This is a genomic window from Croceicoccus pelagius (assembly GCF_001661915.1).
GTDB classification, from domain to species: Bacteria; Pseudomonadota; Alphaproteobacteria; order Sphingomonadales; family Sphingomonadaceae; genus Croceicoccus; species Croceicoccus pelagius.
The window spans coordinates 333,097-390,411 of sequence record NZ_LYWY01000039.1 but is presented as its reverse complement, the minus strand read 5'-3'; the positions used below and the strand labels follow the sequence as shown (position 1 = coordinate 390,411).

Below are 57,315 nucleotides of genomic sequence, written 5' to 3'. Positions count from 1 at the left end.
TCGGCGCAAAGCTGACGGGCACCGTCACCAACATCACCGAATACGGCGCATTCGTCGAACTGGAAGCGGGCATCGAAGGCCTCGTCCACGTTTCGGAAATGAGCTGGACCAAGAAGAATGTCCACCCGGGCAAGATCGTTTCGACCTCGCAGGAAGTCGAAGTCATGGTCCTCGAAGTCGACGCCGACAAGCGCCGCATCTCGCTCGGCCTCAAGCAGGCCCAGTCGAACCCGTGGGACGACTTCGCAGAGAAGCACCCCGTCGGCTCGACCGTCACCGGCGAAGTCAAGAACGCGACCGAATTCGGCCTGTTCATCGGCCTTCCGGGCGACGTCGACGGCATGGTTCACATGTCGGACATCGCATGGGGCATCTCGGGCGAAGACGCGCTTGCGCTGCACCGCAAGGGTGAAGAAGTCGAAGCCGTCGTTCTCGACGTCGACGTCGAGAAGGAACGCATCAGCCTCGGCATGAAGCAGCTCGAAAAGGGCGCACCGGCAGTCGGCGCGGCTCCGGGCGGCACGGGCCTGCGTCGCGGCGAAGTCGTCACCGTCACCGTTCTCGAAGTCCGCGATGGCGGTCTCGAAGTCCAGGTGGGCGACGATGGCGCTACCGGCTTCATCAAGCGTTCGGACCTTGGCCGCGATCGTGACGAACAGCGTCCCGACCGCTTCCAGACTGGCCAGAAGGTCGACGCCATGGTCACCGGTTTCGACCGCACCAAGAAGCCCAACTTCTCGATCAAGGCGCGTCAGATCGCCGAAGAGAAGCAGGCTGTCGAACAGTACGGTTCGTCGGACTCGGGCGCTTCGCTCGGCGACATCCTCGGCGAAGCCCTCAAGGGTAAGAACTGAGCCGACGTGTCGGCGGCACAAGTTCGCTTGTGCCGTCCTGACACCAGGCCGGCCGGCGGGCTGTAAGGCTCGTTCAACGTCATGGAATTCATTTCCATGACGGCCAGCCACAGGACACTGAAAGGCCCGCCGCGCATTTTGCCGGCGGGCCTTTTGCTTTGTGACCTTTGCGTCGCTATCTGAAGGGCGAAAGAGGAGCACCCGATGATCGAAGTCCACCAGTTCCCATGCCTATCGGACAACTACGGTTATTTGCTGCACGATACCGACAGCAACGAGACCGTGTGCATCGATACACCCGATGCCGAAGCCTACATGCACGAGGCGGCCGCGCGCGGCTGGCAGATCACGCAGATCTGGAACACGCACTGGCATCCCGACCATGCTGGCGGGAACGAGGCGATCAAGGCGGCGACGGGGTGCAAGGTGATCGCGCCTGTAGGCGACGCGGAGAAGATCGCGGCGATCGATGAGACTGTAGAGGGCGGCAATGTGGTCGGGATCGGCGACAACGAGGCCTATGTCATCGACGTTGGCGGCCATACGCATGGGCATATCGCCTATTTTCTTCCCGATGCGGGCATCGCGTTCGTGGGCGACTCCATCTTCGCGCTCGGATGCGGCCGGATGATCGAAGGCAATCCTGAGCAGTTCTGGGAGAGCTTGAAGCGCATCCGGGAATTGCCGGACGAAACGCTCCTCTATTGCGCGCACGAATACACCGAGGCGAATGCCCGCTTCGCACTGCATGCCGACCCCGAAAATGCAGCCCTGCAGGATTACGCGCAGGAGATCGCGGAGCGTCGCAGCCGCGGCATCCCCACGGTCCCTGCCCGACTGAGCCGCGAGAACGCGACGAATCCGTTCCTGCGCGCGGACAAACCCGAGATGCGGGCCCGCTGGGGTGGCAGCGATGCGGTAGAAACCTTCGCGGCGCTGAGGATCGCCAAGGACAGTTTTTAGAACGGTGTCAGGCAGCCCGGAATAGCGGGACGCGGAAGCTGACCGTCAGCCCATTTGCATCCCACGTATGCGTCGCAGGGCCCGGCAGGGCTGCAGACATACGCATGATCAGGCGCAGGCCCGTTCCGGGCAACATGTCGCCCGGCGGGGCCGCATCCACCCATTCACGCCAGATGAACTCGGCCTCGTCACCGCATTCGGTGATCCGCAGGTCGATCTTACCGCCCTTGCCCGACAATGCGCCGTGCATATTCGCATTCGATTCAAGTTCGCCGAGCACCAACGCGATCGTGCGCGCAGTCTCCGCATCGATCCGACCACGCTGCCCCTTCGACATCGAGAAGCGTTCGGACCTCTTCGGCGCGGCAAGGACCCGATCCAACAACTCCGAAAGCGAAATCGCATCGGCACCCGATTTTGCCGACAGGCCGAGCGCAACATTGAGGCGGTCGAGACGTTCCATCAACCGTTCTGAACGGGCCCGAGCTGAAGCATCGTTGCCGAGCGATATCCGCGAAAGCGCCCCTATCAAAGCAAGCTGATTTGACGCTTTGTGAATGAGGTCCGCTTCGTCAGAGCGGCCGTCGCGCTTGCGATTAGCAGTGATATTGCGCGAGGTGCACAAGAGATGCGCGGGCCAGCCATGCTTGTCGCGGATCGGGCTTACGAGGACTTCCCACCAGCGATCCTCACCCTTGGCGGTCGGGCAGAACGCTTCGAATCGGGTCTTGCGGCCCTTGGCCCCTTCAGAGATCGCGCCAGCAAGCAATGCCTGGCTTTCTTCGGGCCACATCGTCACCAGGTCCCGGCCCACGACATCCGCGAAGTCGTCAATCTGCATGGCGTGGCGGCCGTTAGGATTCATGTACTCAAGCTCGCCTCCGAGGCTGAGCACTTTGATGCAATCGGGGCTCTGGTCCAGAATTGCCCAGAGCAGCTCGCGGTCATCGACCCCAGAGTTCCTCAGACGAACGACATCACTCACGTCATCGACCCCATTTGCGCTGGGTCTGCGTCCCCAGCGCAAAATCCAATTTCAACGATTGCAGGAGATGTCGATTCACCGCCTGTAGGAGACGTTCCGGCGATCCAAAGAAAAAGGCGGACCCCAAGGCCCGCCCATATTCTGCCAAAGGCAAGTGATCAGCGGTTCGCGATCACAGGTTGGCGATCGTCTGATCGACGAGTGCGCGATCTGCGCCAGAGTCGTGCTTCTGCGCGATGATCGCGGCGGCCCCTGCTGCCGAAGCGCGTGCGGCCTTGGCGCGCAGTTCGTCGATCGCGGCGCGTTCGGCACCGGCAATCTTGTCCTCGGCCATCTTCTGGCGGCGGGCAACCATCGCGGTGCTGTCGCTTTCGGCCTTGGCGACGATGTTGTCGGCCTCGTGCCGGGCATGCTCGAGCATGGCCGCCGCGTCCTTTTCGGCGTTGGCAATCTTGTCGGCATATTCCTTGCGGAGCGCCTCTGCCTCGGCACGAAGGGTCTTGGCTTCGTCAAGCTGCGACTTGATCTCGGCGATCTTCTTGTCGAGCCCGCCTGCGATCAGCTTGGGCACGCCCTTCCAGAGAAGAATGGCGATGAAGCACAGCATCGCGAGGCTGACCCACGCGAAGGGACCAATGAACCCGAACGCGACCGGTTCGGCATGTTCGGTACCAGCGTGGCCGGCATCTTCCAGGCCTTCGAGCTGTGCAGCATGTTCGAGGTTTTCCTCGACCATGGCCGAACCATCCGCGGCAAGAACGACGGTCAGGGTGCTCATCACATCGCCTCCTTCACGGCGGGGCGGGCCTCGGCGGCGGAAACCTCGATACCGGCAAGACGCTTCACGATATCGGCAGCAGCCTCGCTGGCCACTTCCTCGATCTCGGCAACAGCCGAAGCACGAGCATCCGCGATGCGCGCTTCTGCTTTCGCAAGCTTGGCGTCGATGCCGGTCTGTGCGGCAGCCAGCTTCTTTTCGGTGCTGACAGCAGCTTCGGCCTTGGCCTTGGCGACAAGGGCCTGGGCCTCTGCGCGGTTCGCGTTTTCACGATCACGCCAGGCGGCTTCTTCCGCGTCGGCCTTGTTACGGGCGGCCTCGGCAGCAGCGAGGTCGTCCGAGATCTGCTTGTCGCGCAGGGCGACGGTGTCCATCACCTTGGGGACCATGCCCTTGCCGATGACGAAGAAGACCAGACCGAAGATCAGCAGCAGCCAGAATACCTGGCTGGAGTAGGTCGCGGCCAACTGTTCTATCTGAGGCATCGCAAATGGCGTCCTGTTACGGGATCAAGCAGCTAAAATTCTGAAGCATCCCTTTTCCGGCCCGCCCGCCAATCGGACGGACCGGGAAAGGAAAACGTTCGATCAGGCGACGAAGATCAGGATCATCGCGACGACGAACGAGAGCAGGCCGAGAAGTTCGGCGGCGGCGAAGCCGATGAACAGGCGGCCCTGCTGGCCGTCGGCAGCACCCGGATTGCGGAGCGCGCCTTCGAGGAACTTGGCGAAAACGTTACCAACGCCGAGCGAGGCGAGGCCCGCACCAAGAGCGGCGAGACCGGCACCGAGCAGCTTTGCGGCTTCTGCGTCCATTATAAAAACTCCTTTGGAAAACTTGTCGTGTTGAACAGATCAGTGAAGGTTTTCAGCGTCGTTGAGATAGACGCTGGTAAGCAGTGCGAAGACGTAGGCCTGAATGCCCGCGACCAGGATTTCGAGAGCGCAGATACCGACCATCAGCAGGAAGCTCGGGATACCGGCGATCGCGAAATACTGAAGCCCCGCGTTGCTGGAGCCGATCACGAAGCTCGACAGCACTTCCAGCAGGACGTGCCCGGCCATCATAGCGACGAAAAGACGCAGACCGAGGCTGAACGGGCGGACCATGAAGCTGATCATCTCGACCACGAAGATGATCGGGATCATCGGAACGGGCGTGCCGTGCGGCACGAAGAGCGAGAAGAAGTGCAGCTTGTGCTTCGCGAAACCGACGATCAGCACGATCCCGAACGAAATAATCGCGAGAATGCCGGTCACGGTGAAGTGGCTGGTAAAAGTGAATGGGTGCAGGCCGATGACGCCCAGCGGCAGCAGGCCCAGCACGTTGCCGAACAGGATGAACATGAACAGCGAGAAGATGTAGGGCACGTACTTGCGCCCGTTCTTGCCGATGTTCGCTTCGAGCATGTCGTCGATCAGACCGGTGAAGCTTTCCACCGCCATCTGCCACCGGCCGGGCACGAGTTCACGCTTCATGCCGCCGAAAACGAAGGCCCACAGCACAATCGCGGAGATCGCCATCCACACCGTCGAATTGGTGATGGCGATATTGTAGCCCAGCAGCTCCATCTGATCCGTGCCGAACATCGGCTGGATCGTGAACTGATGCATCGGGTCGACTTTGGCTTCGGTTGCCACGCGTGTTTCCCTGTCGCCTTATGAACGACAGCGCCCTTCCTGACTGTCAGTCGGGGCGCCGGTTCGAAATTCGTATAATGTTCCTGAAGGCAACGACCATTCCGAGGAACAGCATCACCAACAGACCCCAGGGCGACGTCCCTGCAAACCGGTCGATAACCCAACCGATCAGCGCGCCACCTGCGAGACCACCGATGAGTTCCGCCAGCACCTTGGATCCCAAACGATAGTTCGCGTCGGGAGCCTGTACCTGCGGCTGGATGCGAGCATCTTCACGCTGTCGCGCGGCCTTGAGCCGGGCTTCGAGCGAATCGATGCGAGCATCCTCACCAATGGGTTCCCGATCGGACTGGTCATCGCTCATGCTGGTTCCTCCCGTTGAAAGGCCCGGCAAGCACGACAAGCTGCCCGTCGAGGGCGCGGACCCTTTAGGAAAGGGGTCAACTCAAGTCAACATGGCCCAATGGTCGTATTCCAGCTATTTTGCGGCACTGCAAAACGGGCCGAATTCGCCCTCGGGCCTGAGGGGCGTGAAACCCCCGCGCGAATCAGCTCGCGGCGGGGCAGCGCGGGTCGACGCGGGCCGGACCGCTGCCGCGGGTCTGCCAGCTCCCGTCGGGGGCCTGATACTTCTCTCCGGCAACGGTACGCGCGATCAGCAGACAGCCCTGGGTAAAGGCGAATTCCTCGATCGTGACGCCCTGCGAACGCGCGCGGTCGGCATAGCTCGCCTTGCGGCGGATGTTGAGATCGTCGACCAGCTTCTTCAGGTCGCCCGACGGGCTGCCGACGAAGCCGAGATAGCCGTCCATCTTCTCGCCGATCGTGCCGTTGGCGCGGGCGGCGGCGTAGGCCGGGTCGCGCTGCGCGAAAGCGGGCGTTGCGACAGTTGCCAGGGCGCCTGCAGCAAGCAGCGCCGTAGCGATATTGCGAATGGTCTTGCCGGTTGCGGCCATCAGAAAATCTCCGGGTTTTCCTCGATGTTCTCTTCCGCGGAATCCACGAGGCGGTAGAGCACTTCCTGTTTGATATTCACGTTGAGCTCGATCACGATCGGCTCCGACGGGGCGTTCACGTTCACGCAAGCCCCCAATACCGAAAGGCCCGCGGCCATCGTGCCGCAGGCGATCAGGCGTTGCCAGCCCGGCGCGCTGCCCCCTGAAAAATTCATCGGGGCCGTGTTCGCACCGGCGGCAGCCGGCGTCAATCGAGCCTTCCATCGTGCTCCACTCATGGCATTCTCTCGCTTTCCGGAGGCTGAATGTCTTCTTCAACCGGGGTGATGTCCTCGCCCAACACCGCTTCGCCCGACGGGACGAGCGCATTGCCGCTCACGTCGATCAGGCCGAGCTCGCGCGGATCGCGCACCGAGGCCGGATCGTAGAGCGACTTGAAGCTGGACAGGAGCTGGTAGAACGGGGCCCGCACGTTCACATCGAAACGGATCGGCAGCGAAGCGAGGCGGCGGGTGATGATGTTCTTCTTCGCACCCTCGCCCTGACTGACGCCGTCGATCTTCACTCGGGTCACGATCTCGCCATCCAGATTGCCGTCGAGACCGATTCTCATGGCCGTGTAGTCGAGCGATTTCAGTGCATCGAAGGCGAAGTTGGCAATGGCGTTCAAGTCTTCGTACGTCAGCGCACCGACATAAGACACATTGCCGCCCGGCGGGCGCGAGGTCAGTACGCCGCCTTCGATATGCCCGCCGTTCTCATCGAAGATCAGCGGTATCGTGCCGTCGAACGTGCCGGTCGCCGACAGGTTGGCCAGCTCCATCCGCTCGACAAAGCGGGCCGCGTCCAGCCCCTCGATCTCGAAGACGTAGCTGCGCACCTCGGTCATGCCGAGGTTCATACGCGTGGGCCGCATCGTCAGCGTACCGCCAAGGAACGGGAACGACGCACCGTTGAGCTGAAGCGCGAGGTTCGGCTCGATCGCGAATTCGACCACGCCGTTTTCCGCAACAATGCCCGGGTTCACTTCGGCGATCATGACCCGCTGATTCGGCGCGGTTTCGAGCGCGAGAAGATCGGTGAACTCGACCGTACCCGACAGCCCCCGAACCGGCCCGAAGGCGGCCGCGAAGTCGAGCGAATCGGTCGAGAACGAGCCGGTCGAGGTCACGCCCGCCTCGTTCCAGTCGATCCGGCCCTTGCCGGTCACCGTGCCATAGGTATTGGCGATCGTGCCCAGCGCAAGACGAGTAACCGTGTCGGGCTGCAGTCGGTTGTCGAAGGTGATCCCGTCGACTTTAAGGTCGGCATGGCCGGTACCGGTGCCGAGCGCGTGGACGATATCGACGTCCACGATGGCGCGGTCGGACGTTTCCTCGCGCAACAGGGCTTCGGCCAGGATCGTATTGTCGGCAAAGACCAGTTCGGCATCGCGCGCGATCATCGGCTGGAACCGCGCGTCGGCCTGCCGGTCGGTCACGCGCAGCGCGCCGTTCTCGACGATCAGCGAATCGTCGCGCCATGCCCAGTGGCCTGAGGCCTGCGTGATATCGAGCGGGACGTCGGCGAGCCTGAACTCGGCATCGGCAAACGTGCCCGCGATCTCGTCTCCGATATCGGCAGTCAGCTCGCTCAGCCGGAAGCGCGTCGCGCTCTCTGCCGGACCGAGCGCGATATCGAGATCATGCGCGACGAGCGTGCCGGGAATGCCCAGCCCCACTGGCCCTCCGCGAATCGTGGCAGGCGTGTCGCCGAGCGTGCCGGCAAGATCGAGCGAAGGAACGCCTGCGGCAAAGCGCGTTCCCGCCGAATCGCTTCGCAGGATCGCGCTGTTCTCGGGCGAGCAGAGCATCAGCGACTGGTCCCGCAGCGTCAGGCTGGCCAGTTCGAGGCGTGCGAAACGGGGCGTGATGCACCCGGGCCAGAGCGCGAGACCGCCGTCAGGCTTCCACCCGCCGCTGACCGGCAATTGCAGCGCCTCGACCCGCCCGCCGGGGATCGCGCCCGATGCCTCGACCGTCCCCGACAGCTGCAGGAAGCCCGAAGCGTTCTGCCTTATCTCCAGCGCGGGAATGGCGAGCTTCGCATCGTCAGCCGCGTATTCGGCCATCGAAAGCTGCATGGTGAGGTCGCCGCGGCCGGCCTGCTCCATCCGGCCCGAAATCCGCGGCAATCCTCGTCCGCCGCTTTCGAACGCGCCAGCGAATCGCGCATGACCTTTGTCCGTCATCGAAAGCTGTCCGCGGGAAATAGACAGCAGCGTCTCCCCGCTCTGACCGCGCCATGCCGCGTTGGGCACGATCACAGTGCGATTTTCAGAGCCGATGCGCGCCTGGATATCGCCATCGAAGGTACTGCGCCGCCCTTCGCTGGCCAGCGCCGCGCGAAGCTTGGCCAGAAGCGGCGCGCCGAGCGTGCCTTCGGCGACCTGCTGGTATCCGGCAAGCTGGCGGTCGAGCCCCTGCCCCGGTCTCAAACCCACGCCCCCGAAGCTGCCGTCGAAAGCGACATTGGCGAATCCGTCGCGCGCGCGCACGGTGCCCTCGACACCGAATCGCGTCATGTCCGCGCCTGCCAGCCGCGCATCGGCCGCGGTCAGGTCCAGCTCGCTGGTAAGTGCCCCGTTGTTCATGGCGACGGCGATCTCACCCGCCATGCTTTCGACCGACTGCCCGCCAGCCGCCATTCTGCCGCTCAGTACATCGGCCTTGCCATCAAAACCGTCGAACTGCCGCGTGCCGGTCAGGTCGAGCGCCAGCATCGCCTGTCCAAGGGAAAAGTCGGTATCCTCGCACTCCACACCCGACAGCCGCAGCGGCCCTTCGAAGCGCGGCTTTTCGCGCGTAATCGTGATCGTGCCGTAAAGCGTCGCGTCACTGACGGTGCAGTCGCCATTCGAAAGGCCGGGCGCAACCGCACCGAGCACGCCGGTGAACCCGCCGCGCAAGGAGCCCGATCCGGCCAGCTTAACGCCGACGTTTCCGTATTCCGAACCCAGCAGCGCCCGACCATCGTCGATCGCGACTCGCATGTCGGGAAGCTGGAACGGTTCGTCCGAAGGGCCGGTATAGATGACGCGGTCGAGCGCCCCGAAGCTCATCCGCCCGTCGACCAGCCTGCCGTAAAGGCGCGGCTTTACCAGCCGGACCGAGGCGACCTGCGGCATGCCGAAGCGGTAGCGGATCGTCACTTCCGCCCGCTCTATCGTCATGTCGGGATTGACCGGGTCGCCGATCACGACATTCTCGATCACCTGCATCGACGGCCCGATCGAGGCGATATCGTAAGTCGCGGGCAGGTCGTAGCTTTGCAGCGTATCGGCGATCAGTCCGTCCGCGATGTCCTTGCGCGCGGTCCACACCCCGCCGACGACAAGAGCCAGCGCCGCCACTCCGCCCAGCGCGACCTTGGCGAGCCGCTTGCGCCGCCGGGGCGGCAGTGTGGGCTCTTCATCGATGTCGGCGGATTGATTCATGCTTCTTTCTAATCGGCCGCGACCGGATAATCGATCCACGGTTCGCAGGCGGGTGGAACTTGCGCGGGCTGCGAGGCAAAGGCAATGGTTCGAAACGCAATTTTACGTCGGGAGGTCCCGGCGAGGAGCAGGTCGCAGTGAACAGCAGGCAGGACGAACTGCCGATGAACGGGGCGCCCAGGGCGCCTGCGGTCAAGGCGGACGGGCACGATCCGAAGGGCCACCGCGCCCGCCTTCGTGCGCGCATGCTCGACGGCGGAGCGGATGCGCTGGGCGATCACGAAATCGTGGAATACCTCTTGATGACCGCGATCCCGCGCCGCGACGTAAAGCCGCTGGCCCGCACGCTCCTGAAGCGGTTCGGCGGGCTTGCAGGCGTGTTCAACGCCGATCGCAAGTCGCTGGAAACGCACCCTGGCATGGGCGAGACGAGCGCGGCGGCGTTGAAAATCGTTGCCATCGCTACTCGCCGCCTTGCCCGCGCCGAAGTGCAGGACAAGCCGGTACTAGGGTCATGGCAGGCGCTGATCGACTATCTCACCATCGACATGGCTCATCTGACGGTAGAACGCGTGCGCGTGCTCTATCTCAACGCGCAGAACCGGCTGATCCAGGACGAACATATCGGCGACGGCTCGCTGGACGAGGCATCGATCCACCCGCGCGAGGTGATCCGCAGGGCGATGGAACTGGGCGCGGCGGCGATGATCCTCGTCCACAACCACCCCAGCGGAAACCCTGAACCCAGCCGCGCCGATATCCAGATCACCAACCGCATTGCAGAGGCGGGACGCCTGCTCAACATCACAGTCCATGACCATGTCATCATTGGGCGTTCGGGCCATGTCTCGCTACGGTCGAAGGGCCTGATCTGATGTGCATCGCCGTGGCCGCGTGGCGCTGCGATCCCGACTGGCCGCTGGTCGTCATCGCCAACCGTGACGAGTTTCATGAAAGGCCGACGGCGGGGCTGGCGCGCTGGGACGACGGCAGCGGGATTATCGCAGGACGCGACTTGCGCTCGGGCGGAACGTGGCTAGGCGTTTCGGAGCAGGCCGGGCGACTGGCGCTGATCACCAACTTTCGCGATCCGGTCCATTTTCGCGCCGATGCGCCGTCGCGCGGCGCGCTCGTCTCCGACTGGCTGACAGGAGACTGGGACCGGGTCGATGACAGGTTTGACCGCTCGTCGGATTACAACGGGTTCAGCCTTATACTGATTGACGGGCCCAAGGGCTGGATCGTCGACAACCGCACGATGGGCGAGCCGCGCGCGATGGACAGGGGCGGATATTACGGCCTTTCGAACGGGGCTTTCGCCGATCCATGGCCCAAGGTTGATCGGCTGGTCCACGACATGCGCGGCGTTCTGGACGATGGTCCGCCGGACGAGGATGCCTTCTTCGCCATGCTCGCCAAGAGCGGTCCGGCAGCAGAGGCCGACAGCGAGGATGCACCGGTTTTCATCCACGATTCCCGCTATGGCACGCGGTGCAGCACAGTGGTGATGATAGGCAAGGATGGTGCAGGTTCGATCGCGGAACGCCGCTTCGCGCCCGACGGCAGCCTGTCGGGCGCCGACAGGATCGAGCTCTCCTATCGCGGTTGAGAGCCCCGCGGCGCCGCAATGACGACACCGGCAAGAATGATCGCCATTCCGACGCCGTGATACCAGTGGAGCGCTTCGCCCAGCAGCAGCGCGGCAAGCAAGGCTCCGACGATCGGCATCATGGCGATGGCCTGTCCGGCGATGGCCGATCCGGCGCGGGCGACCGACGCATTGAACAGGAAGTATGCAATGACCGAAGGAAAGATCGAGACATAGGCCACCGCGCCAATCGAATTCGCAGTCCATGAAAGGTGATGTCTCGGCACAAGCAGCGCAATCGGGAGCAGCATCAGAGCGCCGCCCGCGAAGGTTACGAACAGGAAGCTCGCTGGCCGCACTTTCGGCGCGAGGCGTAACAGCACCGTATAAATCGCCCAGATCACGCAGGCGGCGAATACGATGAGGTCGCCCTTACCCAGCCTCAGCGAGAGGAGCGCATCGATATCGCCCTTGAAGATCGTGAAGGCCGCACCGAACACCGACAGGAGGATGCCGAAGACCTTCACCTTCGGCTCACGCTGAGAAAAGGCGAGCGCAGCGATCAGCAGCACCAACCCAGGAATACTCGCCTGCATAAGCAGCGTATTCGTCGCAGTCGTGTACTGAAGCCCCGCGTAGAGCACGGTATTGAAGCCGACGATACCGGCGAGGCAAAGCGCGAATGTCGGCTTCCACGCCGCGCGGATCACAGGCCAATCTTCGCGCAGGCCGCGCCATGCGAGCGGCGCCACTACGATCGTCGCGCCGATCCAGCGCAGAAGCGCCAGTAGGACCGGATCGATATCGTCGCGCACGGCGCGCCCGACGATGGCGTTCCCGGCCCAGAACGCGATCGTGCAGCCCAGCATCGCGTAAGTCAGCCAATCGCCGCGCCTGCTCGTCATTTCGGTAATAGTCTCCACCGCGTCTGGCGCGCGCCTAGCAGCGCATTTCGGACCTGTCGCCTGTGGAACCGGCATCGCCGTGGAACCCAAGGCCCCTTGCCAATCGTGCCCCCTCCCCCTAGCCGCGCGGACGAAAGCGCAACCGAATTTCCCGACGGAGTCGAAAATGGTCCCACGTTATGCCCGCCCCGCGATGACCGCGATCTGGGAACCGGAGATGAAATACGCCATCTGGTTCGAGATCGAAGCACACGCGACAGACAAGCTGGGCGAACTGGGCGTCGTACCGGCCAGCGCCGGCAAGGCGCTGTGGGACTGGTGGAAGACGAACCCGAAGATCGACGTCGAGGCAATCGACGCAATCGAGGCCGTGACCAAACACGACGTCATAGCTTTCCTGACCTGGGTGGCCGAGAATGTGGGCGACGAGGCCCGCTTCATGCACCAGGGCATGACCAGCTCGGACGTTCTGGATACCACTCTCGCAGTCCAGCTCGATCGCGCCGCCGCGATCCTGCTCGAAGATCTCGACAAACTGCTCGCTGCGATTCGGACCCGCGCTGAAGAACACAAGTACACGCCGACCATCGGCCGCAGCCACGGCATCCACGCCGAACCCGTCACCTTCGGTCTGAAGATGGCCGAAGCCTATGCCGAATTCTCGCGCTGCAAGGAGCGTCTGGAATTTGCCCGCAAGGAAATCGCCACTTGCGCGATTTCGGGCGCGGTCGGCACTTTCGCCAACATCGACCCCAGCGTCGAGGAATACGTCGCCGAGAAGATGGGCCTCGCGGTAGAGCCGGTTTCCACCCAGGTCATCCCGCGCGACCGCCACGCGATGTTCTTTGCCGTACTGGGCGTGATCGCGTCGTCGATCGAACGCCTTGCCGTTGAAGTCCGCCACCTGCAGCGCACCGAAGTTCTTGAGGCCGAGGAATACTTCTCGCCCGGCCAGAAGGGCTCGTCGGCCATGCCGCACAAGCGCAACCCGATCCTGACGGAAAACCTCACCGGTCTTGCCCGCGTCGTGCGCGGTGCGACGGTTCCGGCGATGGAGAACGTCGCACTCTGGCACGAACGCGACATCTCGCACTCCTCGGTCGAACGTTTCATCGGCCCCGATGCGACGATCACGCTCGATTTCGCGCTCACGCGCCTGACCGGGGTGATCGAAAAGCTGCTCGTCTATCCCGAACGCATGCAGAAGAACCTCGACCGCATGGGCGGCCTCGTCCACTCGCAGCGCGTGCTGCTGGCCCTGACCCAGGCCGGCGTCAGCCGCGAGGATGCCTATCGCCTTGTCCAGCGTAATGCGATGAAGGTCTGGGAATCGGATGGCGCGCTGTCGCTGCTCGAACTGCTGAAGGCCGATGACGAAGTCACCGCGGCGCTGAGCGAAGAACAGATCGAGGAGAAGTTCGACCTCGACTACCACTTCAAGAACGTCGACACGATCTTCGCCCGCGTTTTCGGCTGATCGTTTCGGATAAGTGCGCGGCGTCTGGCGGCTCAGGCTGGCCAAACCCGCGCATTGGTCCTAGTTTCGGCCCCGGACACAGGGACTGGAGGATTACGGTTTGCAGGTATTGAAGACCATCGTCTGGGCGGTCATCGTCGCGGGTCTCGCGGTATTCGCCTACGCTAACTGGTTCCGGATCGACGTCATGATCTGGAGCGACGTGGTGCTGAACACCCCGCTGCCGATGATCATCCTGTCCTCGTTCCTGCTGGGCTTTGCGCCGATGTGGCTGTTCCACCGCGCCGCGCGCTGGCGCTTGAAGCGCCGCATCGGCGCGCTCGAAAGCTCGCAGCGTTCGCTGATCGCGGCACGCGAACAAGAGCTTGAAGAGGATCGGTCCCGTTTCGTGCCCGAGGAAGAGCGTCCCACCCTGCCATGAGCAATCCGGTATTCATCGCCATCGACGTTCCCCGCCTTGACGGGGCGAAAGCGCTTGCCGAAAAGGTGAAGGGCCACGTTGGCGGTATCAAGCTCGGCCTCGAATTCTTCTGCGCGCACGGCCATCACGGTGTGCTCGAAATGGCGCAGGTCGGCCTGCCGATCTTCCTCGACCTCAAGCTTCACGACATCCCCAACACGGTTGCGGGCGCGATGCAGTCGATCCATGTTCTGGAACCGGCCATCGTCACTGTCCACGCCAGCGGCGGGCGCGCCATGATGGAAGACGCAAAGGCCGCGGCGGGCGAAAATACCAAGGTCGTGGCAGTCACCATGCTGACCAGCCTTGACGAAACCGATATGGCGAAAACCGGCATCGCCGGCAGCGCGCACGACCAGGTCATGCGGCTGGCCGAGCTCGCCGAAACAGCCGGCCTCGACGGGATCGTCTGTTCCGGTCACGAGGTCGGCGCGGTCCACAAGCAGTGGAAGAACGGCTATTTCGTCGTCCCCGGCCTGCGCCCTGCGGGTAGCACGGTTGGCGATCAGAAGCGCGTCGTCACACCGCGTCAGGCGCGCGACGACGGGGCAAGCGTGCTGGTGATCGGCCGCCCGATCTCCAAGGCCGAAGATCCGCTGGCCGCCGCCCGTTCGATCGAGGGCACGCTCTGATCATGAAGGCCGCGCTGCTGGCGCTCGCGCTTGCGGGCGCGCACTCCGGCACTGGCGACGAGGCGGCGATGCTTCCGCCCGAAACAACCGTTCTTGGCGCGCCCGACGCAGGCTTTGCCTTGCCCGCCTGCTCGCGCGCTACTGCAGGGCCCGTCGAGGGAGGTTGGGAAGTGGCGGACAGCGATGTTGCCGCGATGGAAAGCGCACTTGCGCCCGTGCTGCGCTCGCTGGCCGGAAAGAACGGCTACACCGCCGGTACCGAGACGCCCGATCCGCTGACCTACGTTGCCAACGATCCGCGTTGGAGCCGCGAGGTTTTCGGCATCGTGCGCGGCGGGCGGCGGATCGTCTATGGCAACTATCTGCCCGCGACCGTCACGCCGAATCCCCGGCACATGCCTACCGCCGTCTGCGATGGTGGGCCGGTGTTCTTCGGCGTCGAATACGATGTCGACGCACGGGCAGTGACCCACATCGCTTTCAACGGCGGCTTGGGCGGCCCGTTTTGGCCGGTCTACGCACCATGAGCGCGCCGGTGATCGAACCTGCGAAGAAAGACGACCTTCCTGCGCTGAAAGTCATGATCGAAGGTGCATATCGCGGCGATCATGCCCGACTTGGCTGGACGCACGAAGCGGATATCGTCCAGGGGGAGCGCATCACTGTACGCGAAGTCGTCGAACTGTTTCTCGACCCCGATATCGCGATCTTTGTCGCGCGTTCGGGCGAAGATATCGTCGGCTGCGTTTCCGTGACCGACAAGGGCGACGGGCGCGCCTATATCGGTCTGCTCTGCGTCGATCCGCCTTTCCAGTCCTCCGGCCTCGGCTCGCGCCTGCTCACTACGGCAGAACGGCTTTGCACCGCGCTTGAGGTCGAAAAGATGGAAATGACCGTCATCGAGGACCGCGAGCCGCTGATCGCATGGTACGAACGCGCCGGATACGAGCGTAGCGGAGAGCGCCGCCCCTTCCCCGTGCCGCAGGAAAAGCCCCTGTTCTTTGTGGTGCTGGAAAAGACACCGCCCAGCGCCTAACCCGCCCGTATGGCGACTCGCATCAAGATCTGCGGCATCCGCGATGCCCGTGCCCTCGACGCAGCGATCGAGGCGCGTGCCGATTTCGCGGGCTTCGTATTCTACCCGCCCAGCCCGCGCGCCGTGTCCGCGCGTGAAGCCGCCGAACTCGGCGCCCGCGCCGATGGCCATATCAAACGCGTCGGCCTGTTCGTAAACGCGACGGACGGGGAAATGGCCGAAGCGGTAGAGGTCGGAAAGCTCGACGTCCTGCAACTCCACGGCCAGGAAACGCCCAACCGCACCGCTGCGTTGCGCTCGCGCTTTGGCTTGCCGGTCTGGAAGGCGCTGTCCATCGCGTCCGCCGCCGACATCACGCGGGCCAGCGAATATCGCGACGCCGCCGATTTCATCCTCTTCGATGCCAAGACGCCGAAGGGCACGCTTCCGGGCGGCATGGGCGTTCGCTTCGACTGGAACCTGCTTGCCGGATATCGCGGCCCCGTCGAATGGGGCCTTGCAGGCGGGATCGACGCAGCCAACGTGGCAGAGGCGATCGCCTCTACCGGCGCGCCGCTCGTCGACGTATCATCGGGCGTGGAAAGCGAACCCGGCGTGAAGGATGCTGGCAAGATCGCCGCATTCTGCCGCGCCGTGCGTGCCGCCTGATCTGGACAGCCTTCAACCCTTCTGCCAAGCGCGAGCCATGAACGAGACAGCCCACCCCAACTCCTTCCGCAACCAGCCTGACGAGCGAGGCCATTTCGGCCAGTTCGGCGGACGCTACGTGTCGGAAACGCTGATGCCGCTCATTCTCGAGCTTGAGAAAGAGTACGTGAAGGCGAAGTCCGATCCGGCGTTCAAGGAAGAATTCGAGGATCTGCTGGCGAACTACGTCGGCCGTCCCAGTCCGCTCTATTACGCAGAGCGTCTGACCGAAGAACTGCGCAAGGGCGCATCCGAGGGTATGGGAGCGCAAGTCTGGTTCAAGCGCGACGAGCTCAATCACACCGGCGCGCACAAGATCAACAACTGCGTCGGGCAGATCCTGCTGGCGATCCGCATGGGCAAGACCCGCATCATCGCGGAAACCGGCGCGGGCCAGCACGGTGTGGCGACCGCGACGGTAGCAGCGCGTTTTGGACTGCCCTGCGTCGTTTACATGGGCGCAAAGGACGTCGAGCGGCAGCAGCCCAACGTCTTCCGCATGCGTTTACTCGGCGCCGAAGTGAAGGCGGTCAAGGCCGGTGCTGCCACGTTGAAGGACGCGATGAACGAGGCGCTGCGCGACTGGGTCGCGAACGTGCATGACACGTTCTACATCATCGGCACCGCAGCCGGCCCGCACCCCTATCCTGAACTGGTCCGCGACTTCCAGTCGGTGATCGGCAAGGAAGCGCGCGAACAGCTTCTGGAGCGGACCGGACGCCTGCCCGACCTGCTGGTCGCAGCCATTGGCGGCGGTTCGAACGCTATCGGCCTGTTCCACCCGTTCCTCGACGATCCGGACGTGAAGATGCTGGGCGTGGAAGCGGCAGGACACGGGCTGGACAAGGACCACGCCGCATCGCTTGCCGGCGGATCGCCGGGCGTGCTTCACGGCAACAAGACCTACCTGTTGCAGGACGAGGACGGCCAGATCGTCGAAGGCCACTCGATCTCGGCGGGTCTCGACTATCCCGGCATCGGGCCTGAACATTCGTGGCTGAAGGAAACGGGCCGCGTCGAATATACTTCGGCGACCGACAAGGAAGCGCTCGACGCCTTCCAGCTGCTCTGCCGGACGGAAGGTATTATACCCGCGCTGGAACCCAGCCACGCCATCGCGGCTGTGGTGAAGGTCGCCCGCGAAATGCCGCGCGATGCGGTGATTTGCGCCAACCTGTGCGGCCGCGGGGACAAGGACATCTTTACTGTCGCCGATGCGCTGGGGGTTGAACTGTGAGTCGCCTCGCCAAGGCTTTCGGCAAGCCCCACCCCGCCCTCGTCTGCTTCGTCACTGCCGGTGACGGGCCCACCGATGCCGTGCTCGACGCGCTGGTCGAAGGCGGTGCCGACGTGATCGAACTGGGCATGCCCTTCACCGATCCGATGGCTGACGGCCCCGCGATCCAGCTCGCCAACTTGCGCGCGCTGGGCAAGGGAACCACCACTGCCGAAGTCTTCCGCATCGCCAGCACCTTTCGCGAACGTCATCCCGAGGTGCCGCTGGTCCTGATGGGCTATGCGAACCCGATGATCCATCGCGGCGCGGACTGGTTTGCAGACCAGTGCGCGAAGTCCGGTGTCGACGGCGTGATCTGCGTCGATACCCCGCCCGAGGAAGATGCCGAGCTTGGTCCTTTCCTGCGCGATGCCGGTGTCGCCACGATCCGCCTCGCCACGCCGACCACCGACGCGGCACGCCTTCCGCAGGTGCTCGAGACCGCGACGGGGTTCCTCTATTACGTATCGGTCGCGGGCATTACCGGTTTGCAACAGGCCGCAACCGCCTCGATCGAAGAGGCCGTCTCGCGCCTCAAGGCCGGGACCGATCTTCCCGTCGCCGTCGGCTTTGGCGTCCGCACCCCCGAACAGGCCGGTGCCATCGCCAAGGTAGCCGATGGCGTCGTCGTCGGTTCGGCCCTTGTCGAACTCGTCGGCCAGCATGGTGACGACGCGCCCGCCAAGGTGCGCGAACTGACCGCCGCGCTGGCCCATGCCGTACATTCTGCGAAGGAGACCGCCGCATGAGCTGGCTCAACCGCGTCCGTCAACGCATCCCATTCGTCGCCAAGCGCGATACGCCGGACAACCTCTGGCAAAAGTGCCGCAAGTGCCACGAAATGCTGTTCACCAAGGACTACGAGGAAAACCTCTGGGTCTGTCCGCGCTGTGACGACCACGGCCGCATCGGCGCCGATTGCCGACTGGGCCAGGTTCTGGACGACGGCTACGAAGTCCTGCCCAGTCCGGTGGTGAAAGAGGACCCGCTGAAGTTCAAGGATTCCAAGCGTTATACCGAACGTCTGAAGGCCGCACGGAATAGCGCTCCGCATCCCGATGCGCTGACCAATGCCGCCGGTACGATCAAGGGCCGCAAGGCCGTTGTCGGGGTGCAGGATTTCGGGTTCATGGGCGGATCGATGGGCATGGCCGTGGGCGAGGCGTTCATCGCCGGGGTCGACCGCGCCGTGGCCGAGGGTTGCCCTTACGTGATCTTCACTGCCGCTGGCGGTGCGCGCATGCAGGAAGGCATCCTGTCGCTGATGCAGATGCCTCGCACGACGGTCGCGATCCAGCGGTTGAAGGCGGCTGGCCTGCCCTATATCGTCGTGCTGACCGACCCGACCACGGGCGGCGTCACGGCAAGCTATGCGATGCTGGGCGATGTACAAATCGCAGAGCCGGACGCCCTTATCGGCTTTGCCGGACAGCGCGTCATCCAGGATACGATCCGCGAAAAGCTGCCCGAAGGCTTCCAGCGCGCCGAATACCTGCTGGCGCACGGGATGATCGACATGGTCGTGCACCGCAAGGAGTTGAAGGACCGCCTTGCCAGCGTGATCGATTACCTGATGGCGGCCAAGCAGGCGGCCTGACCGGGCCCTTGGGCTGATCGCCATGCGCGACTTCGCCATATCGGATTCGCCCGCCGTCCAGCAACAGCTGGACCGGCTGGCGGCACTGAGCCTGCCACAAGGGCGGATCGGGCTGGCACCGGTGCGCGAACTGTTGTCGCGGCTGGGCGAGCCGCACCTGTCGCTTCCGCCGGTGTTCCATATCGCCGGCACCAACGGCAAGGGATCGACCAGCGCTTTCCTTCGCGCGATGCTGGAAGCAGGCGGCCTGCGTGTCCACCAGTTCACCAGCCCGCACCTTGTCCGTTACAACGAGCGGATAAGGCTGGCCGGTTTGCTGATCTCCGACGCGGATCTCGCCAATGTGCTTCGCGAAGTGCTCGACATGGGCGAGGACATCGGGGCCAGCTTCTTCGAAATCACGACCGCTGCCGCCTTCCTCGCCTTCACGCGCACGCCTGCCGATGCCTGCGTCATCGAGGTCGGCCTTGGCGGTCGTTTCGACGCGACGAACGTAATCGAGCATCCTGCCTGCTGCGCCATCGCCTCGCTCGGCATGGATCACGAGCGCTTCCTGCTGGCACCCGAAGACGGCGCGCCGACGCATCCCCTCGCCCGCATCGCCTTCGAAAAGGCGGGAATCATCAAGCCCGCCAGTCCGGTCGTCACGCAGGCCTATCCGCCCGAAGCGCAGAGCGAGATCGAGCGCGCCGCAATGATCGCCGGCGCACCGCTGCACATGCGCGGTGCCGACTGGGACGCGACTGCGGCGGACTTCATCGCCTATCGCGACCGGCATGGCGAATTGGCGCTGCCGCTGCCCACGTTGCCCGGCGCGTTCCAGTCGCTCAATGCTTCGCTGGCCGTTGCGATGATCCGGCATCAGGACCGAATTTCGGTGACATCCGAAGCGATGGCGCAGGGTATCCGCGCGGCGCACTGGCCGGCGCGGTTGCAGTGGTTGGGCGCTGGACCGCTAACGGCCGGTGGAGCGAAGCTACTGCTCGACGGAGGGCACAATCCCGATGCGGCGCGGGTTATCGCGGACTATCTCGCAGGGCTTGGCGAGCCGGTTCATGCCGTCGTCGCGATGCTGGCTGCGAAGGACGCCAAGGGCTACCTCGAACCGCTCGCCCCCCATCTTGCCAGCCTTACCGCGATACCTGTGCCGGACGGGCACGAGGGACATCAGCCCGCACCACTTGCTGCCATCGCAACCGACTTGCGCATCGCGTCGCGCCACGCCGAAACGCTGAACGAAGCGCTCGCAAATCTGCCGACGGGCGAGCCGGTTCTTATCGGCGGTTCGCTCTATCTCGCGGGCGAAGTCCTGCGCGCGAACGGCGAGTTGCCGGACTAGGCCTCTACCGCGACGACGCCCGCCTTTCGGCCAAGACGCGCCTGGCGGACCCATTCGACGATGCAGGCGACCACGGCAATGAAACCGAGCAGCGTGGTCAGGATGAAGACCGGATAATAGCCCTGCTCGTCGATCATCTGCCCAAGCGCCCCGCGCCCCAGCGTGCCGACAAGAAACGTCAGCGACGACAGAAGCGCGTACTGCACCGCCGAATAGCCCTTCGCCGTGATCGACGACAGGTAAGCCACCAGCGCAGCACCGGCGAGACCGCCAGCAAGGTTCTCGCCCGCGATGGCGACCATCAGCTTGGCCAGCCGCCCGTCACCGCCCATCCATTCCACCAACGTGGTGAAGCCGGTGAAGTTCGACACGACCTCCATCGTATGTCCGCCCAGCGCCAGATCGGCATAGAGCAGGTTCGATAGCGCAGCCGTCAGCGCGCCGAGGAACAGCACAGCCATGCGCCCGATGAAGCTGAACAATGCGCCGCCCAGCGCAATTCCCGCCATCAGCGCGCCGACGCCGAAGAACTTCGACGCAATCGCCACCTCGTCCTTCGTGTACTGAAGTTCGCCCAGGTAGAACGGATAGGCAAAGCTGCCCCACACCGTGTCGGTAAAGCGGTAGGACAGCACCAGCGTCAGCACGATGATGACCGCCCACCCCAGCCGCCCGACGAATTCGGCCAGCGGCAGGATCAGCGCGCGGTAGCCCTGATCGACAAACCCGTCGAGCGCACCCTTCTTTTCCGCCGCAACCGTCAGAACATGCCGCCCTTTGCGCCGCCAGTTTTCCAGCACGGCGGCGATGAACACCGGCACCACAACCGTCGCGATGACGATGATCGGCCCCATGTTCTGGATGAACTGCACCGAATCAGGCCGCGCATCGGGATCGCTCGACAGCGACTGCACCATGAAGACACCGACGGTGACCAGCGCCCATGCCCAGAGCACGCCGACGATGGCGAGCGCTATGCCGCGCACCTTCGGTTCCAGTTGCCCCGGATGGCGCAATTCGCGCAGCGCATCGTCATCCGCGGTAAGCGAGGCGCTGGTGCGCGCAGGCTCGGGCGCAAAGATCGCGGCAAAGGCGATCACGCCCATCAGCACCCCCAGAAGCGCATAGACGGTCGGCCAGCTCGTTCGCTCCGCCAGGAACAGCGCAAGCGCGCCGCCGACCAGCACCGCCGTGCGCCAGCCGAGCTGGTACACGGTGGAAAGCATGTCGATCGTCGCCACTTCGTCGGCAACGTCGACGCGCCATGCATCCATCACCACGTCCTGCGTCGCGCTGGCGAAAGCGCCTATCCCTGCGAGCAGCGACAACACGCCTATCGCGCCGCCCGGATCCAACCGCGAGACAATCATCAGGATCACCGCCAGCGAGAATTGCGCAGTCACGATCCACTGTTTGCGATGCCCCAGCTTCTTGATGACCGGCAGGTCGATCCGGTCAAGCAGCGGCGACCACAGGAACTTGAACGCGAATGCCAGACCGATCAGCGAGAAGACGCCCATCGTTTCCAGATCGACCTTCGCATCGCTCATCCATGCATAAAGCGTCGACAGCAGAAGCGTATAGGGAAGCCCCGAGGCAAATCCGAACAACAACATGTACGCAGTCTTGCGATTTCCCAGCGCCGACAGGAGCTTACGCCAGCCCGGCACTTTCTCGTGCGGTCCGGGCGATGCTTCGTCCGGGTTACTGGCCGTTTCGTTGATAGTGCTCGTCATGCGTGCTCCAGGATGCGTTGGGGCGGAGACTAGGCGCTTGCGAGGCACATGCAATCGCACCTTGTCCCTATCCCCGACTTGTATGATTTCACCCGATGGCGCATGGCGCTCGCGTGAACAGGCCGAAGAATCCGAACGACAGGCGCCCCGGGGCGCGAAGTGGTCCGCCGCGCAAGACCGGCGGCGTAAGAGGCGCGCCTGGAAAGGGCGGCTTCAAGAACGCTGGCGGCAGGCGCGGACCGCGCAACGCCCAGGGGCGCGATACGCAGGCACCCGATCCGAACCTGCCCAAGCGCGACGGCGACCGCATCGCCAAACTGCTGGCCCGCGCTGGCATCGCCAGCCGCCGCGAGGTGGAGCGGATGATCGAGGACGGCCGCGTCGCGATCAACGGTGACGTCGTCGAGACACCTGCGACCGTACTGACTTCGCTGATAGGCGTGACCGTCGACGGCAACCCCGTCGCCGCGCCCGAACGCACGCGCCTGTTCCTGTTCAACAAACCTGCTGGTCTCTTGACGGCAGAGCGTGACCCCAAGGGCCGCCCCACGATCTACACGGCCCTGCGCAACGCGCTTCCTGCCGATACACCGCGCCTGATGCCGGTTGGCCGGCTCGACTACAACACCGAAGGGCTGCTGCTGCTTACCAACGACGGCGAGTTCAAGCGCGCGCTGGAACTGCCCTCTTCCGCAATCCCCCGCACATATCGCGCCAAGGCGATGGGCAAAGTCGGGCAGAACGATCTTGAGGCCCTGTTCGAAGGCGTCACCGTCGACGGCGTCCACTACGGCCAGATCGAGGCGAACCTGGAACGACGCAACGGTCTGCAGAACTGGATCGAGCTGACCTTGACCGAAGGCAAGAACCGCGAAGTTCGCAACGTTCTCGAACACCTCGGCCTGCAGGTGTCGCGTCTGCTACGCGTCGCATACGGGCCGTTCGAGCTTGGCGACCTTGCCCGCGGTGCTGTGTTCGAGGTCAAGCAGGGAGATGTCGAACGCCTTCGCAAGGCACTGGCCCGGGATCGCGCGAAGTGAGGATCATCGCCGGTGACTGGCGCGGTCGGAAACTGGTAGCGCCGCAGGGCGACACGACGCGTCCGACGGCCGATCGCGCCCGCGAAACGCTTTTTTCCATGCTGGTCAGCAGATTGGGCTCATTCGAGGGCCTGTATGTCGCGGACCTTTTCGCCGGTTCAGGCGCGCTCGGCCTCGAAGCGCTGTCGCGCGGTGCGGCGCGGGCCATGTTTGTCGAGCAGGACGCGAACGCGGTTAAGGCGCTGCGCGCAAATATCGCAACGTTCGATGCGAAAGATCGCAGCGACGTACGCGCATCCTCGGTCATGGGACTGGGCCCTGCAAAGGAACAGCCGGACCTGATTTTCATGGACCCGCCCTATGACACCGGTGCGGGATCGGTCGCGCTGGACAAGTTGAACCGGCTGGGCTGGATCGCTCCGTCGGCATGGATCAGCATCGAGACGTCACGGGCTGAAACCGTGGAGGTCAAGGGCTTCGAAGTCGATGCCGTACGCGATTCCGGCAAGGCGCGGCTTCACCTGCTGCGCCCTGCCGGATAACGAAATCATTCAGCCGCAGGTTCGGGCTTTTTCATCTTTTCTGCAGCCGTCAGGCCGCTGGCAGGTGCGCCAGGCCAATGGTCCAACGGAACATTGCCAAAATTGAGACCTGCGGCGCGCGGATTGATGCAACCGTCCTGCATGTCGGGCGTGCAGACCGCATAGACGGTCTCTCCCACTTTCACCTTGGTGGCCTTGCCCTTGGAGTCGCGTTCGACGACTTCGGCCTTCATCTCTTCGTGATGCTCGGCAAGTGCGGGTGCAGCAACCGCCAGCGAAAGGCCGGCGGCAAGTGCGGGTACGATGATCTTCTTCATAGGGTTCCCCTTTTTCCCAAAGAGCGCATTGGATTAGGCCCCAATCGTACCTAACATGCAACCGGCAACGATGGCGCATGGGGACGATACGTGGGCCGCGCACGCAAATAGGGCGGTGGCGCCTAGGCACGCACCGCCCCATCCCCGCCGCAGTGATCGCGAACTGCGGCGTAGTCTTATTGCGTCAGCTTACATCGAGCTGGCGGGCTGACCGGGCCAGTAGTCGAGCGGCACGTTGCCGCGGTTAAGACCGGCAGCACGCGGCTGGATGCAGCTGTCCTGGATGTCGCCACCGCACACCGGATACTCACCGGCCCGCGGCGCCGGCGCGTCCATTACGGTCGCATTCGAAGCCATAACCTTGGTCGGCTCTGCAGATGCGGCGATCTGGGCTTTGATCGAATCCCATGCGGCCATCTGCTGTTCCGGCGTCATGGCAAGGATCTTGCCGCGCTGCTCCGGCGTCAGGGCCCACCACGCTTCCTGCTGGCTGGGTTCCAGATCCCAGTAATAGGTCTGATAGTCGTTCGGCCATGCCCAATATGCGGTGCGATAGTCGGCGGGCCAGCCCCAGTAGCTGGTCTGGTAATCCGCCGGCCAGCCCAGGTATGCCGTCTGATATTCGGCGGGCCATGCATCGTATTCGGCCTTCTGCGCTTCATCAAGTGCGTCGTAGCCGCGCTTGTCCTGAATGGTGTTGGTGCCGCCGACAGCGTCCTGCGCGGTCGCGATGGTCGGGGCGGCGATGGTGGCTGCGCCAAGCATCAGGGCGGCGCCTGCCTTCAGAATGTTCTTCATGGAAAACTCCTGTATTTCGATTGCTTTTGCCCAATTCTACGCAGGAAACCGCGCTCCGGTTCCGAACGGGCGGTCTTGCGCGCAGGGGCCGCGTTCCCTAGATGTTCACTAGTGACCGACAACGAATCCCCCCTTCCCGCCGAGACCTCCGAAAATGGTGAAAACCCGCAGGAACTCTGGCTTTCCGGGCTAAATCCGCCGCAGCGGGAAGCCGTCCTGACGACCGAAGGGCCAGTGCTGATGCTGGCGGGAGCAGGCACGGGCAAGACGGCGGCGCTTACCGCAAGGTTGGCACATCTCGTCGCAACGCGAAAGGCATGGCCAAGCGAGATTCTCTGCGTCACTTTCACCAACAGGGCTGCGCGCGAAATGCGCGAGCGTGTCGGGCGCATGGTCGGCCCGGCGGTCGAGGGTATGCCCTGGCTGGGTACGTTTCACGCGGTCGCGGCCAAGATGCTGCGCCGCCATGCCGAACTGGTCGGGCTTCAGTCGAACTACACCATCATCGACACCGACGATCAGCTGCGCCTGCTCAAGCAATTGATCCAGGCTGAAAATCTCGATGAGAAGCGCTGGCCCGCACGCCAGCTTGCTGGGTTGATTGATCGCTGGAAGAACCGCGGGCTCAACCCCGAAGATCTCGATGCGGCAGAGAACGAGGCCTACGCCAACGGAAAGGGGGTGCAGTTCTACCGGCTCTATCAGGACCGGCTGAAGGCGCTGAACGCCTGCGATTTCGGCGACCTTCTTTTGCACATGCTGAACGTCTTCCGGCGCGAGAAAGACGTGCTGGAATCCTATCGTCAGCGGTTCAAGTATATCATGGTGGACGAGTATCAGGACACGAACTCTGTTCAGTACCTGTGGCTGCGCCTGCTGGCCCAACCGCGCCATAACATTTGCGTGGTGGGCGACGACGACCAATCTATCTATTCGTGGCGCGGCGCAGAAGTCGCCAATATTCTGCGGTTCGAAAAGGATTTTCCTGGCGCGAAAGTGATCCGGCTGGAGCAGAACTATCGCTCCACGCCCGAAATCCTCGCCGCCGCATCGGGCCTGATCGATGCCAACAGCGAACGGCTCGGCAAGACGCTCTGGACCGAGATCGAGCCGGGCGAGAAGGTCCGCGTCATCGGTGTCTGGGACGGCCCCGAGGAAGCGCGCCGCGTCGGCGACGAGGCAGAGAGCCTGTCGCGCCGCGGCATCCCGCTCAGCAAGGCTGCGATCCTTGTCCGAGCGCAGTTCCAGACGCGCGAGTTCGAGGACCGGTTCATCCAGATCGGCCTGCCCTACAAGATCATCGGCGGCTTCCGCTTCTATGAACGCGCCGAAATCCGCGATGCGATGGCCTACTTGCGCGTGATTGCCCAGCCTGCAGACGACCTCGCTTTCGAGCGCATCTACAACACCCCAAAGCGCGGGCTTGGTCAGAAGGCGCTGGAAAAGCTGCACATTCACGCCCGCTCGCAGAACATCCCGCTGGCCGCCGCCGCGATCGACATCTGCGACACCGACGAGCTTCCGGCCCGCGCGCGCAACACGCTGCTGGCGTTGATGAAAGACTTCAAACGCTGGCGCGAAGAGGGCCAGACGCTGAGCCCTGCCGAACTGGCGCGCATGGTGCTGGACGAAAGCGGCTATACCGCGATGCTGCAGGCCGAAAAGAGCGCGGAGGCGGCGGGACGGCTGGAGAACCTGTCCGAACTCGCCCGCGCAATGGAAGACTACGAGACGCTGGGCGCGTTTCTCGAACACGTCAGCCTCGTCATGGACAATGACGCCGCCGATGCCGAAGCGACGATCACGATCATGACGATGCACGCGGCCAAGGGGCTGGAATTTGACCATGTCTTCCTGCCAGGCTGGGAAGAAGGCGTGTTCCCGTCGCAGCGCGCGATCGACGAAGGGGGCCTGCGCAGTCTCGAGGAGGAACGCCGGCTCGCCTATGTCGCGATCACACGGGCGCGCCGGGAATGCACGATCCTCCATGCCGCGAACCGCCGCATCTATGGCCAGTGGTCGAGCGCGATCCCCTCACGTTTCGTCGAGGAACTGCCCGACAATATGATCGAGATGGAATCGACCATGACCGGCGGCGCCTCGATGTGGCGGGCGCAGTGGTCTGAACATTCCGATCCCTTCGCCCATGTCGCCAAGGCCCAGCCCGCCCGCACCATGACCCGCGGCCCGGGCTGGCAACGCGCGGCAAAGTCCGAATACGACGCCACGCCCAAACGCATCCCCGAGGCGCGGCGCAGCGCGGCCAGTTTCGCCGCCAAGGCCCGCACCGACATCGCGATCGGCGACCGCGTGTTCCACGACAAGTTCGGTTATGGCGAGGTCAGGGGGCAGGAAGGCAACAAGCTGGAGATCGACTTCGAGAACGGTTCGACCAAGCGCGTGATCGACAGTTTCGTACGCCCGGCCTGATCCGGCCGCCCGACCGAAGTGCTGTGGACGCTGGCAGTTACCACTCGCGCTTCATTTGACATCGCGGTCCACGCTTGCAACCCTAAGGCAAATGCGGCGCCACTACGGGCGCCGGTCCAGACGGCGCGTCGTGCGCCGAACCATCCAATCCAAAGGATTACCATGAACACTGCAAAACACGGTGACACCGTGCTCATCACCTATACCGTTCGCACCGACGACGGAAACGTCGTGGGCAGCACCCAGGCCGAAGGGCCCCAGACGCTGAAGATCGGGGCGGACCAGATTTTCCCGCAGATCGAGGCCGCGCTGACCGGCATGGAAGTCGGCGGCGAGACTTCGGTCAAGATCGACGCCGAAAATGCCTTCGGTCCGCATCGCGAGGAAATGGTCGTCGAAATCCCGCGCGCGAACCTTCCGGCAGAGCCTGAGCCGCAGCCAGGCATGTCGCTCGCCGCACAGCAGCAGGACGGGCAGACCGTCAACCTCGTGATCACGCAGGTCGGCCCCCAGAGCGTGACTGCAGACGGCAATCACCCGCTCGCCGGTCAGGACCTGACATTCGACCTGACCCTGGCAGAAATCAAGGAAGCCGCCTGATCGCGGCTATCGCTCGCGGCGGTGGGGTACCTTAGCCCTGCCGCCGCTGGCCATTCAAAAATTCAGAGCGCGCTGACGCCGAGGAATTCGGGCACCGGTCCGTTCCAGACGCCCGGCTCGCTCGGTTCCACAGGTTCGTCGCGGCGCTGGCGCGGCTGACGTTCCGGCTTCTTGTCGCCCCGTTCGCGGCGCGGCTTGCGATCCTGCCTCGGACGATCCTCACGCTCCTCGCGCTCTTCCTCGTCGTCGCGGCGGCTGCGCGAACGGCGGGCAGGCTTTTCTTCCTGCTGCTCTTCGCTTTCCGGATAGCCGTGCTTTTCGAAATGGGCTTTGAAATCAAAGGCCGGCAGCTTCGCGCCCGTCAGTTTCTCGACATTGTCCAGCGCCTCGGCATCGTCGGGCGCGATCAGGGTGAAAGCGCGGCCCTTGGCCCCTGCTCGGCCTGTACGGCCGATGCGGTGGACATAATCGTCCGGGTGCCACGGACAATCGAAGTTCACGACATGGCTTACGCCTTTGACGTCCAGACCACGTGCAGCGACATCGCTGGCGGCGAGGATGTTGATTTTGCCTTCCTTGAACATGGCCAGTTCGGCAAGGCGGGCGGGCTGGTCCATGTCGCCGTGAATTTCGCCCGTTTTGAAGCCGTGACGCTGCAGGCTCTTGTTGAGCTCGCGCACGGTCGTCTTGCGGTTGGCGAAGATGATGGCGGTATTGACATTGTCGTTCTCGAGAATCCAGCGCAAGGCCTCACGCTTCTTGCGCGCGGGTACTTCGATCTTGAACTGCTCGATATTCTCGTTCGTCGACGCGGCGCGCGAAACCTCGATATTCTTCGGGTTCGTCAGGAATCGGTCGGCGAGCTTCTTGATCGGCGGCGGCATCGTGGCCGAGAACAGCAACGTCTGGCGCTGGGTCGGAAGCTTCTCGCAGATCGTCTCGATGTCTGGGATAAAGCCCATGTCGAGCATGCGGTCCGCCTCGTCGATGACGAGAAGGTCACAGCCGGTAAGCAGGATCTTGCCCCGCTCGAACAGGTCCATCAGGCGGCCGGGCGTCGCGATCAGAACATCGACGCCTTCGTCCAGCGCCTTGACCTGATCGGCCATCTGCACGCCGCCGATGAGCAACGCCATCTTCAGATCGTGGTTGGTGCCGTACTTCTCGAAATTCTCGGCAACCTGCGCGGCGAGTTCGCGCGTCGGTTCGAGAATGAGCGAACGCGGCATTCGCGCGCGGCGGCGGCCATGCGCGAGAATGTCGATCATCGGGAGCACGAAGCTGGCCGTCTTGCCGGTTCCCGTCTGCGCGATACCGATAAGGTCGCGCATCATCAGCACGCTGGGAATCGCCTGCGCCTGGATCGGGGTCGGTTCGTCATAGCCGGCCGCTTCGACCGACTGCAGCAGTTCTTGAGAGAGGCCGAGATCGGCAAACTTCATGCAATCATCCTGTACGGGGCTTCGACAAGCCGTGGACGCCCCTTTAAATCTGGTGGTATTCTAACGGAAATCCGCAAACGATCCCGCTGGTCCGATACCGCGCGGCAGAGCCGTTGCGGTGGCGGGCCGGGATTGTCCGGCGCAAGGTCCGAACCGCCGTGGCGCGAACCAAGTGGCCGCTATGGCGAGAAAGCTGCAAAAGTCAAGGTTTGCACAGGCAAGACAGCCTCGCGGAACCGTCTCTAATCGTCCTCGCCTGGCTCGACCTCGTGGAACGAGCCGAGCATGCAGTCCGCGCCCGAGCGGGCGTGCAGCGCCTCACGCCCTGCGCAGAGCAGCCCGTCCTCGGGCCGCTCGACATAAAAGCCCGAGTAGAAACTGCTCACCTGGCACGACCGGTCGAGACTGGTGCCAACGACGCGGCGATCGCGCATGTAGAGCAGGAGTTGCCGACCTTGCCCCAATCTCACGCCCGCAATGTCCTTGATCGGGATACAGCGTTCCATGTCCTTGTCGGGACGGCGGCGGGGCCGTTCGACCATTGCCTCGGCGGTTGGCGGCGGGGTCATGCGGCTAAGCGGGGTGATACGGATAATGACGCGCTGGCGGACCTGTGTTTCCACCTGGCGCTGCACCATTTCGAACGGGATTTCGGCCTCTTCAGGCAAGGGGACATCGGTACTCGCGCTCGCGAAGGCGAGCGGCACAAGCCAGATAGCTCCCAAAGATGAAGCCAGGCCCAGTCCCAATGCGCGTGCTCCTGCCCTGATGCGGTCGAGGTCTGGGTAGGGGAATGTCCCCTGCCCTCGCAAGCCCGCGAATTGTCCCTGCCCCGTATTGAGCCGGCGAGATTGAATAAGTGGTGAACCGCCGAGGAGTGTCGCCGGGCAGAGACAAAGGCCGTGCGCTGTGGCACAGGGACACCATGACTGAAAACACCGCGATCGAGCGCGAAAACGCGCAGAACGAATTCATGGCAGAGGCACAGCGCATCCTGGGCCAGAAAGGCCTTGTCACCGATGCGGACGACATGGAGCCGTGGCTCACCGACTGGCGCGGGCGTTATCACGGCGCCGCGCGCGCATTGGCTCAGCCAGCGAATACCGACGAGCTTTCCGGCATCGTTGCGCTTTGTGCGCAGCACGGTGTGCCAATCGTCGCGCAGGGCGGCAATAGCGGCATGGTCGGCGGGGCGACGCCCGATGACAGCGGCACGGCTATCCTCCTCTCCACCCGCCGCATGAACGACATCGCCATCGATGCCGACGCGATGACCGCAACTTGCGGCGCGGGCGCGGTGCTGCAGACATTGCACGAAGCCGCAGAGGCGCAGGGCATGCGCTTTCCCCTATCGCTCGGCGGCAAGGGTTCGGCCACGCTGGGCGGACTGGTCGCGACCAATGCCGGCGGAACGCAAGTTTTGCGCCACGGCGTGATGCGCGCGCTGGTGGCCGGGCTTGAGGTCGTTCTGGCAAGCGGTGAGGTTCTCGACCTCACCTCGCATCTCAAGAAGGACAATCGCGGCTTCGACCTGAAGCAGATGTTCATTGGCTCGGAAGGCACTCTGGGCATAGTTTCGCGCGTCGTAGTGCAGCTTTCGCACGGCATTGCCGACCGCCGTGTCGTGATCGCAGGCATCGCCTCGACACAGGACGCGCGCCGCCTGATGCAACATTGCCAGGGCGCAATGGCCGACGCGCTCGAAGGGTTCGAGATCATGCCGCAGTCCTGCCTCGACGCCGTGCTCGCCTACATCCCCGATGCGCAAGCCCCGCTTGACGGGCAGCATCCATGGTATGCGTTGATGGAATTCGTCGCCGACAGGGAAGGCGCGGATGCGCTTGGCGAACAGGTCGAAAAAGTCCTGATGGACGCATTCGAGGCGGAACTGGTCAGCGATGCGGTCATCGCCGCCAACGAAACCCAGGCCGAGGCTTTCTGGCAACTGCGCGAGACGATCTCTCCGGCCGAGCGCGCCAAGGGTCCTGCCATGCAGCACGACATCTCAGTGCCGGTTTCGAAGATGCCCGAGTTCATCGATGCGATTACCGAATCGGTCCTTTCGGCGCATCCCGACCACGAAGTCGCCGCCTTCGGCCACCTCGGCGACGGCAACGTTCACCTTCACGTCATCGCGCCTGCCGGATCGGACGGCCCGAAGTGGGAGCAGGAGACCGGCAAGAAATTAAGCGCGCATGTCTATCGCAGCGTCACGGACTGGGGCGGCTCGATCTCGGCGGAGCATGGCATCGGCCAGGACAAGTTGCAGACGCTTCGCGACACACACGATCCGGTCGCACTGTCGGTGATGCGCAAGGTAAAAGCGGCGCTCGACCCCGACGGTCTGCTCAATCCCGGCAAACTGGTGTGATCCACGCACCGGAACGCTGCATTTCGCCTGTCCCCTGCCTTGCGCCCGCGTGCGCGAGGGCTTAAAGCGCGACTGATTGCCGCTGGGGGGCGGCGAACACCCATCACCTGATTTTACAGATTTCCTTTTCCGGAGAGAGACCATGGCCAGCGCGCCGAACGCCAATCTTCCGCTTTTCTACAAGTCGCTTCAGCCGCTGAACAGCAACCAGCACGGCAACTTCAGTGCCCGCACCACCGACAAGGCTCCGTGGCTCGCCAACGAGCATGCGGTTCCGCTGACGGTCGAGGAATTCCCGCTCGCACAGCGCCACTTCCCGATCATCTTCTCCTCGGGCGAGAACCCGGTACCGCTGGCGCTCATGGGTCTTAACGAAGGGGTAAACACCTTCTTCGACGCTGAAGGCACAATGACGCGCGAATGCTACGTCCCGGCCTATGCCCGCCGCTATCCGTTCCTTCTTGCCAAGTTGCAGGCCGACAGCGACCAGCTTTCGCTGTGCTTCGACCCATCGAGCGGCCTTGTCGGCGAGTTCGAGGACGGCCAAGCTCTCTTCACTGACGGCCAGCCGAGCGAAGCAACGCAGAACGTTCTGAAGTTCAACGAGAACTTCGAACAGGCCGGCATGAAGACCAAGGCCTTCATCGACGAGCTGAAGAAGCATGACCTGCTGATGGACGGCGAAGTGTCGATCAGCCGCGAAGGCCAGCAGCCCTTCATCTATCGCGGATTCTCGATGGTGAACCAGGAAAAGCTGAAGGAAGTGCGCGGCGACGTCCTGCGCCAGTGGAACCAGAGCGGTTTGCTGACCCTCGTCACCTGCCACCTGATCTCGCTTGACCTCATGCGCGAAATATTCTCGCGCCAGCTGAGCATGGGCAAGGGCCCGGTCGCCCAGGAAGCCGAGACGGCTGGAGCGTAAAAACTACAGGCGTCTAAAAATTTCGTCCGGCGAATTTACCGGTTCGCCGGACCTTTACCGCACTGCAAAAATATTTCTTGCGTGATGCACTCTTGCAACAGGCAAGCGAATAGCCTAATTTGAGGACAGTTCTGGTGAGGCTTCCCTCATGGCCCACCGAACTGACGCATTAGCGTGCGTCAACCTCCCTGAACCTTGACCACCCCGTGAGCTTCACGGGGTGGTTTTTTATGTGCGCTACTCCGCCGCCAGCGGCCAGTCGGCACGACCGGCCAGAACGGCGCCGCAAGCGCGCACAACTTCGGCGACGAACCCAGCCTGGATCGAGACGCGCGCCTTATCGGGCTGCGTCTGAGCATCGAGATATTCCCCGCGCGCAATTTCCAGCTGGATCGCATGGACGCCCTTGCGCGGATCACCATGCCGGTCGAGCACGTAACCGCCTGCATAAGGCCGGTTGTAGGCAACCTCGATCCCCGAGCGGTCGAGCGTGTCGATTGCCGTCGCCACCAGGTCACGGCGGCAGCTGGCGCCGAAGCGGTCACCGATTACGTGAGTCGGTGGTGGGCTGCCCGAAAGGCGGGCCGGCAGGTCGGGCATCGAATGCAGGTCGAGCAGCAGGACCTCGCCCCAGATCTCCTGCATCTGCGCAAGCGTCTTCCCAAGGGCGTCGTGATAAGGTGCATGGATCGCCGCGACTCGCCGGTTCGCATCTTGCGGCACCATCGGCCCGCGCCAGAGTTCGCCTACGCCGGGCAAGCGGCGGGGAAACAGGCCAAGCCCGCGCATCGAACGCGAACTCTGGCCCGGCCCGCGCGGCATCTTGCGGCGCATGGCGGCCTTGTCGGCTTCGCTGGCGGTAAACATCGACAGGTCGAGGTCATGCGGGTCGCGATTCAAATCCAGCATCGCGCGCGGCGCATGCGCGACCAGAAGCGACGTCGAACAGGCCGCAGCAGCCTCGCGCGCGACGAGATCGACGAACCGGTCCTCCAGCCTTCGTTGTGCCTCGATCGGATCGCGCATCTTCTCGACAAGATCGGGCGGGTAGGCTCTGCCCGCGTGGGGCACCGCGATCAGGACCGGCAGGACGGAATCGGCATGGCTGAGCGTGAACGCGGCACGCGAAGTTCCGGGGATCGAACCGCCGCTGACCACGCCCTTCATCGGCATTGCGTCGTGCGGGTTGGAGCGCGGCTTATTCATTGCGGTCAGGCTGACCATGCGCGGCGGCGCCGTCAATGCTCTGCGCTGGCGCTTGTCCGCATTCCGATCGATTTCCCCTGTTTCAATCCCGAACAGGCCTGGAAAACGTGAAAAAATTAAACCAATTTGTTATACAGTTGCTTCTGTTGGACGGCGCTTCGCCAACCGGTCTCGCCATCTGCTGGATTATCGGACCAATCCACAGGGCTGCCGAACCGGGTTTTACGCGCCGGAATAGACGGGGTTATCGAGAGCATCATGATTCGCATCCTGCTTGCCGAAGACGAAGATTCGATGCGCACTTATCTTGCCCGCGCGCTGGAGAACGCCGGGTATGAAGTCGTCGCGGTCGACCGGGGCACGCACGCCCTTCCTCTTCTGACCGAGGAACATTTCGATCTTCTGCTTTCCGACATCGTCATGCCGGAAATGGATGGAATCGAATTGGCGCAGCGCTGCGCACAGGTATCGCCGATCACGAAAGTGATGTTCATCACCGGCTTTGCCGCCGTGACGATGAAGGCCAGCCGCGAAGCACCGCAGGCCAAAGTGCTTTCGAAGCCTTTCCACCTGCGCGATCTCGTGCTGGAGGTGGAGCGTCTGTTCGACGGTTCGATGGTGAACGCGAACCTGTAACGAAACTTTTTTCGAAGGCTGCTCAAACGGGGTTGCCCCCGCGCGAAGTGATCGCTATTGGGCAGCGCCTGCCAGCCGGAAGCATTGATTTCCGGCCCGCGCGGAACCGATGGTGTGGGCGTATAGCTCAGTGGTAGAGCACTATGTTGACATCGTAGGGGTCGCAAGTTCAATCCTTGCTACGCCCACCATCGGCTCCCGGCGCGCCTTTCAATTCCGCGCCTGACACCTCAGACATTCCGCTAGTTCGCGTCGTCGCGCCTTGCACTCGCCTCTTGCTTTGCTAAGAGGCGCGCGAAAGTTCCTGCGCGCAACGAAGCGCGCTCTCCCTCTAGAAAACAATCGAGAGAACGAGCTCTATGCAGAAGATCAAGGTAGCGAACCCGGTCGTCGAGATCGACGGCGACGAAATGACCCGCATCATCTGGCAGTGGATTCGCGAGCGTCTGATCCTGCCTTATCTCGATATCGACCTGAAATATTACGATCTCTCGGTCGAGAAGCGTGACGAAACCGACGACCAGATCACCGTCGATGCCGCCAACGCGATCAAGGAATACGGCGTCGGCGTTAAGTGCGCCACGATCACGCCGGACGAAGCCCGCGTGGAAGAGTTCAATCTCAAGAAGATGTGGCGTTCGCCCAACGGCACGATCCGCAACATCCTTGGCGGCGTCGTCTTCCGCGAACCGATCGTCATCGACAACGTGCCGCGTCTCGTTCCGGGCTGGACCGACCCCATCGTCGTCGGCCGTCACGCCTTCGGTGACCAGTATCGCGCCACCGACACGCTGATCCCGGGCGCCGGCACCCTGCGCCTCGTCTTCGACAGCGCCGACGGCAAGGGCGATCTCGACCTCGAAGTCTACAAGTTCGAAAGCTCGGGCGTCGCGATGGCGATGTACAATCTCGACGAATCGATCCGCGACTTCGCACGCGCTTCGTTCAACTACGGCCTCGGCCTCAAGTGGCCGGTTTATCTGTCGACCAAGAACACGATTCTGAAGGCCTACGACGGCCGCTTCAAGGACCTCTTCCAGGAAGTGTTCGACACCGAGGGCTTTGCAGAGAAGTTCAAGGAAGCCGGCATCCACTACGAACACCGCCTGATCGACGACATGGTCGCATCCGCGCTCAAGTGGTCGGGCAAGTTCGTCTGGGCCTGCAAGAACTACGACGGCGACGTGCAGTCGGACACCGTTGCACAGGGCTACGGCTCGCTGGGTCTGATGACTTCGGTCCTGATGGCTCCCGACGGCAAAACCGTCGAGGCCGAGGCCGCCCACGGCACCGTCACCCGCCACTATCGCCAGCACCAGCAGGGCAAGGCGACTTCGACCAACCCGATCGCGTCGATCTTCGCGTGGACCCGCGGCCTCATGTACCGCGGCAAGTTCGACAACACGCCGGACGTCGTGAAGTTCGCCGAAACGCTTGAGCGCGTCTGCGTGAAGTGCGTCGAGGACGGCAAGATGACCAAGGACCTCGCCCTCCTCATCGGCCCGTCGCAGGACTGGATGACGACCGAGCAGTTCTTCGAAGCCATCGTCGAAGGCCTCGAAAAGGAAATGCAGGCCTGGGCCTGATCGGGAAACTGGCACGCATCGCGGCGACAGGCGCCGCGATCGTGCTGGCCGGGCCGCTTCTGGCCCCGCAGCTGCTTGCCTTTCCCCATTATGGCGAGAGCAATGGCGACAGGGTCTGGTCGGTCGAACCGATCGACCCTGCCGCACTCGACGCCGTGACGAAACGCGCGAACGCCCTTATCGCGAAAAGCCCGATCGCCACGGGCGACGAAGGCCGCGACATATTCCTGACCGACGGTGGCTGGCGCTGGACCTGGCTTTCCGCGCCGTCGAGTTACGGCGCATTTGCCCTATCCCGTCCGCTAGGCGAACCGATCGTCCTGAACCGCAGCGATCTTGCCAGCGACCTTGTCACGAACGGCGCAACACAGGGCGGGGAACGCTCGATTTCCGCCATCATCGCCCACGAAACCGCCCATGGCATGATCCGCAGCCGCTATGGCTTCGTCAAAGCCGCCCTCGCCCCGCAATGGCTGGTTGAGGGATATGCCGATCATGTCGCGCAGGAATCTAGCCTGAGCGATGCGGAATATCAGGATATGAAGGAAAGCGGCGATAGCCACCCGGCCATGCCCTATTACGAAGGGCGCAAGCGGGTCGCAGCTACTCTCCATGCTAACGGCGGCGATGTCGACGCGCTTTTCGCAGGCGATTAAGCGAAAATCCTGCCCTTACAATCATCCCGCCATCACCTAGATAGACGGGCGATGAACCAGAAAAGCAGCAAAGCCCGTCTCGAAGTCCGCCAGGCCGAAGCACGGGACGTATCCGCCATCGCCGCCCTTGTCCGCCGCGCCTACGAGGACCTGCCCGCCTATACCTTCGGCGAAATCCGTGGCCAGATGAACAACTATCCCGAAGGTTGTTTCGTCGCGAAGCTGGACGGCAAGCTGGTCGGATATTGCGCCACGATGCGCGTCACCAAGAACATGGCGATGCGTCCTCATACCTGGGACGAGATCACTGGCAACGGTTTCGGTTCGCGTCACATTCCCAACGGCGAATGGCTCTACGGCTACGAGATGTGCGTCGACCCCAAGGTGCGCGGCACGCGTATCGGGCGCCGCCTTTACGAGGAACGCCGCGCGCTGGCCGAAAGGCTCGAGCTTTCGGGCATCGTCTTCGGCGGTCGCATGCCGAACTACACCCGCAACCGCCGCAAGGTCGAAGATCCACAGGATTACCTCAACAAGGTGGTCGAGGGTAAGATCCACGACCCGGTTCTGCGTTTCCAGTTGGCCAACGGGTTCGAGCCTATCGGCATCCTCGAAGGCTATCTGCCCGAAGACAAGAAATCGAAGGCCAACGCCGTCCACATGGTCTGGCGCAACCCATACGTCGACAGCGAACAGCCGAAGAAGTTCCGCCTGCCCCGCGACGTGGAGAGCGTTCGTATCGCGACCTGCCAGATGCAGGCCCGCGCGGTTAACGATTACGAGGAATTCATGCGCGGCGTCGAATATTTCGTCGACGTCGCCGCCGACTATGAAGCGGACTTCATCCTCTTTCCCGAACTGTTCACCCTGCCGCTGCTGTCCTTTGCCGATCAGGAGCTGAGCAGCCAGGAATCGATCGAGGCGCTGTCGGCCTACACCCCCCGCATCCGAACCGCGCTGTCGAAGATGGCGCTTGAATACAACATCAACATCATTGGCGGGTCGCATCCGACGCGGATGGAAGACGGCGACATCCACAACGTTGCATACATCTGCCTGCGCGACGGTTCGATTCACGAGCAGGAGAAGATCCACGCCACCCCGAACGAGGCGTATTGGTGGAACATCAAGGGCGGTGACAGTATCGACGCGATCCAGACGGACTGCGGCCCGATTGGCGTTCTCATCTGCTACGACAGCGAGTTCCCCGAACTCGCGCGCCGCCTCGTCGACGAAGGCGCGCGCATCATCTTCGTGCCGTTCTGCACAGACAGCCGTCAGGGTTATATGCGCGTTCGTTACTGCGCACAGGCTCGCGCGATCGAGAACCAGTGCTTCGTGGTGATGAGCGGCAACGTCGGCAACCTGCCGAACGTGGGTAACATGGACATCCAGTACGCCCAGTCCTGCATCCTGACGCCCTGCGATTTTCCCTTCGCCCGCGACGGCATCGCCGCAGAGGCAAGCGAAAATGTCGAGACACTGACGATCAGTGATGTGAACCTTGCCGATCTGTCGTGGGCCCGCGCAGAAGGAACGGTGCGCAACCTCGGCGACCGCCGTTTCGACCTCTATCGCATCGAATGGGACGGCCGCGTCGGCAAGCCCGCCGATGCAGCAGGCGTAGCCGAAGATGCAGGCGGCCGCCCGCTCGGCACCAAAACGATGGGCGGCGGCTGAGCGGTCAGTCGGCGGCAAGTTCCCCGTCGGCGTACATCTTGCGCAGCTTCAGCTTGTTGACCTTGCCGGTCGCACCCAGCGGAATCGCTTCGACGAAACGAAACTCGTCGGGCATCCACCAGCTCGCGATGCGACCGGTGAGAAATTCGCGCAAGTCGTCCTCGCTTGGCAGAAGTCCGGATTCGGGCTGAATGATCAACAGCGGCCTTTCGCCCCACTTGTCGTTCGGAATGGCGATGGCCGCTGCGTTGGCCACTTGCGGGTGAGAGATCACCGCGTTTTCCAGATCGATCGAACTGATCCATTCGCCGCCCGACTTGATGACGTCCTTCGAGCGGTCGGTCAGACGGATCGCGCCCTCCTCGTCGACCGATGCGAGGTCGCCGGTGTCGAACCAGTCGTTCTCATCAAGGATGTCGCCACCATCACCGCCGAAATAGCTGCTGACGACAGCAACACCGCGGATCTGCAGGTTTCCCGAATCCCCGCTGCCTCGCGCGACCGTATCGCCTTCGCTGCCGACGACGCGCAGTTCCGTGCCGAACAGGGGAATGCCCTGCGCCATCTTGTGCGGCAGAACCTTCTCGAACGGTGCATCGACCAGCCCGCGCGGAACATGCGAGACCGACCCGATCGGCGAACATTCGGTCATGCCCCAGGCGTGGCCAACCTCGACGCCATAGTCTTCTTCGAATGCGCGCAAAATACGTTCGGGAATGGCCGACCCGCCGATGCACACCCGCTTCAACCATGGCAAGTCAAGCTTGTTGGCTCGCATATATTCAAGCAGCCCCATCCAGAGCGTCGGCACGGCAGCCGTAAGCGTCACGCGCTCGTCGGTCAGCATCTCGTGGATCGACCGACCGTCCAGACCCGGCCCCGGCATCACCATCTTTGCGCCCGCCATCGGCCCTGCAAAGGCCAGTGCCCAGGCATTGGCGTGGAACATCGGTACGACCGGCATCACCGTGTCGTGACTGCCCAGATCGAAACAGTCCTTGCTTAGCGAAATCATCGCGTGGATCACGTTCGACCGGTGCGAATAGAGTACGCCCTTGGGATTGCCCGTCGTGCCTGACGTATAGCAAAGCCCGCAGGCGCTGTTCTCGTCGAAACCGCCCCACGCCGTTCCGATATTCGCCGCGGCGATCCATTTCTCGTAACAGATTGCGCCGAGCTGATTCTCCGGCATTTCGGATGGGTCAGCGATGATGACGTAATGTTCGACCGAGATCTGCTCGCGCACAGCCTCGACCAAGGGCAGAAACGTGGTGTCGAAAATAAGCACCCGGTCGGCAGCGTGGTTGATGATCCAGGCCAGCTGCTGCGGGTGAAGGCGCGGGTTCAGCGTGTGCAGCACCGCCCCGATGCCCATCGCCCCGTACCAGCTTTCCATGTGCCGTTCGCTGTTCCACGCCAGCGTAGCGACCCTGTCGCCTGCCGTGATGCCAAGCGCCCTCAGCGCACCCGAAACCTGCCGCGCCCTTGCGTGCACTTCAGCATAATTCGTGCGATGGATCGCCCCGTCGGTCCGGCGCGTCACGATCTCGGTATCGCCGAAATAGCTTGCCGCGCGGTCGAGGATCTTGTCGACCGTTAGCGGCCAGTCCTGCATCAGGCCCAGCATCGTTGCTCCTCTCACCCATGTTCTTGTCTTTGAAGCAAAGATGACCGCGTTCGGCCCATCGTGCAAACGGTCTTGCCGCCTTCCGACATTTTTTGCCGTCAAAGCATGCGCACCCCGCCTCGCGCACTGGCCAATCGACGCATTGCAACGTAGGACTTGCAGGAGATGGCAAGCGAACTGCATTTCTCACCCGTCCTGTCCGACGCACTGGTCATTCTTGGATCTGCGGGTATCGTCATCCCGGTCTTCGCCAGGTTCCGGATCACCCCGATCATCGGATTCATCCTCGTCGGCATGCTTGTCGGACCGTTCGGCCTCGGCAGACTGGTCTTCGAATATCCCTGGCTTCAGTACATAACGATCACCGATCCACAGGGGCTGGAACCATTTGCCGAATTCGGCATCATCCTGCTGCTGTTCACGATCGGGCTGGAACTGTCTTTCAACCGCCTTTGGCAGTTACGGCGCATGGTCTTCGGCCTCGGCGCGCTGGAGCTGACGATTTCGGCGGCGCTGATCGCCTTCGCTCTGATGACAATGGGCCAGTACTGGACCGGCGCGATGGGCCTGGGCCTTGCGCTTGCCTTGTCTTCGACCGCGCTGGTGCTGCCGATTTCCGGCACGAAGAGCCCGGTGGGCAAGGCCGCGCTCTCCATGCTGCTGTTCGAGGATATCGCCATCGTCCCGATTATTTTCCTCTTGGGAGCGATGGCCCCCTACGCATCGAGCGAAGGAATGGAAGGCCTGTGGTACACGATCTGGACCGGCGGCCTCACGATCATCATCCTGATGCTGGGCGGTCGGTTCCTGCTGCCCCGCCTGTTCGCACAGGCAGCCCGGACCAAGAGCCCTGAATTGTTCCTTTCAGCCAGTCTGCTGGTGGTGATCGTTTCGGCACTGGCAACGGCCGCTGTCGGCCTTTCGCCCATCGTCGGCGCGCTGATCGCGGGCCTGCTGATCGCAGAGACGGAATACCACACCGAAGTCGAGGGCATTACCGCCCCCTTCAAGGGCCTCGCCCTCGGGATATTCCTGATTACCGTGGGCATGGGGGTGGACCTTGGCGTCATCGCGGCGAACGCATGGCCGATTGCGCTGGCCGTGTCCGGCGTCCTGCTGGTCAAGGCACTGGTGACAGGCGGCCTGCTGCGCATGATGGGCGCACGGCGCGGCACGGCGGTAGAAACGGGCATCACGATGTCTAGCCCGTCAGAAACGACCCTCATCGTTCTGTCCGCAGCCGCCACGGCGCAGCTGATCCAGCCCCAGACGGCACAGTTCTGGCAGATCGTGACGGCCATCGGCCTCACCATCACGCCGATCCTCGCGCTGATCGGCCGCAAGGTCGCGCGCCACGTCGATGCGGCGCCGGCGCCCTCGCTCGACGGCAATACCGATCCTTCGGAAGACCGCGCGATCATTATCGGTTATGGCCGCGTCGGACGGCTGATTGCCGACATGATGCAGAAACATGGACAACGCTTCCTGGCCATCGATGCCGACCCCGAAATGGTCGATATCGCGCGCCTGCGCAAACATCCGCTGATGTTCGCCGACGCACGCGGACCAGCTCTGGACCGACTGGACCTGTCGAAGGCGTCCGCGATCATCCTGACGATGGACGAACCGGTTCTGGCCGCGCGGCTGCTGCGCAAGCTACGCAGCCGCTATCCCGACATGCCGATAATCGCGCGTGCTCGCGATACGGAACATGCAGCCGAACTCTATCGCGCGGGCGCGACCGAGGCTGTGCCCGAAACGCTTGAAAGCTCGCTGCAATTGTCGGAAGCCGTACTGGTGAACATCGGCGTCGCCATGGGGCCGGTGATCGCCTCGATCCACGAAAAGCGCGACGAATACCGCGAACAGATCATGCGCGAAGGCGAACTCGATCGTAAGCCCAAGCTGAAGACAACCCTTGCCGACCGGGCGAGCGGCAAGAAGGGCGAAGTCGAAGCGGCCTGAGCCGGCTCGGCACCCGATGCCTTGTCGGGGCGCGGCGGATCAGACGGCGAGTGCTTCCTTTACCGCCGCGATCGCTTCATCGGCCTTGCCGCCATCGGGGCCCCCGCCCTGCGCCATGTCGGGACGGCCGCCGCCACCCTTGCCGCCCAGCGCCTCGACGCCCTTGCGGACAAGATCGACCGCGCTGAACCGATCGGTCAGGTCATCCGTCACAGCAACCGCGAACGCAGCGCGTCCGTCGTTGACCGCAGCAATGGCAGCAACACCCGAACCCAAACGCTTCTTCGCCTCGTCAAGCAGGCCGCGCAGTTCCTTGGGGTCCATGCCTTCCAGCACCTGTCCCGCGAACGCGACGCCGCCGACTTCCTCTTCGGCGGGTGCAGACGCAGAACCGCCACCGGTCGCCTCGGCAAGCGCCAAGGCCTTCTTCGCTTCCGAAAGTTCGCGTTCGAGCCGCTTGCGCTCGTCGATCAGCGCGGACACCCGGCCCGCGACTTCATCGGGCGCTGCCTTCATCAGACCCGCAATCGCCTTCAGCGCATTCTCGCGACCGACCAGCCACTTGCGAGCAGCCTCGCCGGTCAGTGCCTCGACGCGGCGCACACCCGAGGAGACAGCACTTTCAGACACGATGCGGAATACCGAAATATCGCCGAGCGCCTTGACGTGCGTGCCGCCGCAAAGTTCGACCGAATAGGGCTTCGTATCCGAACCCGCGCGGCCCATCGAAAGGACGCGGACTTCCTCGCCGTACTTTTCGCCGAACAGCGCCATGGCGCCAGCCTCGATCGCGTCGTCGGGGCTCATCAGGCGAGTGGTCACCGTCTCGTTGTGGCGGATCTCGGCGTTTACCTCGGCCTCGATCGCCTCGATGTCAGCGTTGGTCAGCGCATTGGGGTGGGAAAAGTCAAAGCGCAGGCGATCCGCCACGACGAGCGACCCCTTCTGCGTGACATGTTCACCAAGCCGGTTACGCAGCGCCGCGTGCAGCAGGTGTGTTGCCGAGTGGTTCGCGCGGATCGCATCGCGGCGTTCCGCGTCGACCGTCAAATGAACCGTCTGGCCGACCTCGATAGTACCGCTCTCGACCCGAGCATGGTGCACGTGAAGGCGGCCCAACGGCTTGGACGTATCGCTGACCTTGAGCGACAGGCCGCCAGGTCCGGTAATCGTGCCGGCGTCGCCAGCCTGACCGCCACTTTCGCCATAGAACGGCGTCTGGTTGGTAAGGACGAGGACATCCTGCCCTTGCTCGGCCACCATCTGCGTTTCGATGCCATCGACGAGCAGCGCGACCACGCGGCCCTCGCCATCGGTAGAAGTGTAGCCGGTGAATTCGGTTGCGCCTTCACGTTCGGCGATGTCGAACCAGACCTCGCCCGAAGCCGCATCGCCACTGCCCTTCCATGCGGCGCGGGCGGCAGCTTTCTGCTGCGCCATCGCGGCATCGAATCCTTCGCGGTCGACGCCGATCCCGCGCGAACGCAGTGCGTCCTCGGTCAGGTCGTAGGGGAAGCCGTAAGTATCATAGAGCTTGAACGCGGTTTCGCCGGGCAGTTCGTCGCCGTCGCCCATGTTACCGGTCGCTTCGTCGAGAAGGCGCAGACCCTTGTCGAGCGTTTGGCGGAAACGGGTCTCCTCGCGTTCCAGAACTTCACTAATCAGCGCCTGCGCACGGGCGAGTTCGGGATAGGCCTGACCCATCTCGGTCACCAGCGAGGGCACAAGACGGTGCATCAATGGCTCGCTCGCACCCAACAGGTGCGCATGCCGCATGGCGCGGCGCATGATACGGCGCAGGACATAGCCGCGGCCCTCATTCGACGGCAGCACGCCATCGGCAAGCAGGAAGCTGGTCGAACGCAAGTGATCAGCGATGACGCGGTGGCTGGCCTGCGTCGGACCTTCGGCCTTCACGCCGGTCAGGCTCTCCGACGCAGCGATCAGCGCCTTGAACGTGTCGATGTCGTAGTTGTCGTGCACACCCTGCATGACCGCCGCGATACGTTCGAGGCCCATGCCGGTGTCGATCGAGGGCTTCGGCAGCGGATCGCGCGAACCGTCGGCCTTCTGCTCGAACTGCATAAAGACGAGGTTCCAGATCTCGATAAAGCGGTCGCCATCTTCCTCAGGCGATCCCGGAGGGCCGCCCCAGATATGCTCGCCATGATCGTAAAAGATCTCGCTGCACGGACCGCAGGGGCCAGTGTCACCCATCGACCAGAAGTTGTCAGACGTCGAAATCCGGATGATCTTGTGATCGGGAAGCCCCGCGATCTTCTTCCACAACTCGAACGCCTCATCGTCGGTGTGGTACACCGTCGTCGTCAGCTTCTCGGCAGGGATACCCCACTCTTTCGTCAGCAGGTTCCAGGCGTGCTCGATTGCCTGTTCCTTGAAATAATCGCCGAACGAGAAGTTACCGAGCATCTCGAAGAACGTGTGGTGACGCGCGGTATAGCCGACATTATCGAGATCGTTATGCTTGCCGCCTGCCCGCACGCACTTCTGCGATGATGTCGCCCGCGGCGGATCGCGCGTTTCAAGACCCGTGAACACGTTCTTGAACGGCACCATGCCCGCATTCACGAACATCAGTGTCGGGTCGTTGTACGGCACCAGCGGCGCCGAATGGACTTTGGCGTGCCCAGCCTTGCCAAAATAGTCGAGGAAGGAGGCGCGGATATCGTTGGTCGAACTCATGGGAAGCCAGTTAGGCGACCCGCGCTTTTCCAGCAAGATCGAACGTGCGCACTATTCCCCGTCACGGCGATCGCCCAGCTCGATCAGTCCAGAACTCGATCAACACCAGATATGCAAAGGGCGGGCCCGGCCGATGCCGCGCCCGCCCCTTCAAGGCACTAACCTTTCGAAAATCAGTCGTCTTCGCCGGGGCCGACCATCATCTCTTCGGCAACCTCGTCGGTCTTGCCGCGGATCGCGTTTTCGAGACGCTCACAGACTTCCGGATTTTCCTTGAGGAAGTTCTTCGCATTCTCGCGGCCCTGACCGATGCGGATCGAATCATAGCTGAACCACGCGCCCGACTTCTCCACGATGCCGGCCTTCACACCCAGATCGAGGATTTCACCGATCTTGGAGATGCCCTCGCCGTACATGATGTCGAATTCGACCTGCTTGAACGGCGGTGCGACCTTGTTCTTCACAACCTTCACACGGGTCGCGTTGCCGACGACTTCGTCGCGATCCTTGATCTGGCCGGTGCGACGGATGTCGAGGCGGACCGAGGCGTAGAACTTCAGCGCATTGCCACCCGTCGTCGTTTCCGGGTTGCCGTACATCACGCCGATCTTCATGCGCAGCTGGTTGATGAAGATCACCATGCACTTCGAACGGTTGATCGAACCAGTCAGCTTGCGCAGCGACTGGCTCATCAAACGGGCCTGCAGGCCGACGTGGCTGTCGCCCATTTCGCCCTCGATCTCGGCGCGGGGAACGAGAGCGGCGACCGAGTCGACCACCAGCACGTCGATCGCGTTGGAGCGGACCAGCGTGTCGGTGATTTCCAGAGCCTGTTCACCGGTGTCCGGCTGCGAGACGATCAGTTCGTCGATGTTTACGCCCAGCTTCTTGGCATAGACAGGGTCGAGCGCATGTTCCGCGTCGACGAAAGCCGCCGTGCCGCCGTTCTTCTGCGCCTCTGCAATGACATGCAGGGCGAGCGTCGTCTTGCCCGAGCTTTCCGGGCCATACACCTCGATCACGCGGCCCTTGGGCAGCCCGCCCACGCCGAGCGCGATGTCGAGACCGAGCGAGCCGGTGGAGATAGCCTCCACGTTCATCGCTTCCTTCGAGCCCAGCCTCATAGCCGAACCCTTGCCGAATGCCCGATCGATCTGGGCCAGGGCGGCGTCGAGCGCCTTTTGCCGATCCACGTTGTTTTCCTTGTCCACCAGCTTCAGATTTGCTGCCATCGTTCCGGCCTCCACATCATGATTGCCCCCGATCGGGTGATCGGCAATGACAGTCATGTATCCCATTTGTTCTCATGGAACAAGAGGAGAACGAAATTTCCGCGGGCAACCCGCAGAATGCACGATCAGCGATAGGTCTATTCGCGCGTCGCGCCCAGCACCGAAACGACCTTTTCCCCGATCTGTGCGACCGAAAAAGGCTTTGGCAGGAAATACATCGAGGCAATGTCGATTTCGCGGCGCAACTGTTCCTCGGCATAGCCCGACATGAACAGGACAGGCAGCTCCGGCTTCAGCTTGCGAATCTCTCGCGCCATGGCCGGACCGTCCATCGTAGGCATGACAACGTCGGAAATGACGAGGTCGAAATCCGCCCCCGCCCGCACGATTTCCAGGCCTTCCTCACCGTCGGAGGCGACCGTGACCTTGTAGCCCTGTCGCACCAGCGCGCGTTCCGCGACGGCGCGCACGGTGTCTTCGTCCTCGACCAGCAGGATGCGGCCGGTTCCGCCGAATGCAGCGCGTGGTTCCACTTCCTTCTTCGGTTCTGCAACGACTTCGCCGGCCATCTGCACGTGTACTGGCAGATAGACGCTGAATCGCGCGCCTTCGCCCGGTTCGCTGTCGCAGAAGATGAAGCCGTCCGACTGCTTGACGATACCGTAGACGGTCGACAGCCCGAGCCCGGTGCCCTTGCCGGTTTCCTTGGTCGTGTAGAACGGCTCGAAAATCTTGCCGAGCTTGTCGGACGGAATCCCCTCGCCCGTATCCTCGACAATCAGCGCGGTATAGTTGCCCGGCGGCAGGATCTCGTTCTTCAGCGCGCGGACTTCGCGCGGGGTGATTTTCTGGGTCGAGATCGTCAGCGTCCCCGCCTCGCCCTTGCTGAGCATGGCGTCGCGCGCATTGACCGCGAGATTGACGATCACTTGTTCAAGCTGGCTCGGGTCGGCCCGAACGGCGCCAAGCGCGCGGTCGTGCTTGACCTCCAGCTTGATCTTCTCACCGATGAGCCGCTTCAGGAGCGCCGAAACCTCGGAGATGACGTCGGGCAGCTGCAGGACCTGCGGACGAAGCGTCTGTTGCCGGGAAAACGCGAGCAACTGGCGCGTCAGCGAGGCTGCGCGGTTCGAGTTCGCCTTGATCTGCTGAATGTCGTCGTAATCGCTGTCGCCCGGCGCGTGGCGCAGCAGCATCAGGTCGCAATAGCCGATGATCGCGGTGAGCACGTTGTTGAAGTCGTGCGCGACGCCGCCTGCCAGCTGTCCCACTGCCTGCATCTTCGTCGCCTGCGCGACCTGGCGCTTGAGGCGTGTTTCCTCGGTCGTATCCTTCAGGCTGAGCAGGACAGCCGCATCGCCGAGCCCGCGCACGCCCGCAAGGCTGAGCGTGACCGGTTCTTCCGGACTGGCATGAAGCCGGATCGGCAATGCACCTGAACTGGGCGTCCCCGCGGCGTGGCGGCGGATCGAATCGGCCAGCGCGCCCTTGTCTTCGCGGACGACGAGGTCGGACGGAAAAGGCGGAATCTCGCCCAAAGTCTCGAGGCCCGCCGCACGGCGGAAGGCCTTGTTCGCAAAGAGGAACCGCCCGTCTCGGTCGGTCATGGCAAGTCCGAGCGGCAGCAGCGCCAGAAGGCTCTCGATCTCGGGCAGCGCGGCCGAGTTTCCGGCGTGGAGACCGCCTTCGAGGATCAGGAACAGCACGGGCGGCTGCCCCTCTCCGCCCGCGATCACGTCGGGATCGCTGATAGGCATGTGGACGAGGCGCAAGTCCTCGCCGCTCGTGCCTTCGCGCGCGTAGTAAATGCGGTCGTAATCGTCGGCGGTCAGGTATTCGACGAACTCGCGCCCGACGATATTGGCCGGAATTTCGCCAGCCGCGCGCCGCGCGAACTCTCCGTTCGAACCGAGTATCTCGCCCTTCGCGCTGACGGCAACGGCCTGAATGCCCGCGATGCCGAGAGCGCGGCCGAGCTTGTCGTCGAGCTGGCGCACCACCCGCGCGCCAAGGTCGACCATTTCGACCGGCGCCAGTTCCCACACGAGATGGTTCTGCCCGCGCCCGGCCCGGCGCAAAACCGCGTGCCAGCGCCCACTGGTGCCGACGAGCGGGCCGACAGTAGCCTCACCCGAACGCCAGGCTTCCCGTTCTGCCTCGCGCAGGATTTCCTGCGAATCCTCGTCGAGCGCGAGTTCGGGCGGGGTGTTGTAGAAACCGAACCACTCACCGTAGCGGCCGTTGGCGCACACGACGCGGCCCGAACGCTCGGTAATGACGGTCGCGACATCGGGACGTTCGATCGCAGCGACAGTGACCGACCAGTCCGGCGGGGCCAGAGTGGCTTCGGCCTCCCGCGGTGCGCGGCGGGTCGCATTGTGCAGCGCGACCGCGAAAACCAGCAGTGCGCCCGCATAGGCCACGGTAAGCTGCCAGACGCCGGTGACGATCTGGATCGCAATGACAGAGGCGAGCACAGCGAAGCCGATCAAAACCCAGTCGGGCAGCGCCTTGCTCCGCGTTTCCCTCAGTCTTGCGAAATCCAATTACTCAGCCTCCGCCTTGCGGGCCTTTTCCAGCCGCTCGCGGCGCAACCGTATCACGCGCAACCGCTTGCGCGCGACCCACCAGCGCCAGAACCATGAGGACAAGAGATAGCCCAGCGACGCGCAAACGGAAGCCAGCGTGACCAGCCCGAAAGCAGTCACCAGCGTTTCGCCCGTCAGCCATTCGAGGAACCGGTCGAATTCGGTACTCTGCATCGCGGTGCTGACAGGTGCGATGTAAGTGTTCTGGTCGACCCTAAGCAGCGAGCTGCCCAGCCAGTTCGCGAACCACCAGACGAAAGGGATCGTCGCGGGATTGGTAATGAAAGTCGTGACCGCCGCAACCGGCACGTTGGCCCGAAACGGCAGAGCCAGCAGTGCGGCGACGAAGATCTGGCCAAGCGGAATGATGATGCCGGCCGCAATGCCGAGCGCGACCCCGCGCGGCACGGAACGGCGGGTAAAACGCCAAAGCTCGGAACGCAGCACGCGATGCGCGAAGGGACGGATGAAGCGGTTCTGCTCCATCTGTTCGCGCGTCGGCATTTTGGACCTCGTCCAGCCGGCCAATCGCCTTGCCATGCGCTGAGGCATATAACCTTTCCAAAAAATACCGGTCGCAGACCTTCGCGAGCCTTGCGACTCCCCCATTAAACCCGCTTAGATACACAAGCCGTGAACGCCGTCACCTTTTCGGTGCGATGTTTCACGATTTGTCACGTTTCCTGCCGGAAAATTACCCATGCTCGCGCATGACGCGGGCCTTGTCGCGCTGCCAGTCGCGTTCCTTGATCGTCGCGCGCTTGTCGTGCGTCTGCTTGCCCTTGGCGAGCGCCAGTTCGACTTTCGCCCGGCCCTTCGAATTGAAATAGACCGACAGGGGAACCAGCGTCATGCCCTTGCGCTCGACCGCGCCCAGCAGACGCTCGATCTCGCGCGCATGGAGCAGCAGCTTGCGCGGGCGCTTCGGCTCGTGGTTGTAGCGGTTGCCGTGAGTGAATTCGGGGACGTTGGCATTGACCAGCCAAGCCTCTCCATCGCGGATTTCGGCATAGGCCTCGGTGATCGAACCCTCGCCGAAGCGCAGCGACTTCACCTCGGTGCCCGTCAGCGCGATGCCGGCCTCGAAAGTGTCCTCGATGAAATAGTCGAACCGCGCGCGCCGGTTCTCGGCGACGGTCTTCATCTTGTCGAAAGTAGAGGGCTTGGGTCTTGCCATGGGACGCGCATGTAGGGATGGCGCGCCAAAAACGGAAGAGGCAGCTCTTGCAGTGTCCCCTCAGGCGTATGTGCAAATCCGGTGGTTGACCTTCGGCGGCAAGATGGTGACAAACGGCATTGACGGGAAAATCGTTCCGGGGGAATAACTTGAAATACCTGCATGCGCTTTGCGCACCGTTTGCAGTCGCGGCAATGGCCGCGCCCAATGCCGCCTTTGCAGAGGCTCCGCCGCTCAGCGCCTATGGAAACCTGCCGCAATTCCAGGATGCCGCACTGTCGCCATCTGGCAAGCGCCATGCAATGATCGCCGATCGGGAAGGCGTGCCGACTCTCTTTCTGGTCGAGGGCACGCGTGCGCTTTCGATGATGCCGGTAAAGGACATCAAGGTCCGCCGGATCAGCTGGCTCGACGAGGACACGGTCCAACTGATAACCAGCAACAGCGACACGCTGAGCGCCGATTTCACGACGGCGCGGACCGAACATTGGTCGGCGCACCTGGTCTCCGTCGATCCCAAGGTCGCGATCCGGCAGGTCTTTTCGAAGCAGAAGGGCATTTTCGACGCGATCAACGGCACATTCGGGGTCCGCACGATCGATGGCAGGACCGTTGCCTACTACTCCGGGATCGAGCTCAAAAAGATCAAGGTGAACAGCCACATGCTGGAATATGCCTTCGATCACAATCGCCCCGCCCTGTTCGCGGTCGACATTGAAACCATGGACGCCAAGCGCATTGCCGTCGCGGCAAGCGAGGGCGAGGATCGCGACTGGCTGGTCGACGCAAATGGCGGTGTCGCGGCGACATCGCGCATCGACGGTGAAGGCAAGTGGGACATTCGCAATGCAGCGGGCACGATCATCGCCAGCGGCGTCAACCCGATGGGCCGGTTTTCGTTGCGCGCGCTTGGGCCCCAAGGGCGCAGCGTCCTCTATTGGGCCGAAGATCCTGCGATCCGGGAAACCGTGCTCTTTTCCGCACCGCTCGACGGATCGGCCGCGGCCAGCAGATTCGAGCCGGACGTCGATATCGCATCGCTCTATACCCACCCCGTCACCGGCCATTACACCGGTTATCGCACGACCGACGGCGACCGGATCATGCTTGACCCCAAGATCGGTCAGCGCATCGAAAGCGTGCACGGCGCCTTCCCGGCCCTGCATTCCACGGTCGAGGATTTCTCCAACGACTATGCCACGTACCTCGTGCGGACGGACGGCAACAAGGACAGCGGCACGTGGTACAAGGTCGACTTGCGCAAAGGCGCTGCCGACGCGATCGGGTACGAACGCCTGCCGGTAAAGCCTGGCGATGTCGGGCCGATCTCGACTTTCGAATATACGGCCAGCGATGGAATGGAACTTGACGGCATCCTGACCCTGCCGCCCGGTATCGAGGCGAAGAATCTGCCCGTCGTCATGCTGCCCCACGGCGGGCCACACTCGCGCGATGTCGAGGGTTTCGACTGGTGGGCGCAGGCTTTCGCGTCGCGCGGCTATGCCGTGTTCCAGCCCAACTTCCGGGGCTCGACCAACCGGGACGAGGCGTTCAAGCGCGCAGGTTACGGCCAGTGGGGCCGCAAGATGCAGACCGACGTATCCGACGGGCTGGCCGCATTGGCCAAGGCCGGGATCGTCGATGGAACCCGCGCCTGCATCGTGGGGGCGAGCTACGGCGGCTATGCCGCGCTGGCCGGGGTCACGGTCGAACAGGGCAAGTACCGCTGCGCCGTGGCGGTCGCGCCAGTGACGGACCTCAAGCTGCTCCGCCGCCTCGACATCGGTGCCGTCAACGAAACATCGGGCGGGATGACCGGGCGCAGGCTCGAACAGACGCTCGGCCCGCGTGCCGAACTGGACGCGGTCTCGCCGCTGCGCCTTGCCGACCGCGCCGATGCTCCGATCATGCTGATCCACGGGCGTGACGACATCGTGGTCGAATACCTGCACAGCCAGAAGATGGCCGAGGCGCTCAAGAATGCGGGCAAGCCTTACGAATTCGTCGAGCTTTCGGAAGAGGACCACTGGCTCTCGAAAGGGCCGACCCGGCTGCAGATGCTGACCTCGGCGGTCGGTTTCGTGCAGAAACACAATCCGGCAAGGTAATCGGCATTTTCGGAGGATTTCGACGAACTGCTTGCCGCGGCGTTCTCGCCGCTGATCGTGCCTGCAGCACCGATGCCGGCCCTTGCCTAGGATCCGCCGCCGATCACCAGCGGGACTAACCCGCGGCTCGACATATCGCTGCTGTCCATCGAGGCCTGCGGCGATACCGTGGTCTATTCCGAGGGCGATCCGCCGGCCACAACGCGCTGGCTGGAGGGTCTGACGGGCAGCACACCGGTCGTTTTTTCGGGTAATGGCTTCACAACGGCGACCAGGACGGCGGGAGCTGGTTCTTCGTCGGCCTGGTCGCGAATATGGCCAAAGCGATCGCATTCGAACGGATGGCGATCGGGAATGGCGAATGGGGCGGCAAGATGCAGACCGACCTGTCGGAGGGACTGGCGAGGCTTGCCGAAACCGGCATAGCTGAAGCGGGCCGCGCCTGCATCCAGCGGGCTCAGCTACGGCGGTTATGCGGCGCCAGCAGATGGTGGAAGCGTCGATTGCCTTCGTGACGCGGCACAACCCGCCCGACTGATCGCCGGGCGGGCAAGCGCCGGGCCGTCAGATCAGCCCGGCATGCTCAAGCGCTTCGTCCACGGCCTTGCGCGCCTTTTCCGATGCCTTGACCAGCGGCAGCCGCAGATCGTCGGTCATCCAGTCGTGCACGCGCGACAGGGCATACTTGCAAGGCGCGGGGCTTGCGTCTTCAAACATGGCGTAGTGCAGCGGATAGAGCTTGTCGTTTATCTCGCGCGCCTTGGCGAAATCGTTGTCGACGCAGGCCTGCTGGAATTCCGCGCAAAGCTTGGGCGCGACATTCGCGGTAACCGAGATGCAACCCGATGCACCGGCGGCGTTGGCAGGTAGCGACAGTTCGTCGTCGCCCGAGAGCTGGCAAAAGTCCGCGCCGATCCCCATGCGGTGATCGACAACGCGTGACAGGTCGCCGCTGGCGTCCTTGATACCGACGATGTTGCCGGGGAAACGCTTGGCCAGTTCGCACACCGTTTCCGGCTCGATATCCGTCACCGTGCGGCCCGGCACGTTATAAAGGATAATCGGCAAATCGCAGTTTTCCGCAAGGTGCGAGAAATGCGCGATAATGCCTTCCTGGCTGGGCCGGTTGTAATAAGGCGCGACGACCAGTGCCGCCGATGCGCCGTAACGCTTCGAAAAGGTCATGTGCATCAGCGCATTTGCGGTATCGTTTGACCCGCAGCCAGCGATGACAGGGACGCGACCCGCCGTATGTTCGACACAAATTTCGATTACACGGTGGTGTTCGGCATTGGTGAGCGTGGACGCCTCGCCAGTGGTGCCGCACGGGACGAGCGCCTTGGAGCCGTTCTCGATCTGCCAGTCGATGAGTCGGCGGAAGGCTTCCTCGTCGACGATGCCGTCGCGAAACGGGGTGACGAGGGCAGGAATTGACCCTGAAAACATCGATAAGGCTCCGGATTGATACAATATTGCAGTGGGAAACACGCGAGTGGTTAAGACGGAACAATACTCGCGGGTTAACCGTTCACCGCCTGATAAGGAGGGACCCCCTATTATGTCCAGCATGGGCAAACGTCGATCACTGATCCGTTCCGCGCCCCTTTTCAGGGCCGGTGTTCTTGCAACTCTCGCTTTTGGCGGATTTTGGGCGATGCCCGCCGCCGCACAGCAGGCTTCGCAGACCGAGACTTTCGGCAGTATCCAGTGGAACCCGTCCGACTGGGACAAAGCGCGAATGCGCAGCCTTGCGGCCCGTCCGGGTCCGATGACTTACGCGGTCACGCGCTGGAACCAGCTCATTTCGCAAAACAACGGCTCGTTTGAGGAATTCGCGGGCTTCATCAACCAGTACCCCGGCTTCCCGCGGCAGGACTACCTGCAGGGCAAGGCCGAAAAGGCGCTGGCCGATTCGTTCGTAGAACCGGGCCGCATCGTCGCCTTCTTCGACCGCAATCCGCCGCTGTCGAACACGGCCCGCGCGCAGTATGCTCTGGCCCTGAAGTCCGTCGGCCGCCCCGAAGCTGCAAAGATCGCGCACGAGGCATGGCGCGGCGGCACGATGTCGCCGGTGGCCGAGGCGACGATCTACTCGATGTTCGGGGCCACGTTCTCTGAAGAAGATCACGTCGCACGCATGGACGAACTGCTTTGGCAGGCCGATCTCACCGCCGCGCAGCGCCAGATCAATTACATTCGCGGCGCATCGCGCCCGCTTCTGATGGCGCGCCTCGCCGCTGCGCAGGGTCAGGATCCGTCCTCGATCGGCCTCACCGTCCCCAAGGCGGCGACGGGCGATCCGGGCTACCTCTACAACCGCGCCCGCCAGCTTCGTACCAGCGGTCAGGGCATGGCCGCGCGCGGCCTGCTGGTGAACGCTCCTGCCCTGTCGCACCGTCCTGACGATGCCGAGGCGTTCGTCACCGAAATGCGCCTGCAGGCCAGCGATGCCGTCGCCATGGGCGATATCGGCACGGCGGTCCGCATCGGACGCCTCGCCACGCAGGCCTTCACGCCCGATACCGACGTTTCCAAGCTGTCGAGCGGCATTCGCGACGAATACGAGAAGCTTTTCTACAACGTCGGCGAAGCGGCCCTGTCGCGCGGCGATGCCCGTAGCGCAGCGGAAATGTTCGAGATCTATGGCAAGAGCCAGCGCACGGCCCCTGCCCGGACCAAAGGGTTCTACTTCGCAGGCCTTGCCGCCGATCGCGCCAATCTGCGCGATATGGCACGCCGCAACTACGAGGCTGCGGCAGCCTATCCCGACCAGTTCTACGGCCAGCTCGCACATGAAAAGCTGGGCCGCGCCCTGAAGGTGCCCGCAGGCGTCCTGCCGATGCCCTCGATCGCGGCGCGGACCGAGTTCAACGCCAAGCCGCTCGTCCAGGCCGCCCGCGAGGTTGGCCGCATGGGCGACTGGCGCACGGCGGTCTATTTCTTCCGCGAGCTGGGCCAGCAGGCCGAGACCGGCGAAGACTGGGCGCTCATCGCCGAACTTGCCCGCGAAACCGGACGCCGCGACCTTGGCGTTATCGCCGGTCGCGAGGCATCGACTTCACAGGTCCATGCCTTTGCGCCTTATGCTTTCCCGCGCATCGACGTGCCGGCTGGCACAAGCAATACCTGGTCGATGATCCACGCGATCAGCCGCCAGGAAAGCCAGTTCGCCACCGACGCAGTCAGCCACGCGGGCGCGCGCGGCCTGATGCAGCTCATGCCCGGCACGGCGCAGGAGCAGGCGGGCAAGATGTACATGAGCTACAACCGCAGCTCGCTGATCGACGATCCGCAGTACAACATGCGACTCGGCGCAGGGTACTTCTCGCGCATGATGGACGTGTTCGGCGGCAGCTATCCGCTGGCCGTCGCTGCCTATAACGCAGGCCCCGGCAATGTCGGCAAGTGGCTGCGCGCCAACGGCGATCCGCGTAAGGGCGAGATCGGCTGGGTCGAGTGGATCGAGAAGATCCCGTTTACCGAGACGCGCCGCTATGTCGCGCGTGTGCTGGAAAACGCGGCCTACTATGACGCGCTCTATCCCGATGCGGGCAATCGCAGCGGCGACTATCCGCTCAGCTATTATCTCGGGAAACGTCCGGGGCAGTAATGGCCCCGGCCCGGTCCTCTCGGTAAGAGAGGGGCATGAGCGAGCCGGTCAAAGATTCCGTCAAAAAGGTGGGGGGCAATCCCATCACACCCGCAGGGTTTGCCGCCCTGCGGGCGCGTTACGACGTGTTGCTGGGTGAAGAGCGTCCGAAGATCGTGGACATCGTCAGTTGGGCCGCAGGCAATGGCGACCGCAGCGAAAACGGTGATTACATCTATGGCCGCAAGCGCCTGCGCGAGATTGACCGCGAGTTGGGCCATCTGTCCCGCCGGATGAAGGCCGCGCGCGTCGTCGATCCGGCAGAACAGCCCGACAAGGGCAAGGTATTCTTCGGCGCGTGCGTCACGATTGCGGACGAGGACGACGAGCATCGGACTGTCACGATCGTCGGCGACGACGAAGCGGATGCCGGTTCGGGCTTGATCGGCTGGAGTTCTCCCCTCGCACGTGCGCTGCGCGGGGCGGGTATCGGTGATCTTCGTACCGTGCGGCTTCCTGCGGGCGACAAGGAATGGGAAGTGATCGGGATCGCTTATGGGTAGGTGGTTTCTTGCCGCGCTCGCGCTGATCGGCCAGTTGCAGGCTGTGCCAGTGCAAGCCGCGCCCGAAGCGGTTTCGGTTCATTCGGGTTGGGGTGCCTTTCGGGACGGAGATCGCTGCTATGCCATCGCGCAGGCCGAACCTTCACCATATGCGCGTGAGCGTCAGCCATTCGCCAGCGTCGTCGTCTCGCCGGGAGAGCCCCGCCTTACCTTGCGCCTATCGCGCACACTGGCCCGTGATGCGGTCATCACGCTCGATGTTGGAAACAGGCGGTTCCGGCTTGCTGGCGGTGGTGATAGCGCTTGGGCACGCGATGCGGCCGATCACGCCGCCGTTCTGGCGGCAATGCGCAGCCGTGACACGATGACCGTCGGCGCACGCGATGCGAACGGGCGCTTCTTTCGCGACGCTTACAAATTGGCCGGCGCGCCGACAGCGATGGACGCGGCCATCATTGCCTGCCGCCCATAGAAAAAACGCGGGCCGGTTCCCCGACCCGCGCTTTCATTCTTTGCGGTTTGGCCCGCGCTCAGAAGCGCATGCCCACCGATGCCACAACCTGGTGACGGTCCGTATCGATGTCGAAACGGTCGCTGTCGGGCAGATCGCCGTTTTCGAACTCCGCTTCGCTATAGTTTGAATAGCGATACTCGATCTTCGTGAAGGTGTTATCCGAGAGGGCATATTCAAGGCCCGCGCCTGCGCGCCAGCCGTCGGCGTTAATGTCCTGCTTCAGTTCGCTTTCGCCATCCGACGCAAGAACGTTGAACTTGGCGTTGGTGTAACCGCCCTTCACGTAAGCAAGCAGATCAGGGGCAACCTTCGCACCGACGCGGGCGCCGATGTAAAGATCACGGCCCGTGTCGACACGGCCAAGGCCGAACCCTTCGTAGTCCATGCCGTCGCTGTATTCGGTCTTGGCGGTCGAGTCGGTGTATTCACCCTCGATACCCAGAACAACGTTGCCCATGTCATAGTCGTAACCGATGCCGACACCGTAAAGCAGGCCGTCGATATCCTGGTCGTCCATGTCATTCAGGTCGTTATCGGCGTCCGAACCGGCCTGCGAAACGTCGTAGCCGACGATGGCTTCGACGCGCGGACCGCTGAAGTCTTCGGCGGCGGCGGGCATGGCCACAGCACCAAATGCGG

General features: G+C 63.3%; 54 protein-coding genes and 1 tRNA gene (2 of these 55 cut by a window edge). 31 read left to right on the top strand and 24 right to left on the bottom strand.

What is annotated here, in order from left to right; translation table 11 throughout:
* Both rpsA and gloB read left to right on the top strand, forming a co-directional pair.
* Window positions 1–854: the 3' portion of a 30S ribosomal protein S1 gene (gene rpsA, locus A9D15_RS13345; RefSeq protein ID WP_066765748.1), read on the top strand. The gene continues 853 nt to the left of window position 1, outside the view; 854 of the gene's 1,707 nt are visible here — the last part of the coding sequence; its start codon lies beyond the left edge, outside the window; its stop codon occupies window positions 852–854.
* Window positions 855–1,058: 204 nt separating this feature from the next.
* A complete protein-coding gene (gene gloB / locus A9D15_RS13340) occupies window positions 1,059–1,817 on the top strand; it encodes a hydroxyacylglutathione hydrolase (RefSeq protein WP_066765746.1) in 759 nt (252 codons plus the stop codon).
* 7 nt (window positions 1,818–1,824) lie between these two features.
* Here the strand turns inward: gloB and A9D15_RS13335 are convergent, their stop codons facing one another.
* From A9D15_RS13335 to A9D15_RS13295, 9 genes are all read right to left on the bottom strand, one after another.
* A complete protein-coding gene (locus A9D15_RS13335) occupies window positions 1,825–2,802 on the bottom strand; it encodes a PAS domain-containing protein (RefSeq protein WP_156521782.1) in 978 nt (325 codons plus the stop codon).
* Between the two features lie 172 nt (window positions 2,803–2,974).
* Window positions 2,975–3,580, bottom strand: a complete 606-nt coding sequence (locus tag A9D15_RS13330) for a F0F1 ATP synthase subunit B family protein (protein ID WP_082924464.1) — start codon at window positions 3,578–3,580, stop codon at window positions 2,975–2,977.
* Window positions 3,580–4,065: a F0F1 ATP synthase subunit B family protein gene (locus A9D15_RS13325; RefSeq protein WP_066765744.1), complete on the bottom strand. Its 486-nt coding sequence runs from the start codon at window positions 4,063–4,065 to the stop codon at window positions 3,580–3,582. Before A9D15_RS13325 ends, A9D15_RS13330 begins: the two co-directional genes overlap by 1 nt.
* 102 nt (window positions 4,066–4,167) lie before the next feature.
* Complete coding sequence (locus A9D15_RS13320) at window positions 4,168–4,395, bottom strand: F0F1 ATP synthase subunit C (protein WP_066552832.1); 228 nt, start codon at window positions 4,393–4,395, stop codon at window positions 4,168–4,170.
* Window positions 4,396–4,434: 39 nt separating this feature from the next.
* On the bottom strand, window positions 4,435–5,220 hold the full coding sequence (locus A9D15_RS13315; protein WP_066765742.1) for a F0F1 ATP synthase subunit A: 786 nt from the start codon (window positions 5,218–5,220) through the stop codon (window positions 4,435–4,437).
* A gap of 46 nt (window positions 5,221–5,266) precedes the next feature.
* The gene (locus A9D15_RS13310) at window positions 5,267–5,584 is read right to left on the bottom strand and encodes an AtpZ/AtpI family protein (protein ID WP_066765740.1); all 318 of its coding nucleotides are present in this window, start codon (window positions 5,582–5,584) and stop codon (window positions 5,267–5,269) included.
* A gap of 184 nt (window positions 5,585–5,768) precedes the next feature.
* Complete coding sequence (locus A9D15_RS13305) at window positions 5,769–6,176, bottom strand: YdbL family probable chaperone protein (protein ID WP_066765738.1); 408 nt, start codon at window positions 6,174–6,176, stop codon at window positions 5,769–5,771.
* Window positions 6,176–6,391: a YnbE family lipoprotein gene (locus tag A9D15_RS13300; RefSeq protein ID WP_229660253.1), complete on the bottom strand. Its 216-nt coding sequence runs from the start codon at window positions 6,389–6,391 to the stop codon at window positions 6,176–6,178. Before A9D15_RS13300 ends, A9D15_RS13305 begins: the two co-directional genes overlap by 1 nt.
* Before the next feature lie 59 nt (window positions 6,392–6,450).
* Window positions 6,451–9,651, bottom strand: a complete 3,201-nt coding sequence (locus tag A9D15_RS13295) for an intermembrane phospholipid transport YdbH family protein (RefSeq protein ID WP_082924463.1) — start codon at window positions 9,649–9,651, stop codon at window positions 6,451–6,453.
* Window positions 9,652–9,815: 164 nt separating this feature from the next.
* Between A9D15_RS13295 and radC the strand changes: the two genes are divergently transcribed.
* Complete coding sequence (gene radC, locus A9D15_RS13290; protein ID WP_066766135.1) at window positions 9,816–10,526, top strand: RadC family protein; 711 nt, start codon at window positions 9,816–9,818, stop codon at window positions 10,524–10,526.
* Window positions 10,526–11,260, top strand: coding sequence for an NRDE family protein (locus A9D15_RS13285; protein ID WP_066765737.1), 735 nt, complete (start codon window positions 10,526–10,528; stop codon window positions 11,258–11,260). The genes radC and A9D15_RS13285 overlap by 1 nt, the downstream gene beginning before the upstream one ends.
* Here the strand turns inward: A9D15_RS13285 and A9D15_RS13280 are convergent.
* Window positions 11,248–12,144 carry a DMT family transporter gene (locus tag A9D15_RS13280; protein WP_066765736.1) on the bottom strand — a complete coding sequence of 299 codons (897 nt, stop codon included), beginning with the start codon at window positions 12,142–12,144 and terminating at the stop codon, window positions 11,248–11,250. The two genes, A9D15_RS13285 and A9D15_RS13280, sit on opposite strands and share 13 nt — an antisense overlap.
* 166 nt (window positions 12,145–12,310) lie before the next feature.
* On the opposite strand from A9D15_RS13280, the gene purB reads away from it, so the two are divergent.
* The 10 genes from purB (at window position 12,311) to A9D15_RS13230 (ending at window position 20,648) form a co-directional block, all read left to right on the top strand.
* On the top strand, window positions 12,311–13,621 hold the full coding sequence (gene purB, locus A9D15_RS13275; RefSeq protein WP_066765735.1) for an adenylosuccinate lyase: 1,311 nt from the start codon (window positions 12,311–12,313) through the stop codon (window positions 13,619–13,621).
* Window positions 13,622–13,730: 109 nt separating this feature from the next.
* Window positions 13,731–14,042: a LapA family protein gene (locus A9D15_RS13270; RefSeq protein WP_156521780.1), complete on the top strand. Its 312-nt coding sequence runs from the start codon at window positions 13,731–13,733 to the stop codon at window positions 14,040–14,042.
* Entirely contained in the window at window positions 14,039–14,713 is a 675-nt protein-coding gene (pyrF, locus tag A9D15_RS13265; RefSeq protein WP_066765731.1) for an orotidine-5'-phosphate decarboxylase, read from the top strand. The genes A9D15_RS13270 and pyrF overlap by 4 nt, the downstream gene beginning before the upstream one ends.
* Before the next feature lie 2 nt (window positions 14,714–14,715).
* A complete protein-coding gene (locus A9D15_RS13260; protein WP_066765729.1) occupies window positions 14,716–15,240 on the top strand; it encodes a hypothetical protein in 525 nt (174 codons plus the stop codon).
* Window positions 15,219–15,749 (top strand): GNAT family N-acetyltransferase, encoded by a 531-nt coding sequence (locus tag A9D15_RS13255; RefSeq protein WP_244881982.1) that lies wholly within the window; start codon window positions 15,219–15,221, stop codon window positions 15,747–15,749. Before A9D15_RS13260 ends, A9D15_RS13255 begins: the two co-directional genes overlap by 22 nt.
* 9 nt (window positions 15,750–15,758) lie before the next feature.
* Window positions 15,759–16,397, top strand: a complete 639-nt coding sequence (locus A9D15_RS13250) for a phosphoribosylanthranilate isomerase (RefSeq protein ID WP_066765726.1) — start codon at window positions 15,759–15,761, stop codon at window positions 16,395–16,397.
* A 37-nt stretch (window positions 16,398–16,434) separates the two neighbouring features.
* On the top strand, window positions 16,435–17,673 hold the full coding sequence (trpB, locus tag A9D15_RS13245; RefSeq protein WP_066765724.1) for a tryptophan synthase subunit beta: 1,239 nt from the start codon (window positions 16,435–16,437) through the stop codon (window positions 17,671–17,673).
* The gene (gene trpA, locus A9D15_RS13240; protein ID WP_066765722.1) at window positions 17,670–18,461 is read left to right on the top strand and encodes a tryptophan synthase subunit alpha; all 792 of its coding nucleotides are present in this window, start codon (window positions 17,670–17,672) and stop codon (window positions 18,459–18,461) included. Before trpB ends, trpA begins: the two co-directional genes overlap by 4 nt.
* Window positions 18,458–19,309, top strand: coding sequence for an acetyl-CoA carboxylase, carboxyltransferase subunit beta (gene accD, locus A9D15_RS13235; protein WP_066765717.1), 852 nt, complete (start codon window positions 18,458–18,460; stop codon window positions 19,307–19,309). Before trpA ends, accD begins: the two co-directional genes overlap by 4 nt.
* 22 nt (window positions 19,310–19,331) lie before the next feature.
* Window positions 19,332–20,648, top strand: coding sequence for a bifunctional folylpolyglutamate synthase/dihydrofolate synthase (locus A9D15_RS13230; RefSeq protein ID WP_066765715.1), 1,317 nt, complete (start codon window positions 19,332–19,334; stop codon window positions 20,646–20,648).
* Here A9D15_RS13230 and A9D15_RS13225 read toward each other — a convergent pair.
* Complete coding sequence (locus tag A9D15_RS13225) at window positions 20,645–22,384, bottom strand: AmpG family muropeptide MFS transporter (protein ID WP_082924461.1); 1,740 nt, start codon at window positions 22,382–22,384, stop codon at window positions 20,645–20,647. The genes A9D15_RS13230 and A9D15_RS13225 overlap by 4 nt on opposite strands.
* 95 nt (window positions 22,385–22,479) lie before the next feature.
* Here A9D15_RS13225 and A9D15_RS13220 point away from each other — a divergent pair, with 95 nt between their 5' ends.
* Complete coding sequence (locus A9D15_RS13220; RefSeq protein WP_082924460.1) at window positions 22,480–23,424, top strand: pseudouridine synthase; 945 nt, start codon at window positions 22,480–22,482, stop codon at window positions 23,422–23,424.
* Complete coding sequence (gene rsmD / locus A9D15_RS13215; protein ID WP_066765713.1) at window positions 23,421–23,966, top strand: 16S rRNA (guanine(966)-N(2))-methyltransferase RsmD; 546 nt, start codon at window positions 23,421–23,423, stop codon at window positions 23,964–23,966. Before A9D15_RS13220 ends, rsmD begins: the two co-directional genes overlap by 4 nt.
* Before the next feature lie 5 nt (window positions 23,967–23,971).
* On the opposite strand, the gene A9D15_RS13210 is transcribed toward rsmD, so the two are convergent.
* Together A9D15_RS13210 and A9D15_RS13205 are read right to left on the bottom strand one after the other, a co-directional pair.
* Entirely contained in the window at window positions 23,972–24,283 is a 312-nt protein-coding gene (locus tag A9D15_RS13210; RefSeq protein WP_066765711.1) for a hypothetical protein, read from the bottom strand.
* Between the two features lie 189 nt (window positions 24,284–24,472).
* A complete protein-coding gene (locus tag A9D15_RS13205) occupies window positions 24,473–25,081 on the bottom strand; it encodes a hypothetical protein (RefSeq protein WP_066765710.1) in 609 nt (202 codons plus the stop codon).
* Window positions 25,082–25,192: 111 nt separating this feature from the next.
* Here A9D15_RS13205 and A9D15_RS13200 point away from each other — a divergent pair, with 111 nt between their 5' ends.
* Together A9D15_RS13200 and A9D15_RS13195 are read left to right on the top strand one after the other, a co-directional pair.
* The gene (locus A9D15_RS13200; protein WP_066765709.1) at window positions 25,193–27,511 is read left to right on the top strand and encodes an ATP-dependent helicase; all 2,319 of its coding nucleotides are present in this window, start codon (window positions 25,193–25,195) and stop codon (window positions 27,509–27,511) included.
* 162 nt (window positions 27,512–27,673) lie between these two features.
* Complete coding sequence (locus A9D15_RS13195; RefSeq protein ID WP_066765708.1) at window positions 27,674–28,111, top strand: FKBP-type peptidyl-prolyl cis-trans isomerase; 438 nt, start codon at window positions 27,674–27,676, stop codon at window positions 28,109–28,111.
* A gap of 62 nt (window positions 28,112–28,173) precedes the next feature.
* On the opposite strand, the gene A9D15_RS13190 is transcribed toward A9D15_RS13195, so the two are convergent.
* Window positions 28,174–29,553: a DEAD/DEAH box helicase gene (locus A9D15_RS13190; protein ID WP_066765704.1), complete on the bottom strand. Its 1,380-nt coding sequence runs from the start codon at window positions 29,551–29,553 to the stop codon at window positions 28,174–28,176.
* A gap of 242 nt (window positions 29,554–29,795) precedes the next feature.
* A complete protein-coding gene (locus A9D15_RS13185; protein WP_156521779.1) occupies window positions 29,796–30,302 on the bottom strand; it encodes a hypothetical protein in 507 nt (168 codons plus the stop codon).
* A 176-nt stretch (window positions 30,303–30,478) separates the two neighbouring features.
* On the opposite strand from A9D15_RS13185, the gene A9D15_RS13180 reads away from it, so the two are divergent.
* On the top strand, window positions 30,479–31,924 hold the full coding sequence (locus tag A9D15_RS13180) for an FAD-binding oxidoreductase (RefSeq protein ID WP_066766132.1): 1,446 nt from the start codon (window positions 30,479–30,481) through the stop codon (window positions 31,922–31,924).
* A gap of 142 nt (window positions 31,925–32,066) precedes the next feature.
* Entirely contained in the window at window positions 32,067–32,846 is a 780-nt protein-coding gene (locus tag A9D15_RS13175) for a SapC family protein (RefSeq protein ID WP_066765700.1), read from the top strand.
* A 237-nt stretch (window positions 32,847–33,083) separates the two neighbouring features.
* Here A9D15_RS13175 and A9D15_RS13170 read toward each other — a convergent pair whose 3' ends face one another.
* A complete protein-coding gene (locus tag A9D15_RS13170) occupies window positions 33,084–34,052 on the bottom strand; it encodes an N-formylglutamate amidohydrolase (RefSeq protein ID WP_229660255.1) in 969 nt (322 codons plus the stop codon).
* A gap of 258 nt (window positions 34,053–34,310) precedes the next feature.
* Here A9D15_RS13170 and cpdR point away from each other — a divergent pair, with 258 nt between their 5' ends.
* The 5 genes from cpdR (at window position 34,311) to A9D15_RS13145 (ending at window position 38,610) form a co-directional block, all read left to right on the top strand.
* Window positions 34,311–34,688: a cell cycle two-component system response regulator CpdR gene (gene cpdR, locus A9D15_RS13165; protein WP_066765698.1), complete on the top strand. Its 378-nt coding sequence runs from the start codon at window positions 34,311–34,313 to the stop codon at window positions 34,686–34,688.
* Between the two features lie 116 nt (window positions 34,689–34,804).
* Window positions 34,805–34,879: transfer RNA gene (locus A9D15_RS13160), tRNA-Val, on the top strand.
* A 168-nt stretch (window positions 34,880–35,047) separates the two neighbouring features.
* Window positions 35,048–36,274, top strand: coding sequence for an NADP-dependent isocitrate dehydrogenase (locus A9D15_RS13155; RefSeq protein WP_066765696.1), 1,227 nt, complete (start codon window positions 35,048–35,050; stop codon window positions 36,272–36,274).
* Window positions 36,275–36,315: 41 nt separating this feature from the next.
* Complete coding sequence (locus tag A9D15_RS13150; protein ID WP_082924459.1) at window positions 36,316–36,930, top strand: hypothetical protein; 615 nt, start codon at window positions 36,316–36,318, stop codon at window positions 36,928–36,930.
* Window positions 36,931–36,981: 51 nt separating this feature from the next.
* Window positions 36,982–38,610, top strand: coding sequence for a bifunctional GNAT family N-acetyltransferase/carbon-nitrogen hydrolase family protein (locus A9D15_RS13145; RefSeq protein ID WP_066765695.1), 1,629 nt, complete (start codon window positions 36,982–36,984; stop codon window positions 38,608–38,610).
* A gap of 4 nt (window positions 38,611–38,614) precedes the next feature.
* On the opposite strand, the gene A9D15_RS13140 is transcribed toward A9D15_RS13145, so the two are convergent.
* A complete protein-coding gene (locus tag A9D15_RS13140; protein ID WP_066765694.1) occupies window positions 38,615–40,237 on the bottom strand; it encodes a long-chain-fatty-acid--CoA ligase in 1,623 nt (540 codons plus the stop codon).
* Window positions 40,238–40,402: 165 nt separating this feature from the next.
* Between A9D15_RS13140 and A9D15_RS13135 the strand changes: the two genes are divergently transcribed.
* Window positions 40,403–42,202, top strand: coding sequence for a cation:proton antiporter domain-containing protein (locus A9D15_RS13135; RefSeq protein WP_066765693.1), 1,800 nt, complete (start codon window positions 40,403–40,405; stop codon window positions 42,200–42,202).
* 39 nt (window positions 42,203–42,241) lie between these two features.
* On the opposite strand, the gene alaS is transcribed toward A9D15_RS13135, so the two are convergent.
* From alaS to smpB, 5 genes are all read right to left on the bottom strand, one after another.
* Window positions 42,242–44,905: an alanine--tRNA ligase gene (gene alaS / locus A9D15_RS13130; RefSeq protein WP_066765690.1), complete on the bottom strand. Its 2,664-nt coding sequence runs from the start codon at window positions 44,903–44,905 to the stop codon at window positions 42,242–42,244.
* A gap of 173 nt (window positions 44,906–45,078) precedes the next feature.
* Entirely contained in the window at window positions 45,079–46,137 is a 1,059-nt protein-coding gene (gene recA, locus A9D15_RS13125; protein ID WP_066766128.1) for a recombinase RecA, read from the bottom strand.
* A 137-nt stretch (window positions 46,138–46,274) separates the two neighbouring features.
* Window positions 46,275–48,683: a hybrid sensor histidine kinase/response regulator gene (locus tag A9D15_RS13120; RefSeq protein ID WP_066765688.1), complete on the bottom strand. Its 2,409-nt coding sequence runs from the start codon at window positions 48,681–48,683 to the stop codon at window positions 46,275–46,277.
* Window positions 48,684–49,229 (bottom strand): DUF2062 domain-containing protein, encoded by a 546-nt coding sequence (locus A9D15_RS13115; RefSeq protein WP_066765686.1) that lies wholly within the window; start codon window positions 49,227–49,229, stop codon window positions 48,684–48,686.
* 190 nt (window positions 49,230–49,419) lie between these two features.
* Window positions 49,420–49,902, bottom strand: a complete 483-nt coding sequence (gene smpB / locus A9D15_RS13110; RefSeq protein WP_066765684.1) for an SsrA-binding protein SmpB — start codon at window positions 49,900–49,902, stop codon at window positions 49,420–49,422.
* A gap of 149 nt (window positions 49,903–50,051) precedes the next feature.
* Between smpB and A9D15_RS13105 the strand changes: the two genes are divergently transcribed.
* Window positions 50,052–52,010 (top strand): alpha/beta hydrolase family protein, encoded by a 1,959-nt coding sequence (locus A9D15_RS13105; protein ID WP_244881981.1) that lies wholly within the window; start codon window positions 50,052–50,054, stop codon window positions 52,008–52,010.
* Between the two features lie 314 nt (window positions 52,011–52,324).
* Window positions 52,325–52,525: a hypothetical protein gene (locus A9D15_RS13100; RefSeq protein WP_066765682.1), complete on the top strand. Its 201-nt coding sequence runs from the start codon at window positions 52,325–52,327 to the stop codon at window positions 52,523–52,525.
* A 49-nt stretch (window positions 52,526–52,574) separates the two neighbouring features.
* On the opposite strand, the gene dapA is transcribed toward A9D15_RS13100, so the two are convergent.
* Window positions 52,575–53,456 carry a 4-hydroxy-tetrahydrodipicolinate synthase gene (gene dapA / locus A9D15_RS13095; protein WP_066765680.1) on the bottom strand — a complete coding sequence of 294 codons (882 nt, stop codon included), beginning with the start codon at window positions 53,454–53,456 and terminating at the stop codon, window positions 52,575–52,577.
* A gap of 208 nt (window positions 53,457–53,664) precedes the next feature.
* On the opposite strand from dapA, the gene A9D15_RS13090 reads away from it, so the two are divergent.
* The 3 genes from A9D15_RS13090 to A9D15_RS13080 are packed head-to-tail and all read left to right on the top strand — an operon-like array spanning window position 53,665 to window position 56,634.
* Window positions 53,665–55,620, top strand: coding sequence for a lytic transglycosylase domain-containing protein (locus tag A9D15_RS13090; RefSeq protein WP_229660256.1), 1,956 nt, complete (start codon window positions 53,665–53,667; stop codon window positions 55,618–55,620).
* A 35-nt stretch (window positions 55,621–55,655) separates the two neighbouring features.
* Window positions 55,656–56,162, top strand: a complete 507-nt coding sequence (gene greB / locus A9D15_RS13085; RefSeq protein ID WP_066765676.1) for a transcription elongation factor GreB — start codon at window positions 55,656–55,658, stop codon at window positions 56,160–56,162.
* Window positions 56,155–56,634, top strand: a complete 480-nt coding sequence (locus A9D15_RS13080; RefSeq protein ID WP_066765675.1) for a hypothetical protein — start codon at window positions 56,155–56,157, stop codon at window positions 56,632–56,634. Before greB ends, A9D15_RS13080 begins: the two co-directional genes overlap by 8 nt.
* A 58-nt stretch (window positions 56,635–56,692) precedes the next feature.
* Here A9D15_RS13080 and A9D15_RS13075 read toward each other — a convergent pair whose 3' ends face one another.
* Window positions 56,693–57,315: the 3' portion of an outer membrane protein gene (locus tag A9D15_RS13075; protein ID WP_066765674.1), read on the bottom strand. Its footprint extends 34 nt past the window's final position; the window shows 623 of its 657 coding nt (coding positions 35–657); its start codon lies beyond the right edge, outside the window; its stop codon occupies window positions 56,693–56,695.

Bases quoted from the DNA above. Each gene is read 5' to 3' on its own strand.
- gloB (WP_066765746.1), top strand. From the start codon at position 1,059: ATGATCGAAGTCCACCAGTTCCCATGCCTATCGGACAACTACGGTTAT.
- A9D15_RS13330 (WP_082924464.1), bottom strand. From the start codon at position 3,580: ATGAGCACCCTGACCGTCGTTCTTGCCGCGGATGGTTCGGCCATGGTC.
- A9D15_RS13325 (WP_066765744.1), bottom strand. From the start codon at position 4,065: ATGCCTCAGATAGAACAGTTGGCCGCGACCTACTCCAGCCAGGTATTC.
- A9D15_RS13320 (WP_066552832.1), bottom strand. From the start codon at position 4,395: ATGGACGCAGAAGCCGCAAAGCTGCTCGGTGCCGGTCTCGCCGCTCTT.
- A9D15_RS13310 (WP_066765740.1), bottom strand. From the start codon at position 5,584: ATGAGCGATGACCAGTCCGATCGGGAACCCATTGGTGAGGATGCTCGC.
- A9D15_RS13305 (WP_066765738.1), bottom strand. From the start codon at position 6,176: ATGGCCGCAACCGGCAAGACCATTCGCAATATCGCTACGGCGCTGCTT.
- A9D15_RS13300 (WP_229660253.1), bottom strand. From the start codon at position 6,391: ATGAATTTTTCAGGGGGCAGCGCGCCGGGCTGGCAACGCCTGATCGCC.
- A9D15_RS13295 (WP_082924463.1), bottom strand. From the start codon at position 9,651: ATGAATCAATCCGCCGACATCGATGAAGAGCCCACACTGCCGCCCCGG.
- radC (WP_066766135.1), top strand. From the start codon at position 9,816: ATGAACGGGGCGCCCAGGGCGCCTGCGGTCAAGGCGGACGGGCACGAT.
- A9D15_RS13285 (WP_066765737.1), top strand. From the start codon at position 10,526: ATGTGCATCGCCGTGGCCGCGTGGCGCTGCGATCCCGACTGGCCGCTG.
- A9D15_RS13280 (WP_066765736.1), bottom strand. From the start codon at position 12,144: ATGACGAGCAGGCGCGGCGATTGGCTGACTTACGCGATGCTGGGCTGC.
- purB (WP_066765735.1), top strand. From the start codon at position 12,311: ATGGTCCCACGTTATGCCCGCCCCGCGATGACCGCGATCTGGGAACCG.
- pyrF (WP_066765731.1), top strand. From the start codon at position 14,039: ATGAGCAATCCGGTATTCATCGCCATCGACGTTCCCCGCCTTGACGGG.
- A9D15_RS13260 (WP_066765729.1), top strand. From the start codon at position 14,716: ATGAAGGCCGCGCTGCTGGCGCTCGCGCTTGCGGGCGCGCACTCCGGC.
- A9D15_RS13250 (WP_066765726.1), top strand. From the start codon at position 15,759: ATGGCGACTCGCATCAAGATCTGCGGCATCCGCGATGCCCGTGCCCTC.
- trpB (WP_066765724.1), top strand. From the start codon at position 16,435: ATGAACGAGACAGCCCACCCCAACTCCTTCCGCAACCAGCCTGACGAG.
- accD (WP_066765717.1), top strand. From the start codon at position 18,458: ATGAGCTGGCTCAACCGCGTCCGTCAACGCATCCCATTCGTCGCCAAG.
- A9D15_RS13230 (WP_066765715.1), top strand. From the start codon at position 19,332: ATGCGCGACTTCGCCATATCGGATTCGCCCGCCGTCCAGCAACAGCTG.
- A9D15_RS13225 (WP_082924461.1), bottom strand. From the start codon at position 22,384: ATGACGAGCACTATCAACGAAACGGCCAGTAACCCGGACGAAGCATCG.
- A9D15_RS13220 (WP_082924460.1), top strand. From the start codon at position 22,480: ATGGCGCATGGCGCTCGCGTGAACAGGCCGAAGAATCCGAACGACAGG.
- A9D15_RS13210 (WP_066765711.1), bottom strand. From the start codon at position 24,283: ATGAAGAAGATCATCGTACCCGCACTTGCCGCCGGCCTTTCGCTGGCG.
- A9D15_RS13205 (WP_066765710.1), bottom strand. From the start codon at position 25,081: ATGAAGAACATTCTGAAGGCAGGCGCCGCCCTGATGCTTGGCGCAGCC.
- A9D15_RS13195 (WP_066765708.1), top strand. From the start codon at position 27,674: ATGAACACTGCAAAACACGGTGACACCGTGCTCATCACCTATACCGTT.
- A9D15_RS13190 (WP_066765704.1), bottom strand. From the start codon at position 29,553: ATGAAGTTTGCCGATCTCGGCCTCTCTCAAGAACTGCTGCAGTCGGTC.
- A9D15_RS13180 (WP_066766132.1), top strand. From the start codon at position 30,479: ATGACTGAAAACACCGCGATCGAGCGCGAAAACGCGCAGAACGAATTC.
- A9D15_RS13175 (WP_066765700.1), top strand. From the start codon at position 32,067: ATGGCCAGCGCGCCGAACGCCAATCTTCCGCTTTTCTACAAGTCGCTT.
- A9D15_RS13170 (WP_229660255.1), bottom strand. From the start codon at position 34,052: ATGAATAAGCCGCGCTCCAACCCGCACGACGCAATGCCGATGAAGGGC.
- cpdR (WP_066765698.1), top strand. From the start codon at position 34,311: ATGATTCGCATCCTGCTTGCCGAAGACGAAGATTCGATGCGCACTTAT.
- A9D15_RS13155 (WP_066765696.1), top strand. From the start codon at position 35,048: ATGCAGAAGATCAAGGTAGCGAACCCGGTCGTCGAGATCGACGGCGAC.
- A9D15_RS13145 (WP_066765695.1), top strand. From the start codon at position 36,982: ATGAACCAGAAAAGCAGCAAAGCCCGTCTCGAAGTCCGCCAGGCCGAA.
- A9D15_RS13140 (WP_066765694.1), bottom strand. From the start codon at position 40,237: ATGCTGGGCCTGATGCAGGACTGGCCGCTAACGGTCGACAAGATCCTC.
- A9D15_RS13135 (WP_066765693.1), top strand. From the start codon at position 40,403: ATGGCAAGCGAACTGCATTTCTCACCCGTCCTGTCCGACGCACTGGTC.
- alaS (WP_066765690.1), bottom strand. From the start codon at position 44,905: ATGAGTTCGACCAACGATATCCGCGCCTCCTTCCTCGACTATTTTGGC.
- recA (WP_066766128.1), bottom strand. From the start codon at position 46,137: ATGGCAGCAAATCTGAAGCTGGTGGACAAGGAAAACAACGTGGATCGG.
- A9D15_RS13115 (WP_066765686.1), bottom strand. From the start codon at position 49,229: ATGCCGACGCGCGAACAGATGGAGCAGAACCGCTTCATCCGTCCCTTC.
- smpB (WP_066765684.1), bottom strand. From the start codon at position 49,902: ATGGCAAGACCCAAGCCCTCTACTTTCGACAAGATGAAGACCGTCGCC.
- A9D15_RS13100 (WP_066765682.1), top strand. From the start codon at position 52,325: ATGGCCAAAGCGATCGCATTCGAACGGATGGCGATCGGGAATGGCGAA.
- dapA (WP_066765680.1), bottom strand. From the start codon at position 53,456: ATGTTTTCAGGGTCAATTCCTGCCCTCGTCACCCCGTTTCGCGACGGC.
- A9D15_RS13090 (WP_229660256.1), top strand. From the start codon at position 53,665: ATGCCCGCCGCCGCACAGCAGGCTTCGCAGACCGAGACTTTCGGCAGT.
- greB (WP_066765676.1), top strand. From the start codon at position 55,656: ATGAGCGAGCCGGTCAAAGATTCCGTCAAAAAGGTGGGGGGCAATCCC.
- A9D15_RS13080 (WP_066765675.1), top strand. From the start codon at position 56,155: ATGGGTAGGTGGTTTCTTGCCGCGCTCGCGCTGATCGGCCAGTTGCAG.